The sequence below is a fragment of the Paracoccus sp. SJTW-4 genome (genome assembly GCF_047716885.1).
Lineage (GTDB): Bacteria > Pseudomonadota > Alphaproteobacteria > Rhodobacterales > Rhodobacteraceae > Paracoccus > Paracoccus solventivorans.
Genome location: NZ_CP136681.1, coordinates 3,281,390 through 3,329,383, shown reverse-complemented (window position 1 = coordinate 3,329,383; position 47,994 = coordinate 3,281,390). Strand labels below are relative to the sequence as shown.

The 47,994-nt window shown below is 69.1% G+C and carries 41 protein-coding genes (1 of these 41 running past the window's edge); 13 read left to right on the top strand and 28 right to left on the bottom strand.

The window, feature by feature from the left end; translation table 11 throughout:
• Positions 1–540 precede the first annotated feature (540 nt).
• From rpsT to mutM, 3 genes are all read right to left on the bottom strand, one after another.
• Entirely contained in the window at positions 541–810 is a 270-nt protein-coding gene (gene rpsT / locus RSP45_RS16245) for a 30S ribosomal protein S20 (RefSeq protein ID WP_073064549.1), read from the bottom strand.
• 157 nt (positions 811–967) lie between these two features.
• Positions 968–1,744, bottom strand: a complete 777-nt coding sequence (locus RSP45_RS16240) for an enoyl-CoA hydratase (protein ID WP_073064546.1) — start codon at positions 1,742–1,744, stop codon at positions 968–970.
• Between the two features lie 108 nt (positions 1,745–1,852).
• Positions 1,853–2,698: a bifunctional DNA-formamidopyrimidine glycosylase/DNA-(apurinic or apyrimidinic site) lyase gene (gene mutM, locus RSP45_RS16235; RefSeq protein WP_415392733.1), complete on the bottom strand. Its 846-nt coding sequence runs from the start codon at positions 2,696–2,698 to the stop codon at positions 1,853–1,855.
• A gap of 57 nt (positions 2,699–2,755) precedes the next feature.
• Between mutM and ubiE the strand changes: the two genes are divergently transcribed.
• Positions 2,756–3,508, top strand: coding sequence for a bifunctional demethylmenaquinone methyltransferase/2-methoxy-6-polyprenyl-1,4-benzoquinol methylase UbiE (ubiE, locus tag RSP45_RS16230; protein WP_073064540.1), 753 nt, complete (start codon positions 2,756–2,758; stop codon positions 3,506–3,508).
• A complete protein-coding gene (gene ubiB, locus RSP45_RS16225; RefSeq protein WP_415392732.1) occupies positions 3,509–5,035 on the top strand; it encodes a 2-polyprenylphenol 6-hydroxylase in 1,527 nt (508 codons plus the stop codon).
• A 580-nt stretch (positions 5,036–5,615) separates the two neighbouring features.
• On the opposite strand, the gene RSP45_RS16220 is transcribed toward ubiB, so the two are convergent.
• The 6 genes from RSP45_RS16220 to RSP45_RS16195 form a co-directional block, all read right to left on the bottom strand.
• Positions 5,616–6,434, bottom strand: a complete 819-nt coding sequence (locus RSP45_RS16220) for a DUF1217 domain-containing protein (protein WP_415392731.1) — start codon at positions 6,432–6,434, stop codon at positions 5,616–5,618.
• Positions 6,431–6,832: a flagellar biosynthesis repressor FlbT gene (flbT, locus tag RSP45_RS16215; RefSeq protein ID WP_415392730.1), complete on the bottom strand. Its 402-nt coding sequence runs from the start codon at positions 6,830–6,832 to the stop codon at positions 6,431–6,433. The genes RSP45_RS16220 and flbT overlap by 4 nt, the downstream gene beginning before the upstream one ends.
• A gap of 95 nt (positions 6,833–6,927) precedes the next feature.
• Positions 6,928–7,293 (bottom strand): flagellar biosynthesis regulator FlaF, encoded by a 366-nt coding sequence (locus RSP45_RS16210; protein WP_415392729.1) that lies wholly within the window; start codon positions 7,291–7,293, stop codon positions 6,928–6,930.
• Between the two features lie 71 nt (positions 7,294–7,364).
• Positions 7,365–8,198, bottom strand: coding sequence for a flagellin (locus tag RSP45_RS16205; protein WP_415392728.1), 834 nt, complete (start codon positions 8,196–8,198; stop codon positions 7,365–7,367).
• A 176-nt stretch (positions 8,199–8,374) separates the two neighbouring features.
• Positions 8,375–8,689 (bottom strand): hypothetical protein, encoded by a 315-nt coding sequence (locus tag RSP45_RS16200; protein ID WP_415392727.1) that lies wholly within the window; start codon positions 8,687–8,689, stop codon positions 8,375–8,377.
• The gene (locus tag RSP45_RS16195) at positions 8,686–8,913 is read right to left on the bottom strand and encodes a hypothetical protein (RefSeq protein ID WP_415392726.1); all 228 of its coding nucleotides are present in this window, start codon (positions 8,911–8,913) and stop codon (positions 8,686–8,688) included. Before RSP45_RS16195 ends, RSP45_RS16200 begins: the two co-directional genes overlap by 4 nt.
• 227 nt (positions 8,914–9,140) lie before the next feature.
• Between RSP45_RS16195 and RSP45_RS16190 the strand changes: the two genes are divergently transcribed.
• From RSP45_RS16190 to aroC, 4 genes are all read left to right on the top strand, one after another.
• A complete protein-coding gene (locus tag RSP45_RS16190; protein WP_415392725.1) occupies positions 9,141–10,235 on the top strand; it encodes a flagellar hook-length control protein FliK in 1,095 nt (364 codons plus the stop codon).
• A gap of 9 nt (positions 10,236–10,244) precedes the next feature.
• Entirely contained in the window at positions 10,245–10,919 is a 675-nt protein-coding gene (locus RSP45_RS16185; RefSeq protein ID WP_415392724.1) for a flagellar hook capping FlgD N-terminal domain-containing protein, read from the top strand.
• 258 nt (positions 10,920–11,177) lie between these two features.
• Positions 11,178–14,516 (top strand): carbamoyl-phosphate synthase large subunit, encoded by a 3,339-nt coding sequence (carB, locus tag RSP45_RS16180; protein ID WP_415392723.1) that lies wholly within the window; start codon positions 11,178–11,180, stop codon positions 14,514–14,516.
• Positions 14,517–14,540: 24 nt separating this feature from the next.
• On the top strand, positions 14,541–15,665 hold the full coding sequence (gene aroC, locus RSP45_RS16175) for a chorismate synthase (RefSeq protein WP_415392722.1): 1,125 nt from the start codon (positions 14,541–14,543) through the stop codon (positions 15,663–15,665).
• Here aroC and RSP45_RS16170 read toward each other — a convergent pair.
• The 3 genes from RSP45_RS16170 to recA all read right to left on the bottom strand — a co-directional run bounded on the left by RSP45_RS16170 (position 15,645) and on the right by recA (position 20,453).
• On the bottom strand, positions 15,645–16,439 hold the full coding sequence (locus tag RSP45_RS16170; protein WP_415392721.1) for a class II glutamine amidotransferase: 795 nt from the start codon (positions 16,437–16,439) through the stop codon (positions 15,645–15,647). The genes aroC and RSP45_RS16170 overlap by 21 nt on opposite strands.
• A 136-nt stretch (positions 16,440–16,575) precedes the next feature.
• Positions 16,576–19,233 carry an alanine--tRNA ligase gene (gene alaS / locus RSP45_RS16165; RefSeq protein ID WP_415392720.1) on the bottom strand — a complete coding sequence of 886 codons (2,658 nt, stop codon included), beginning with the start codon at positions 19,231–19,233 and terminating at the stop codon, positions 16,576–16,578.
• A 149-nt stretch (positions 19,234–19,382) separates the two neighbouring features.
• The gene (gene recA / locus RSP45_RS16160; RefSeq protein WP_415392719.1) at positions 19,383–20,453 is read right to left on the bottom strand and encodes a recombinase RecA; all 1,071 of its coding nucleotides are present in this window, start codon (positions 20,451–20,453) and stop codon (positions 19,383–19,385) included.
• A gap of 217 nt (positions 20,454–20,670) precedes the next feature.
• On the opposite strand from recA, the gene RSP45_RS16155 reads away from it, so the two are divergent.
• From RSP45_RS16155 to RSP45_RS16145, 3 genes are all read left to right on the top strand, one after another.
• Positions 20,671–21,822, top strand: a complete 1,152-nt coding sequence (locus RSP45_RS16155) for an RsmB/NOP family class I SAM-dependent RNA methyltransferase (RefSeq protein ID WP_415392718.1) — start codon at positions 20,671–20,673, stop codon at positions 21,820–21,822.
• Positions 21,823–21,877: 55 nt separating this feature from the next.
• Positions 21,878–23,944 carry an ATP-binding protein gene (locus RSP45_RS16150; protein ID WP_415392717.1) on the top strand — a complete coding sequence of 689 codons (2,067 nt, stop codon included), beginning with the start codon at positions 21,878–21,880 and terminating at the stop codon, positions 23,942–23,944.
• 141 nt (positions 23,945–24,085) lie between these two features.
• Positions 24,086–25,708: a CHASE domain-containing protein gene (locus tag RSP45_RS16145; protein WP_415392716.1), complete on the top strand. Its 1,623-nt coding sequence runs from the start codon at positions 24,086–24,088 to the stop codon at positions 25,706–25,708.
• A gap of 15 nt (positions 25,709–25,723) precedes the next feature.
• Here RSP45_RS16145 and RSP45_RS16140 read toward each other — a convergent pair whose 3' ends face one another.
• The 15 genes from RSP45_RS16140 to rsmI form a co-directional block, all read right to left on the bottom strand.
• Positions 25,724–26,560 (bottom strand): hypothetical protein, encoded by an 837-nt coding sequence (locus tag RSP45_RS16140; protein ID WP_415392715.1) that lies wholly within the window; start codon positions 26,558–26,560, stop codon positions 25,724–25,726.
• Between the two features lie 44 nt (positions 26,561–26,604).
• On the bottom strand, positions 26,605–27,816 hold the full coding sequence (locus RSP45_RS16135; protein WP_415392714.1) for a cysteine desulfurase: 1,212 nt from the start codon (positions 27,814–27,816) through the stop codon (positions 26,605–26,607).
• Complete coding sequence (locus RSP45_RS16130; protein WP_415392713.1) at positions 27,813–28,391, bottom strand: Yip1 family protein; 579 nt, start codon at positions 28,389–28,391, stop codon at positions 27,813–27,815. Before RSP45_RS16130 ends, RSP45_RS16135 begins: the two co-directional genes overlap by 4 nt.
• 26 nt (positions 28,392–28,417) lie before the next feature.
• Positions 28,418–28,906, bottom strand: coding sequence for a hypothetical protein (locus tag RSP45_RS16125; RefSeq protein WP_415392712.1), 489 nt, complete (start codon positions 28,904–28,906; stop codon positions 28,418–28,420).
• A 3-nt stretch (positions 28,907–28,909) separates the two neighbouring features.
• Positions 28,910–30,244, bottom strand: a complete 1,335-nt coding sequence (locus RSP45_RS16120) for a SufB/SufD family protein (protein ID WP_415392711.1) — start codon at positions 30,242–30,244, stop codon at positions 28,910–28,912.
• On the bottom strand, positions 30,237–30,998 hold the full coding sequence (gene sufC, locus RSP45_RS16115; RefSeq protein ID WP_303729798.1) for a Fe-S cluster assembly ATPase SufC: 762 nt from the start codon (positions 30,996–30,998) through the stop codon (positions 30,237–30,239). The genes RSP45_RS16120 and sufC overlap by 8 nt, the downstream gene beginning before the upstream one ends.
• A 57-nt stretch (positions 30,999–31,055) precedes the next feature.
• Positions 31,056–31,850: an FkbM family methyltransferase gene (locus tag RSP45_RS16110; protein ID WP_415392710.1), complete on the bottom strand. Its 795-nt coding sequence runs from the start codon at positions 31,848–31,850 to the stop codon at positions 31,056–31,058.
• A 21-nt stretch (positions 31,851–31,871) separates the two neighbouring features.
• Positions 31,872–33,398, bottom strand: a complete 1,527-nt coding sequence (gene sufB, locus RSP45_RS16105; RefSeq protein ID WP_415392709.1) for a Fe-S cluster assembly protein SufB — start codon at positions 33,396–33,398, stop codon at positions 31,872–31,874.
• 2 nt (positions 33,399–33,400) lie between these two features.
• The gene (locus RSP45_RS16100) at positions 33,401–34,447 is read right to left on the bottom strand and encodes a cysteine desulfurase family protein (protein ID WP_415392708.1); all 1,047 of its coding nucleotides are present in this window, start codon (positions 34,445–34,447) and stop codon (positions 33,401–33,403) included.
• Complete coding sequence (locus tag RSP45_RS16095) at positions 34,444–35,733, bottom strand: bifunctional phosphopantothenoylcysteine decarboxylase/phosphopantothenate synthase (RefSeq protein ID WP_415394097.1); 1,290 nt, start codon at positions 35,731–35,733, stop codon at positions 34,444–34,446. Before RSP45_RS16095 ends, RSP45_RS16100 begins: the two co-directional genes overlap by 4 nt.
• Before the next feature lie 328 nt (positions 35,734–36,061).
• Positions 36,062–37,576: a YifB family Mg chelatase-like AAA ATPase gene (locus RSP45_RS16090; RefSeq protein WP_415392707.1), complete on the bottom strand. Its 1,515-nt coding sequence runs from the start codon at positions 37,574–37,576 to the stop codon at positions 36,062–36,064.
• A gap of 90 nt (positions 37,577–37,666) precedes the next feature.
• Positions 37,667–38,914, bottom strand: a complete 1,248-nt coding sequence (locus tag RSP45_RS16085) for a glycerate kinase type-2 family protein (RefSeq protein WP_415392706.1) — start codon at positions 38,912–38,914, stop codon at positions 37,667–37,669.
• 21 nt (positions 38,915–38,935) lie between these two features.
• Positions 38,936–39,895 (bottom strand): glutathione synthase, encoded by a 960-nt coding sequence (gshB, locus tag RSP45_RS16080; protein WP_324330545.1) that lies wholly within the window; start codon positions 39,893–39,895, stop codon positions 38,936–38,938.
• 81 nt (positions 39,896–39,976) lie between these two features.
• Positions 39,977–40,396, bottom strand: coding sequence for a YraN family protein (locus tag RSP45_RS16075; RefSeq protein ID WP_415392705.1), 420 nt, complete (start codon positions 40,394–40,396; stop codon positions 39,977–39,979).
• Complete coding sequence (gene rsmI / locus RSP45_RS16070) at positions 40,371–41,315, bottom strand: 16S rRNA (cytidine(1402)-2'-O)-methyltransferase (protein WP_415392704.1); 945 nt, start codon at positions 41,313–41,315, stop codon at positions 40,371–40,373. The genes RSP45_RS16075 and rsmI overlap by 26 nt, the downstream gene beginning before the upstream one ends.
• Positions 41,316–41,437: 122 nt before the next feature.
• On the opposite strand from rsmI, the gene RSP45_RS16065 reads away from it, so the two are divergent.
• The 3 genes from RSP45_RS16065 to murJ all read left to right on the top strand — a co-directional run bounded on the left by RSP45_RS16065 (position 41,438) and on the right by murJ (position 47,016).
• The gene (locus RSP45_RS16065; protein WP_415392703.1) at positions 41,438–42,649 is read left to right on the top strand and encodes a penicillin-binding protein activator; all 1,212 of its coding nucleotides are present in this window, start codon (positions 41,438–41,440) and stop codon (positions 42,647–42,649) included.
• Between the two features lie 101 nt (positions 42,650–42,750).
• Complete coding sequence (locus RSP45_RS16060) at positions 42,751–45,468, top strand: [protein-PII] uridylyltransferase (RefSeq protein WP_415392702.1); 2,718 nt, start codon at positions 42,751–42,753, stop codon at positions 45,466–45,468.
• A gap of 3 nt (positions 45,469–45,471) precedes the next feature.
• On the top strand, positions 45,472–47,016 hold the full coding sequence (murJ, locus tag RSP45_RS16055; RefSeq protein WP_415392701.1) for a murein biosynthesis integral membrane protein MurJ: 1,545 nt from the start codon (positions 45,472–45,474) through the stop codon (positions 47,014–47,016).
• 142 nt (positions 47,017–47,158) lie between these two features.
• Here the strand turns inward: murJ and RSP45_RS16050 are convergent, their stop codons facing one another.
• Positions 47,159–47,869 carry a rhomboid family intramembrane serine protease gene (locus tag RSP45_RS16050; protein ID WP_073064479.1) on the bottom strand — a complete coding sequence of 237 codons (711 nt, stop codon included), beginning with the start codon at positions 47,867–47,869 and terminating at the stop codon, positions 47,159–47,161.
• Positions 47,870–47,960: 91 nt separating this feature from the next.
• Between RSP45_RS16050 and trpS the strand changes: the two genes are divergently transcribed.
• Positions 47,961–47,994 carry the beginning of a tryptophan--tRNA ligase gene (gene trpS / locus RSP45_RS16045; protein ID WP_415392700.1) on the top strand. Its footprint extends 986 nt past the window's final position, so only the first 34 of its 1,020 coding nucleotides appear in the window; it begins with the start codon at positions 47,961–47,963; its stop codon lies beyond the right edge, outside the window.

Sequence of the window (47,994 nt, the reverse complement as noted above, 5' to 3'; positions counted from 1 at the left end):
CGACTTGTCCCTTCTGTCCCCGGTTCCCGCCGTTGCATCGGCAGGACATGCGATGCCGCCCGCGGCAGGGGACGAACGGAACAGGGCACCCACGCGCGCCCCGGGCTGCGGGGCGCGAGCCGGGCCTTGCGGCCCCGTCGGTCTGTTCCCGGGTCGGCCGGTCCGGTGGCAGCCGGATCGACCTGCGGCGCGCCGCGACGGCCCGGTGGCAGCCGGAACGTTGCGGCTGGCGCCTGCCCGGACGCGGCGAAATGGCCTGTCCGGGTGATCGCCCCCTGTCGCGAGTGAATCGCTGCGACAAGGCTAGCGGCAAGCGCAGCGGGGCTGCAACCGAACTATGCGCTTGACAGCACCTTTGCGCCCCGAATCTGCGCGACTGTGGCAGATGGGTGATTTTCCAGTTTTTACAGGAATTTGGACGGCTTCCACAGGACGGAAAGCCCCATGAAAAACGCCCCGGAACAACCGGGGCGTGCTGGATATTCCGGTGCTTCCGACCCCTCGAAAGGGCCGGAAATCCGGGGCCGCAGAGGGGCTGAATCAGGCGGTGGTCATCGCCTTCACGCGGGCCGACAGCCGCGACATCTTGCGCGCGGCGGTGTTCTTGTGGACCACGCCCTTGGTCACGCCCCGCATCAGCTCCGGCTGCGCCGCCCGCAGCGCCTCGGCCGCGACCTGCGCGTCACCGCCGGCGATCGCTTCCTCGACCTTGCGCAGGAAGGTGCGGATGCGCGAGCGGCGGGCCTTGTTGACGGCGGTGCGGCGCTCGGTCTGACGGGCGCGTTTCTGGGACTGGGGGGTATTGGCCATGGGTGTTCGTTTTCTCTGTCGGTCTGTTGCGGTTGTGTCTGTGCGCAAAAGACCCGGCAAACCGCCCCAAAAGGAGCGGTGCTGATTCTTGCCTAAGCGGGCCCACGCGCATGTCAGCGGGGCCTATAGACCAGCCCGCGCCGAAAGGAAAGCCCGCTCAGCGGTCGCGGAACTGCGCTTCGCGCTTTTCGGCAAAGGCGCTCATCCCTTCCTTCTGGTCCTCGGTCGCGAACAGCGCGTGGAAGGCGCGGCGCTCGTACAGCAGCCCCTCGCGCAGGGTGGTCTCATAGCTGCGGTTCACCGCTTCCTTGGCGACCATGGTAGCCACGGCGGATTTCGAGGCGATCTTGCGCGCCGCCGCCATCGCCTCATCCACCAGCTTGTCGACCGGGACCACGCGGCTGACCAGGCCCGAACGCTCGGCCTCGGCCGCGTCCATGAAACGGCCGGTCAGGTTCATGTCCATCGCCTTGGACTTGCCGACGAAACGGGTCAGGCGCTGGGTGCCGCCGATGCCGGCGATCACGCCCAGATTGATCTCGGGCTGGCCGAACTTGGCGTTTTCCGCGCAGATGATGAAGTCGCACATCATCGCCAGCTCGCAGCCGCCACCCAGCGCATAGCCCGCGACCGCGGCGATGATCGGCTTGCGAACGCGGTTGATCCGCTCGATCTCGGGGCCGAACAGGTCGCCGGTCAGCACGTCCACGTAGGATTTCGCCGCCATTTCCTTGATGTCGGCGCCGGCGGCAAAGGCTTTCTCGCTGCCGGTCAGCACGATGCAGCGAATCGCCGGGTCGGCATCCGCCGCCGTCACCGCCGCCGCCAGCTCGGAAATCAGTTCACCGCTGAGCGCGTTCAGCGCCTCGGGCCGGTTCAACCGGATCAGGGCGACTCGGTCGTTGTTCTCGACGATCAGGGTCTGATAGGCCATGCGAAACTGTCCCTTGGGTTAGGCGGCGTCGCGCGCTTGTTACCAAAGCTCACGCCCGCGTGCCAGCCGGTCGATGCCGCGCCAGCGCAGGGGCCGCTGCACAGGGGGTCAGCGCTGGCACTGCGGGCAGAACCAGCTCGACCGGCCCGACTGCGCAATCCGGGCGATCACGCCGCCGCAGCCCGGGGTCGGGCAGGCCCCGCCCTCGCGCCCGTAGACGCGGAACTCGTGCTGGAAATACCCCATCTCTCCCGACGCCTGCCGGTGGTCGCGCAGCGAGGAGCCGCCGGCCACGATCGCCTCGGCCAGCACGTCGCGGATATGGCCCCACAGCGCCGCGATCTCGTCCGCGGCAAGCGCGCCACCGTGGCGCGCGGGGTGGATGCCGGCGCGAAACAGCGCCTCGCACACATAGATATTGCCCAGCCCGGCGACGATGCGCTGGTCCAGCAGCAGCGATTTCACCGGCGCCTTGCGCCCCGCAAACGCCGCGGCCAGCACGCCGGGGGTGAAGTCCTCGCCCAGCGGTTCCGGCCCCAGCCCGGCCAGCAGCGGGTGATCCTGCCCCGGGCGCACCAGATCCACCGCACCGAAGCGGCGCGCGTCGTTCAGCGTCACGGTGACGCCCGCATCCGTGGTCAGCACCAGATGGTCGTGCTGCGCGCGCAGGCTGGCGTCGTGGTGGAACCCGCCCAGGATCCCGCCTTCGACCCGGATGCGGCCGGACATGCCCAGATGCAGCAGCATCGCCGCATCGCGGTCAAGGTCGATCAGGATGTATTTCGACCGCCGCCGAAGCCCTTCCACCCGCGCGCCGGTCAGCACCTGCACCAGATCCGGCGGCATCGGCCAGCGCAGGTCGGGGCGGCGCTGGTCCACCCGCACCAGCCTGTGGCCGGTCAGATGCGGCTCGAGGCCGCGGCGCACGGTTTCCACCTCTGGCAGTTCTGGCATTTCCCGGCTTTCCGCTGCATGGTGCCGCCCGGACCGGCGACCCTGGATGGCAGACCTATGAACGACAAGGCGCGTAATCAAACCCATTTCGGCTTCCGGCAGGTCGCAGAGGATGAAAAGGCCGGGCTGGTGCACGGGGTGTTTTCCCGCGTCGCCTCGAAATACGACGTGATGAACGACCTGATGAGCGTCGGCATCCACCGGATCTGGAAGAACGCGATGATGGACTGGCTGGCGCCGCAGTCGGGCCAGCATCTGCTGGACGTGGCGGGTGGGACCGGCGACATCGCCTTTCGCTTTCTGGGCCGCGCACCGGGGGCGCGGGTCACCGTCTGCGACATGACCGAATCGATGCTGGTCGAGGGGCGCAAGCGCGCCGAGGCCGGGCGGCTGGCCGACCGGCTGGCCTGGGTGACGGGCGACGCCATGGCCCTGCCCTTTGCCGATGCCAGCTTCGACCGCTACACGATCAGCTTCGGCATCCGCAACGTCACCCGCATCCCCGACGCGCTGGCCGAGGCCCATCGCGTGCTCAGGCCCGGCGGCCGGCTGATGGTGCTGGAGTTCTCGCAGATCCCGGTGCCGGCGCTGCAATGGGCCTATGACCGCTATTCCTTCAACGTGATCCCGCCGCTGGGGCAGCTGGTGGCGCAGGACCGCGACAGCTACCAGTATCTGGTCGAATCGATCCGCCGCTTCCCCGACCAGCAGACCTTTGCCGCCATGATCCGCGACGCCGGGTTCGAGCGGGTGCAGTATCGCAACCTGTCCATGGGAATCGCGGCGCTGCATTCGGGCTGGAAGCTCTGAATGCGGGGACCTCACAACATCTGGCGGCTGATCCGCACCGGCGCGACATTCCAGCGCACCGGCGCCATGGGGGCGGCGCTCGACGCGATGAATGCGCCCGCGCGGGTGCGGGCGGCGGCGCGGCTGCTGGGCTGGCCCTTTGCCTGGCTGGGCTATCGCGGCGACCCCGACCTGCCGCCGATCACCCGGGCGCTGACCGCGCTGGGGCCGGCCTATATCAAGTTCGGCCAGATCCTTTCGACCCGGCCCGATGTGGTGGGGGTGGAAATGGCCGGGCATCTGCGGATGCTGCAGGACCGGCTGCCGCCGTTCCCCGACGAGATCGCCCGCGCCCAGATCGAGCAGGATCTGGGCGCACCGGTGGCGGCGCTGTTTTCCGAGTTTTCCCCGCCGGTGGCGGCGGCCTCGATCGCCCAGGTGCACCGGGCGCGGCGGGCGGACAGCGGCGCCGAGGTGGCGGTCAAGGTGCTGCGCCCCGGCATCCTGGCCGATTTCCGCCGCGATCTCGACGCCTTCCACCTGGCGGCCTCGCTGATCGAGTTCCTGTCGCCGTCCTCGCGGCGGCTGCGGCCGCTGGACGTGGTGGGGCATTTCGAATCGGTGGTGCTGGGCGAGCTGGACCTGCGGCTCGAGGCTGCCTCGGCCTCCGAGTTCGCCGAGAACACTCGGGGGGACGAAGAATTCGCCGTCCCCCGCCCGCATTGGGACCTGAGCAGCCGCCGCGTGCTGACCAGCGACTGGGCCGAGGGCATCCCGATGTCGGACGTCGCCGCGATCCGGGCCGCGGGCCACGACACCAGCCGCATCGCCGCGCGGCTGCTGCAGCTGTTCCTGTCCCACGCGCTGCGCGACGGATTCTTCCACGCCGACATGCACCAGGGCAACCTGCGGGTGGCGGCGAACGGCGACATCGTCGCCTTTGACTTCGGCATCATGGGCGAGATCGACGAATACACCCGCCGGGTCTATGCCGAAATCCTCTATGGCTTCATCCAGCGCGACTATCACCGCGTCGCGCGGGTGCATTTCGAGGCGGGCTATGTGCCCTCGGACCGCAACATCGCCCAGTTCGCGCGCGCCCTGCGGGCGGTGGGCGAGCCGATCTTCGACGCCGATGCCAGCCGCATTTCGATGGCCAACCTGCTGGCCTATCTGTTCGAGGTGACCGAGCGTTTCGGCATGGCCACGCGGACCGAGCTGATCCTGCTGCAGCGGACCATGGTGGTGGTCGAGGGCGTGACCCGCACGCTGGACCCGCAGATCAACATCTGGGCGACAGCGCGGCCGGTGGTCGAGACCTATATCCGCAGCAACATCGGCCCCCGCGCGCTGCTGCGCGACGGTCTGCGCGTGCTCGAGGCACTGGGGCGGCACGGGCCCCTGCTGCCCGAGATCGTGGACCGGCAGATGGACCACCTGTCCCGCCCGCAGCCGCTGCCGGTAGTCGTGGACCGCCGCCCGCCGCTGTGGCTGGTGGCAGTCGCGCTGCTGTCCGCCGGCACCGCCTTGGGTGCGCTGCTGTCCTGACGGGGGGGGGGCCGGGCTGGGCGGGTGTCCCGTGCACGCCCGCTGTCTGGGCGCGGTGGTTCGTCGGGCGATGCCGCTCTATCCTTGTGACGGTACCCTTGATCCTAGGCGGTATCCTTGTGGCGGTGCCGCTGCGCCTTTTGCTCGATGCCTTCGAACCAGTGCCGTAGCGCCCATTCCGGCAGTGCTGCGCTTTTCCGGCAGTGCCGCTGCGCGCTCTGCTCGATGCTCTCGGCCCATTACCGTAACGCAAATTCCGGCAGTACCGCTGCACCTTCTTGTCCGATACCTTGGGACCGGTGCCGTAGCGCCCATTTCGGAAGCACCGCTGTGCCTCGCTCACCGCCGCCCCGCTCACCGCCGCTGCACGCGCCACGGAACCGTTGGAGCCTTCCCTGGTTGACCGCCGCCCGTGCCGCTGCGGTCCATCACGACTGCGCTTGCCGGTGCCCTCGCTCACTCTGCGCTAATGCACGAGCTGTCGGACGGGATACCTCCGGGCAAGTCCTCATTTTCCGCGCAGTTCTGCCAAGCGCGCCCCGAGAAAGCTCCGCGTCGCACAGCCCTTTCCCTTCCCGCTTCAGCCGTAACGGTAGCCGGGCAGGCCCGTAGCCGACCGGCCGGCGTTCGACAGCAACAGCAGCGCCGCGTTGTAGGAAGATTGCGCCGGGCTGACTGTCTCGGCACGGATCAGGAATCTCTGGATGATCTTTTCCAGATTCGCCGGCTCGGCAAAGACGGAGGGCGAGCCAGAGCCGAACATCCCGGCGGTACGCTGCTTCAACTGCTCGAGCTGCTTTTCCACCGGGAAATTGGTGAAATCAGAGGTCAGGCCCAGCGCCCCCTCGATCACCTTCCGCAGCGGCGCCGAGCCCAGGATGTTGTACCAGCGGATATTGTCCGAGGCTGCAGAGTCGCCGATCTTGGCCAGTTCCCTCTGCGCGTTCATCGCCAGGCGCAGATTGCCGTCGACGGTCCCCACCCGCCGCTCCAACTCGGCGGCGACATGGCGCTCGGCGACTTCATTGGCCAGCTGCTGGTCCGGCCCCGCACCGGAACCGAAGCCGAAAGCCTGGGCGAGGGCCAGATAGCGCTTGTCCCCAAGGCGGTTGGCAAGGCTCTTGGGATCGCTCAGGTCCGATTCGAGCACCTTGCGGATGAAGAAGCGGTTGTTGATGTCGTCCTCGAGGCCAAAGGCGCTCAGCGCGGCGTTACGCAGCCGGTAATCCGCCACCAGCGCCTCGGCAGTCCCGGTGCTGCCCAGCCGTTCACGGACGTAGGCGACGTCGCGGGCGACGGCAGGTTCTCGCGCCACCAGCGATCGCTGCAGATCGCCGGTGCGCTGCAGCAGCCGCCACCCCGCATAACCGCCCTGCCCGACGACCGGCTGGAAGCTCATGACAGATGCGCGAACAATCGCGCCTCCCGCGGCAACAGGCTGCGCAGCTGGCGAAGCGCGCGGTAGACATTGCCGTCGATCACATCGGCGGTGGCACTGCTCAGGGCCAGCCGGCTGTCACGGTCGTCGAAGACCTGCGACAGCTGCTCGATTCCGCGCAGCAGATTGCGGCGCCCCCGGATTTCGTCCACGTCGCCCGACAGCATCAGCTGCGCGTCGTAGCAGACCCGCGCCACGGGAGTGGAGACGTTGTCGGGGTGGATCGCCTCCTTCAGCCGCAGGATATTGGCATTGGGAGTCTTGATCGAGATCTTGCAGCGCCGGTCCCCGTTCTCGATGACGGCGCCATTGATCAGCACGCGCTCATTCGGCGCGAGTTTCAGGATGAGTCCGCTCATGTGATGTTCCGCTCCGGCCGCAGGGCGGCCAATATCATTGGACCGACAGGATCTGCCCGACGCTCGGGCGGGATGGGGCGCAGCCGTCCGATGCGTCAACCCGGCTGCTCGAAAAGTCCCCGCGCAATCAAGCGGTTGATCTCGATCAGCGCGCCGGCATCGCCGCTGCCGTCCAGCACCCGGCCGGTTTCGCGTTCCACAAATTGCGCCAGGGACAGAAGCTGCGCGCGCAGGCCCTGCGGCAGCCCGTTGCCGTCGCCGGCCAGGTCCTGCGCCGCGGCCCGCCAGAAGCGGCGGTTTTCATGGACCGCAGCCGCCAGCAGCGCAAAGCCGCTTCTGCCACGCTCGGAAGCCTGGATCATGCCCGCGGCAAGGCGCGAGAGGATAAGCGCCTCGGCCCGGCGGGGGTCGGAATCGGCCAGGGCGGTTGCCGCGTAGCCGACGGGAACCTGTGCGTTCAAGTCCGGTCCTTTCGATGGAATGGGGACGAGGTCGGGGGTTCCGGGGCCCCGAAGGGCCCCGGATCAGCTCATTAGCCGCGGAACAGCGACAGCAGGGTCTGCGGCGCCTGGTTGGCGATCGACAGCGACTGCGTTGCCAGCTGCTGCTGGACCTGCAGCGCCTGCAGGCGCGCCGAGGCTTCCTCCATGTCGGCGTCGACCAGCGCGCCGATGCCCGAGGTCATCGCGTCCGACAGCTTCTTGACGAAATCCGACTGGATCTCGATCCGCTTGGCAACCGAGCCGAAGTTGGCGGCGGCGGTGATCGAGGTCTGAAGCTGGGTCTCGATCCCCGCCAGTGCCGTGGCCGCGCCGGCTGCGGTGCTGACGTCGTAGGCCGCCACCGCCGTCTGCACCGCCGTCAGGTTCTGGGGCGTGATCGCGATGTTGGCGGTGGTCACCGTCCCGTCCGAGGCCCGGTCGAGCGAGGCCAGGACGTTCACCGCCGCGGTCTCGCTGTTGTTGACCAGGTTCAGGCCGTTGAACTGCGCGGCGCTGATGATCGAGCCGATTTCCGTGGCCATCGCGGTCAGATCCGTCTGGATCTTGGTACGATCGACGTTTTCTTCCTGCGCCGAGATGATCAGCTGCTTCATCTCTTTCAGCAGGTCGGTCACCGACTCGGACGCGGCACGCGCCACGCCGACGGTCGACTGCCCCAGGGCCAGGCTGTCGCCGACGGACTTGAAGCTGTCGACATCGGCCTCCATCGTCTTGGTGATCGCCCAGACGGCGGCATTGTCCTTGGCGGAAGCGATCGATTTGCCGGTCGAGATCTCGTCCTGGGTCTTGGCCAGGTTCGAGTTGATGCCGCGAAGGGTCTGCAGCGCAACCATTGCGCTGTTGTTGGTCAGAATGCTGGACATTATATCCTCCGGTATTTCCGGGCGAATTATATCCACCCGGGTTTCATGGGTTTCGGCCTTTCTGACCAGCGGGAATTACCCGGCGTCGACTTGACGCAATCACCTTTTACGACGGCGACCCCTAAGGAATAGTGAACTTCAGCGTCGGCGCCAAAGCCGGAATCCGGCGCATTTTATCAAAATCGCTGCGCGCGGGCGGGAAGGCCGGTGCTGACCCGCTGCCGCCCGGCCCGGTCATAAACGTCCAGCCCGCCCAGCACGGCCGACAATTCGCGCAGCCAGTCGCGCGAGGCGTCAAGCCCGTCTGCGGCAGCCGCGGCCAGCCCCTTCAACCGCTCGAGTTCGCGGGCGCAGGCGGCGCGGGTCTCCGGGTCGAGGGGCTCGCGCTCGACTTGGGCCCGGAATCGCTCGAGCAGCCTTTCGCAAGCGGCCGAATCACCGGCAACCATGGCCTGGCAGGCCGCGTCCAGAATCCGGATCGGCTCGGTCATGGCGCCACCTCCAGCCGCGAATCGAGCCGCAGGTCGATCCGCGCCGCAATCGCCGCGGCGTGCTGTTCGACCATGAACGACGCGAATTGCGATTCGCCCGCCCCGCCGTGGAAGGGCGTCCCGCTTTGGTCCGGCATGGCGATCTTCAGCATCTCGGTCAGGAATGCCGTCTCCAGCCGGTCGCCGCTGGAGGGCGCAGGCGGCAGCGGCCTGGGAGTCATCATCTGGATCTTCACCGAAACACCTCCGATTAAATTGCTGTGCTTTGTTCAATATCGGGCGGCGGTAAATATTTGGTAACGAGAAGCGAATAAAACAGAGGAAAGTGATTCTCAAAGGGCGAGCCATGCCGGCACTCAGTATCCCTGCTCAAATGACTGCGCCCCGGCCGGGGATGGTGACGGGACGGGAGCCGGCCCGGGACCGCGGCGGCGCCGATTTCGGGGAATGGATGGCGCGAACAGCAACTGGCGGCGGGCATCAGGCGGCCACGGCAGCCGGGGAATCCGGCGCTGCCGCGGCATCCCGGCTCCAGAAGGATCCTGCCGATTCGTCCGCTCTGCACGACGCAGCGGGGGACGAAGCGGGCGAAGTTTCAACGGCCGGGACGGAAGCGCCGCAGGAGGAAGGTGTTCTTGTCGAAACCGACATCCTCCCGGCGGCGCCGATTGCTGTGCCCGAGACGCCATCCCCGCTGCCCGGTCCGTCTCAATGGACTCTGCCACCGGCAGAAGCGCCGTTGGCCCAGACAGAGCTGCGGGCCGTTTCAGCTGCGGAAGTGACCGAGGGGGAAGGCGTTCTGGTCACCTCCAGGTCGCATCCGGCACCGCCTTCTGAACTCGCCACGTTGCGCGCGTCCGGCGCCGCCGGAACGGCGCCTGGCAGTCCGGATACCGGGAAAGCCGCGCCCGATCCGGCCGATGCGGCGAAACTCGCGGAAATCACCGCGCCAGAGGCGCCGCCGCACGATGCCCCCGACAGCACCACGGCGGAGGCCACGGGCACGGCAGGCACGGCAGTGCCCCGAGATGCGGCGGGCCAGGCGTTCCAGGCACCGGCCGATCCCGACATGCCCGGTGCATCAGCGGCACCGCTTGCGCGCGACACCGCCGCTGCTTCCGTGGACCAGCCCTCTACCCTCCGCCTGCCGCCGCTGGCCGAACCGCACCGACAGATCGCCGACGCCATCGTGCGCACCAGCTCGGGACAGGTTGAGATCACGCTCGATCCGGTCGAGCTGGGGCGGGTGACGGTGCTGCTGGGCGAGGACGGAAACCCCGGTCGCCTGGCGCTGCTGGTCGAACGCCCCGAGACGCTCGAGCTGATTCGCCGCCACAGCGACCAGCTGCTGCGGGATCTGCGGGAAAACGGGATGCCCGACGCCCGACTCGAGGATCTGCGGCAGGACGATTCCGCCAATCGGCGTGACAACCCGCCACAGATGCCCCGTCAGCCGGCGGCCGAAAGTCCCGGCTGCATTCCATCCCTCCTTGCAGCCGAGACGGCGCGGCCGGTTGCGCTCGGGCGGCTCGATATTCGCTTTTAGGGAAGCCCCATGACCAGTTCCATCGCTGCAACCACCCCAAGCCCCCCCGCCGTCACGCCGACCGCGGGCAAGGATGCCACTGCGCAGGCGGCAAGCTTCGCCGGCGGCGATTTCCAGACCTTTCTCAAGATGCTGACCACGCAGATCAAGCATCAGGACCCGCTGAACCCGATGGAGGGCTCGGACTTCGCCGTCCAGCTTGCGACGTTTTCGGGGGTCGAGCAGCAGGTCAGGACGAACCAGCTGCTGGAGCAATTGGCGGGCGAGCGCAGCGGCGGCCTGGCCGCGCTTGCCGACTGGATCGGCCGTGAGGTGCGGACCACCGCCCCGGTTGCCTTCGACGGCACCCCGATCACTCTCGACATCCAGCCGGATCAGGGCGCGGACCGGGTCGAGCTGGTCACGCTGGACCCCCGCGGCCGCGAGATCATGCGCGAGGACATCGGCTTGGGCAGCGGCGAGATCGACTGGATGGGGCGGACCGAGGACGGGCCGCTGCCCGCCGGAACCTACAGCTTCAAGCTGGTGAGCTATCGCGGCGACGAGATTCTGGCGACCAGCGCGGTCGGTGCCTTCACCCGTGTCACCGGCGCCGAGCTGACGACGGAAGGGGCGCGGCTCTCCTTGCACGGCGGCGCAACCGCGCTGGAGAGCGAGGTGACGGCCTTGCGCGAGTTGCGATGATGCCCCGGGCGCGCGGCGACGATCAGTTTCCAAAGCCGCCTGCACGATATGGCCGAAATACGACGCTGGCCCATGGCAACCCCCAGGAACAAAAGGAAAAGCCTCCAGGAAATCCATCCCCTTCACCCTCGCAGCCATTGCGGATTCAACAATTTTACGCATCGTCCACCCCGGCCGGACGCGCGCCCGCCCTTGCAGAACCGTTGTCGGTCTCTATAACCCCGGGCGATTTGGACACCGCGATCGCCAGGGGACCCCATGCCGAAGAGAACCGATATTTCCTCGATCCTCATCATCGGCGCCGGACCCATCGTCATCGGACAGGCCTGCGAGTTCGATTATTCCGGCGCCCAGGCCTGCAAGGCGCTGCGCGAGGAAGGTTACCGGGTCATCCTGGTCAACTCGAACCCGGCGACGATCATGACCGACCCGGGGATGGCCGATGCGACCTATATCGAGCCGATCACCCCCGAAGTCGTCGAAAAGATCATCGCGACCGAGCGGCCCGACGCGCTGCTGCCGACCATGGGCGGCCAGACCGCGCTGAACACCGCGCTGGCGCTGGACGACATGGGCGTGCTGAAGAAATACGGGGTCGAGATGATCGGCGCCCAGCGTGCCGCCATCGAAAAGGCCGAAGACCGCGCCCAGTTCCGCGAGGCGATGGAGCGGATCGGACTTGAGAACCCCCGCGCCACCATCATCACCGCCCCCAAGGCCGCCAGCGGCAAGTTCGACATCAACGCCGGCGTCGCCCTGGCCATGGAAAAGCTGGACGAGATCGGGCTGCCGGCCATCATCCGACCCGCGTTCACCCTGGGCGGTACCGGCGGCGGCGTCGCCTATAACCGCGACGACTATCGCGCCATCGTGCGGTCCGGGCTCGACGCCAGCCCTGTCGCACAGGTACTGATCGACGAAAGCCTGCTCGGCTGGAAAGAGTTCGAGATGGAGGTCGTCCGCGACAAGGCCGACAACGCCATCATCATCTGCTCGATCGAGAATATCGACCCGATGGGGGTCCACACCGGCGATTCGATCACCGTCGCCCCGGCGCTGACGCTGAGCGATCGCGAATACCAGCGGATGCGCAGCGCCTCGATCGCGGTGCTGCGCGAGATCGGGGTCGAGACCGGCGGCTCGAACGTGCAGTTCGCGGTGGACCCGGCAACCGGCCGCATGGTGGTGATCGAGATGAACCCGCGGGTCAGCCGCTCGTCGGCGCTCGCCTCCAAGGCGACGGGGTTCCCGATCGCCAAGATCGCCGCGAAACTCGCGGTCGGCTATACGCTGGACGAGCTCGACAACGACATCACCCGGGTGACCCCGGCCAGTTTCGAGCCCTCGATCGACTATGTGGTGACCAAGATCCCGCGCTTTGCCTTCGAGAAATTCCCTGGCTCCAAGCCCGACCTGACCACGGCGATGAAATCGGTGGGCGAGGTGATGGCGATCGGCCGCAGCTTCCACGAATCGCTGCAAAAGGCGCTGTGTTCGATGGAAAGCGGGCTGACGGGCCTGGACGAGATCGAGATCGAGGGCGCGGCCGAGCAGGGAAAACCCGCCTATATCAAGGCGTTGTCGCGGCAGACCCCCGACCGGTTGCGCGTCATCGCCCAGGCCATGCGCGACGGGCTGACCGACGAGGACATCCAGCGCGTCACCAGTTTCGACCCGTGGTTCCTGGCCCGCATCCGCGAGATCGTCGAGGCCGAGGCCGGGATCCGCGCCTCGGGCCTGCCCACGGACGCCGCCGGGCTGCGCCGCATCAAGATGATGGGGTTCTCGGACGCGCGCATCGCCGCGCTGACCGGGCGCAGCGAAACCGACATCCGCCGGGCCCGCCGCGCCACCGGCGTGCTGCCGGTGTTCAAGCGCATCGACACCTGCGCTGCCGAGTTCGAGGCGCAGACCCCCTATATGTATTCGACCTACGAGGCCCCGGCGATGGGCGAGGTCGAGGACGAGGCCCGGCCCTCGGACCGCAAGAAGGTGGTGATCCTCGGCGGCGGCCCCAACCGCATCGGCCAGGGGATCGAGTTCGATTACTGCTGCTGCCACGCCTGTTTCGCGCTGACCGACGTCGGCTATGAAACCATCATGGTGAACTGCAACCCGGAGACCGTGTCGACCGACTACGACACCTCGGACAGGCTGTATTTCGAGCCGCTGACCCTGGAACATGTGCTGGAAATCCTGCGGGTCGAGCAGGAAAACGGCACGCTGCACGGGGTGATCGTGCAGTTCGGCGGGCAGACGCCGCTGAAACTCGCCAATGCGCTCGAGGCCGAAGGGATCCCGATCCTGGGCACCTCGCCTGACGCCATCGACCTGGCCGAGGACCGCGAGCGCTTCCAGAAGCTGCTGCAGGATCTGGGGCTGAAGCAGCCGGTCAACGGCATCGCCTCGAGCCCCGAACAGGCGCGCGAGATCGCGGCGCAGGTTGGCTTCCCGCTGGTCATCCGCCCCTCTTACGTACTGGGCGGCCGCGCGATGGAGATCGTGCGCGACATGGACCACCTGAACCGCTACATCACCACCGCGGTGCAGGTTTCCGGCAAGAATCCGGTGCTTCTGGACAGCTACCTGTCGGGCGCGATCGAGGTCGACGTGGACGCGCTCTGCGACGGCAACAACGTCCATGTCGCTGGAATCATGGAGCATATCGAGGAAGCCGGCGTCCATTCCGGCGACAGCGCCTGTTCCCTGCCCCCCCATACGCTCAGCGCTGCCACGCTTAAGGAGCTGAAGTCCCAGACCGAAAAGATGGCGCGGGCGCTGAACGTGGTCGGGCTGATGAACGTGCAGTTCGCGATCAAGAACGGCGATATCTACGTGCTCGAGGTGAACCCGCGCGCCTCGCGCACCGTGCCCTTTGTCGCCAAGGCAACCGACAGCGCCATCGCCTCTATCGCCGCGCGGCTGATGGCGGGTGAGCCGCTGTCGGCTTTCCCGACCCGCGCCCCCTACCCCGCCGGGCTCGGCCCCGACGATCCGCTGCCCTTCGCCGATCCGCTGACCCTGGCCGACCCGGTGACGCCGTGGTTTTCGGTCAAGGAAGCGGTGCTGCCCTTTGCCCGTTTCCCCGGCGTCGACACGCTGCTGGGCCCGGAAATGCGCTCGACCGGCGAGGTAATGGGCTGGGACCGCAACTTCCCGCGCGCCTTCCTCAAGGCGCAGATGGGCGCCGGCACGCATCTGCCCGAATCTGGGCGGGTGTTCCTGTCGATCAAGGACGACGACAAGACGCCCGAGATGGCCGCCGCCGCCCGCGATCTGGTCGAGATGGGCTTCACCCTGATCGCCACCCAGGGCACGGCCGAGTTCCTGCGCGCCGCGGGGGTCGAGGCCGAGCTGGTCAACAAGGTCTACGAGGGCCGGCCGAACATCGTCGACCGGCTCAAGAACGGCGACGTGGCGATGGTGCTGAACACCACCGAGGGCGCGCAGGCGATCGCCGATTCGCGCGACATCCGCTCGGTCGCGCTGTACGACCGGATCCCGTATTTCACCACTGCGGCCGGCTCGATTGCGGCGGTCGCGGCGATCCGGTCCCGGGAAGAGGGCGAGGTCGGGGTGCGCACCCTGCAGGGCTGACCCGCGCGGCAAGTGGAATAACGCATGAGTTTCAACAGCTTCGGCCGCATCTTCACCTTCACCACCTGGGGCGAAAGCCACGGGCCGGCGCTGGGGGTGACGGTGGACGGCTGCCCGCCCGGAGTCGCGCTGGACGAGGCGGCAATCCAGCCCTTCCTTGACCGCCGGCGGCCGGGGCAGTCCCGCATGACCACCCAGCGGCAAGAGCCGGACCAGGTGCGCATCCTGTCGGGGGTGTTTCAGGGACGGACCACCGGCACGCCGATCCAGCTGATGATCGAGAATACAGACCAGCGTTCGCGCGACTACGGCGACATCGCGCAGGCGTTCCGGCCGGGCCACGCCGACATCGCCTATCACCTGAAATACGGCATCCGCGACTATCGCGGCGGCGGGCGGTCGAGTGCGCGGGAAACCGCGGCCCGGGTCGCGGCCGGGGCGGTGGCCCGCGCGGTGCTGGCGGAACTGGCGCCGGGGCTGTCGATCCTGGGCTATATGGTGCAGATGGGCGAGCTGACGCTCGACCGCAGCCGCTTCAACGCGGCCGAGATCGAGCGCAACGATTTCTTCCTGCCCGATGCCGCTGCGGTCGCGGAATGGGCCGAGTACCTGTCCCGGATCCGCAAAGAGCAGGACAGCATCGGCGCCGCGGTCGAGGTGCTGATCCGCGGCTGCCCCCCGGGGCTGGGGGCGCCGGTCTATGCCAAGCTCGACACCGATCTTGCCGCCGCGGTGATGTCGATCAACGCGGTCAAGGGGGTCGAGATCGGCGAGGGGATGGCGGCGGCGGCGCTGCGCGGCACCGACAATGCCGACGAAATCCGCATGGGGGCAGAGGGGCCGCAGTTCCTGTCGAACCACGCCGGCGGCATCCTGGGCGGCATCTCGACCGGGCAGGACATCGTGGTGCGGTTCGCGGTCAAGCCGACCAGCTCGATCCTGACCCCGCGCCGCACCATCGACGACGCGGGGCGCGAGATCGACCTGGTGACCAAGGGGCGCCACGACCCTTGCGTCGGCATCCGCGCGGTGCCGGTGGCCGAGGCGATGGCGGCCTGCGTCATCCTTGACCAGCTGCTGCTCGACCGCGCGCAGACCGGCGGCCGACGCGGGGTGATCGGCCCGGGCTCAGGCAGCGAGCCGGTCTGATTCCACCACAAAGGGCGCGATGGTCACCGATTCGCCCTCGAAGGTGCAGAGCGATCCCGGCGGCACCTCGGACCAGTCGAGTTCGTCGCTTTCCAGTGGCTCGGATACCACCGCCCAGCCGTGGCGCGTTTCCGACCAGCGGTAGTAAAGCGTCGGCGCCTGGTCGTCCGTGGCATAGCGCGCCGCGTAAAGCCGCACCCCGTCGGAAAAGGCGCAGGTCAGCCGCACATGCGGCGCGGTTCCACGCTGCCGGGCCAGCGCCTCGAACCGGGCGGTGGCGCGGGCGAGCGCCCCGCCGGGATCCTGCGCCAGCCCCTCGCCCAGAGCGCACAGGAACAGCGCCTCGCTGTCGGTGGCGCCCTTGCGGTGGCCATAGGCATCGTCTGGGATCAGCAGCTCGGCCGAGCGGCGCCAGGAATCATAGCCGCCGAACTGCCCGTTGTGCATGAAGCACCAGCGGCCAACCGCAAACGGATGGCAGTTGTTGCGGCTGGTCGCGGTGCCGGTCGAGGCGCGGACATGCGCCATGAACAGATGCGATTTCACCGTCGCGGTCAGGCTGCGCAGGTTCGGGTCGGACCAGGCCGGCATCACGTCGCGGTAAAGCCCCGGTTCCTCGCGGTCGCCGTACCAGGCAAGGCCGAAGCCGTCGGCATTGACCGAGGTCGCGCATCGCGTCGCGCCGTGGCTTTGCCGCACCAGCGAATGCCCCGGCCGGCTGACGATATCTTCCAGATAGATCGGCCTGCCCAGATAGGCCGCCCAGCGACACATTTCACTGCCCCTCTAGCCGGTTTTTCCAAAATCTAGCAGGCAAGCGCCCGGATTTCATCCGTTTTTCGCCGCGGGACGCCGGCAGGAAAGGACACATCTGCGCGATGGGGCGGATCACTCCGCCCCCGAAGCCGCGTCAGGCCGCGTCCGCGATCGCCCGCTCGACCGCCTCGACCGCCTTGTCCAGCGCCGCGAGCGAGGGGGCGCCGCCCTGCGCCCGGTCGGGACGGCCGCCGCCGCCCTTGCCGCCAAGCGCCGCAACCGCGGCCTGGACCAGCGTCACCGCGCTGATCCGCTGCGACAGCTCGGGCGTCACCGCGGCGGCGACCGTGGCCTTGCCGTTGTCCTCGGTCATCACCACCACCGCGCCATTGGCCAGACCGGCGCGCATCTGGTCGGCCAGCGCCCCCAGCTCCTTGCCGGACACCCCGTCGACGCGCCGCGCGATCAGCTGCACGCCCGCGATCTCCTTGGGCGCGGCCTCGGCACCGCCCCCCATCGCCAGCTGGCGCTTGAGCTGGGCGATCTCGTTCTGCATCGCCTTGCGGTCGTCGATCAGCGCCTTGACCCGCGGCACCACGTCGCCGGCCTGCGCCTTCAGCATCCCCGCGATCTCGGTCAGCTGCCGCTCGATATCGCGCAGATGCGCCAGCGCCGGCTCTCCGGTCAGGGCCTCGATCCGCCGCACCCCCGCCGCCGAGGCGCTGTCGCCCAGCAGCACGAAGGCGCCGATATCGCCGGTGCGGCCGACATGGGTGCCGCCGCAGAGCTCGATCGAATAGATGTCGCGATTGGCGCCCTTGCCCGAGCCCTCGCGCCGGCCCATCGAAACCACCCGCACCTCGTCGCCGTATTTCTCGCCGAACAGCGCCTGCGCGCCCATCTCGCGGGCATCGTCGGGCGCCATCACCCGCGTTTCGACCGGGACGTTCTGGCGGATGATCGCGTTGACCTCGGCCTCGACCGCGGCCAGCTCCTCGGCGGTGAGCGCCTTGCCGTGGCTGAAGTCGAAGCGCAGCCGGTCGGCAGCGTTGAGGCTGCCCTTCTGGACCACATGCTCGCCCAGCGTGCCGCGCAGCGCCTCGTTCAGCAGGTGGGTGGCCGAGTGGTTGGCCTGGATCGCGCCGCGCCGGGCGCTGTCGACCGACAGCGCCGCGCCTTGGCCACGTTCCAGACGGCCCAGGGTGACTTCGGCCACGTGGATAAAAAGACTGCCGGATTTCCGCGTGTCGGTGACCCGCGCCGCGCCGGTTTCGGTCTTGATCAGCCCGGTATCACCGACCTGGCCGCCGCTTTCGGCATAGAAGGGGGACTGGTTCAGCACGATCTGGACCTTGTCGCCCTCGGCCGCGGCTTCGGCTTCGGCGCCGTCGATGACCAGCGCAAGGATGGCGCCCTCGGCCCGCTCGGTGTCATAGCCGAGGAACTCGGTCGCCCCGAAGCGGTCGGCCAGGTCGAACCAGATCGCCGCGTCGCGGGTCTCGCCCGAGCCGGCCCAGGCGGCGCGCGCCTTGGCCTTCTGCTCGGCCATGGCGGCGTCGAAGCCCGCGACCTCGACCGCGCGGCCCTGCTCGCGCAGCGCGTCCTGGGTCAGGTCGAGCGGGAAACCATAGGTGTCGTACAGCTTGAACGCGGTTTCGCCCGGAAGATCGGCGCCCTCGGGCAGGCGCGACAGCTCGTCCGAAAGCAGCCGCAGCCCGCGGTCGAGGGTCTGGCGGAAGCGGGTCTCCTCGCCGCGCAGGGTCTCTTCGATCAGGGGCTGGGCCTGCACGAGTTCGGGGTAGGCCGCGCCCATCTGCCGGACCAGCGCCGGCACCAGCCGATGCATCAGCGGGTCCTGTGCGCCCAGCATATGCGCGTGGCGCATGGCACGGCGCATGATGCGGCGCAGCACATAGCCGCGGCCCTCGTTCGAGGGCATCACCCCGTCCGCGATCAGGAAGCTGGTCGAGCGCAGGTGGTCGGCGATGACCCGGTGATGCACCTTGCCCGGCCCGTCAGGGTCCGCGCTGGTCGCGTTGGCCGAGGCCTCGATCAGCGCCCGCATCAGGTCGGTGTCATAGTTGTCGTGCTTGCCCTGCAGCAGCGCTCCGATGCGCTCCAGCCCCATGCCGGTGTCGATCGAGGGGTTCGGCAGCGGCTTCATCGAGCCGTCCTCGAACTGCTCGAACTGCATGAACACCAGGTTCCAGATCTCGATGAAGCGGTCGCCATCCTCGTCCGCGCTGCCGGGCGGGCCGCCCCAGACCCCGGGGCCGTGGTCATAGAAGATCTCGGTGCAGGGGCCGCAGGGGCCGGTCGGACCCATCTGCCAGAAATTGTCGCTGGTGGGGATGCGGATGATACGGTCGTCGGGCAGGCCGGCGACCTTCCTCCAGATCTCGGCAGCCTCGTCGTCGGTGTGGTAGACGGTGACCAGCAGCTTGTCCGCCGGGATGCCGAATTCCCTGGTCAGCAGCTCCCAGGCATAGGGGATCGCCTGGTCCTTGAAATAATCGCCAAAGCTGAAATTGCCCAGCATTTCAAAGAAGGTGTGGTGGCGGGCGGTGTAGCCGACATTGTCCAGGTCGTTGTGCTTGCCGCCGGCGCGCACACATTTCTGCGCAGTGGTCGCGCGGGTATAGTCGCGATGTTCCAGCCCGGTGAACAGGTTCTTGAACTGCACCATCCCCGAGTTGGTGAACATCAGCGTCGGGTCGTTGCGCGGCACCAGCGGCGAGCTGGCCACCCGCCGGTGGCCGTTCCGGTCGAAAAAGTCGAGAAAGGTCGAGCGGATGTCGTTCAGACTGGCCATGGGGTGTTCCTGCGGGAAATGCTGCCGGGCAGAGATAGCCGCGCCCGCCCCGTCTGTCCAGAATGGGACGGGCGGCAGCCGGGCTTTCCCGGCCGGCTTCGCGGCCCGGTGGACCAGCCCGACAGGGCCGATCCTCGGGCGAGGGCCGATCAGTCCTCGGTCAGCGCGCCGTCCTCCTCCGCGCCGGCGGCGAAATCCAGGCCGTGGCTGGCGCGGATCCGGTCCTCGATCGCATGGGCGACCTCGGGGCGGTCGCGCAGGAACTGCTTGGCATTCTCGCGCCCCTGGCCGATGCGCTCGTCGCCATAGGAATACCAGGCGCCGGATTTTTCCACGACCCCGGCCTTGACCCCCAGATCGATCAGCTCGCCCACCTTGGAAATCCCCTCGCCATACATGATGTCGAACTCGACCTGCTTGAACGGCGGGGCGACCTTGTTTTTCACCACCTTGACCTTGGTGGTGTTGCCGACCACCTCGTCGCGGTCCTTGATCGAGCCGGTGCGGCGGATATCCAGCCGCACCGAGGCATAGAATTTCAGCGCGTTGCCGCCGGTTGTGGTTTCCGGGTTGCCGAACATCACCCCGATCTTCATGCGGATCTGGTTGATGAAGATCACCATGCAGTTCGAGCGGCCGATGGAGGCGGTCAGCTTGCGCATCGCCTGGCTCATCAGCCGGGCCTGGCTGCCCATCTGCATGTCGCCCATGTCGCCTTCGATTTCCGACTTGGGCGTCAGCGCCGCGACCGAATCGACCACCACCAAGCTGACCGCGCCCGAACGCACCAGCGTATCGACGATTTCCAGCGCCTGCTCGCCGGTGTCGGGCTGGGAAATCAGCAGCTCGTCCAGGTTCACGCCCAGCTTGCGGGCATATTGCGGGTCCAGCGCGTGCTCGGCGTCGACAAAGGCGCAGACGCCGCCTTTCTTCTGCTCTTCCGCCACCACATGCAGCGTCAGCGTGGTCTTGCCCGAGCTTTCCGGCCCGAAGATCTCGATGATGCGGCCCTTGGGCAGCCCGCCGATTCCCAGCGCGATATCCAGCCCGAGCGAGCCGGTCGAGGTCGCCTCGATCTCGGCCACCGGGTTGTCGGCCCCGAGCTTCATGATCGAGCCCTTGCCGAACTGCCGTTCGATCTGCGCCAGCGCGCTGTCGAGCGCCTTTTGCCGGTCCGCGCTGCGTTTGTCGTCCATTTTCAGAATGCTCGCCCCAGACATTTCTTTCACCTTATTGCGCGGCATCGCCCGGCACAACGACGGCCGGAGACAATCGCATGTTCTTTAACTGTTCTATCCCTGTTTGCCCTGCTGCGCCAGTCCTCGCAAGTCCCGTCCCGGGATTTGCATAGAGGACGGAAGTTAACAAACCGTTGACCGGCTTGCGGCAGGACGCCGGTGCAGCCATCTTGCGCCCCATGCCAGCGATTTGCCCCCCATGACCCCCGCCGCCCGCGCCGCCGCCGCCATCGAGATTCTAGACGCGATCAACGCCGGCGCCCCGGCCGAGGCGCAGCTGACCCGCTGGGCCCGCGCCAGCCGCTTTGCCGGCTCGGGCGACCGGGCGGCAGTGCGCGACCTGGTGTATGCGACCCTGCGCCGCCGCCGCAGCCGGGCCGCTTTGGGGGGCGGCGACAGCGGCCGGGCGCTGATCCTGGGGGCGCTGCGCGAAGCCGGGATGGACCCCGCCACGATCTTCGACGGCACCGGCCACGGCCCCGCCCCGCTGACCGCGCAGGAAACCGCCGCCGGCCGCCCCCCGACCGAGGCCGAGGCGCTGGACCTGCCCGACTGGATTTCTCTGCGATTGCAACAGGATCTCGGCCCCGACTTCACCGCTGTCGCGCTGGCCCTGCGCGACCGGGCGCCGGTCTGGCTGCGCGCCAATCTCGCCCGCGCAACCGCAGCTCAGGCGCAGTCGGCGCTGGCTCGGGACGGGATCGAAACCGCCACCGATCCCCGCTGTGAAACCGCGCTTTGCGTGACCGCGGGCGAGCGTCGGCTGCAAGCCTCGGCCGCCTGGCGCGAGGGGCTGGTCGAGCTGCAGGACCTGTCGCCGCAGATCGCCTGCGCGGCGCTGGAGATGACGCCGGGGACGCGCGTGCTCGACCTTTGCGCGGGCGGGGGCGGCAAGGCGCTGGCGCTGGCCGCCCGCGGCGCGCAGGTCACCGCCTGGGACGCGGCGCCGGCGCGGATGCGCGACCTGCCCCGGCGGGCCGAGCGAGCCGGGGCGAGGATCGCGCTGGCCGATCCCTCGGGGCCGCAGGGGCTCTATGATATGGTGGTCGCGGATGTGCCCTGTTCGGGATCGGGCACCTGGCGGCGGACGCCGGATGCGAAATGGCGGCTGGCCCCCGACGCTCTGGCCGCGCTGGAACGCACGCAGGCAGCGATCCTGACCCGGGCCGCGACTCATGTCCGCCCCGGAGGCCGGCTGGCCTATATGACCTGCTCGCTGCTGCGGTCCGAAAACGAGGCGCAGGTCGCGGATTTCCTAGCCGCGCACCCGGATTTCCGGCTGGAAACCAGTCGGCGGATGTCGCCGCTGACGGAAAGCGACGGATTTTTCCTGGCGGTGCTCGGGCGTTAATCCCCGCTTAACGCCTCGTCCGCTATGCTGGGGCGAATCGAAGGACGAGGCCGGGATGAAGGACAACGCACTGCTGCTTTCCCGCGGGCTGGCGGCCGTGCCCGTGCTGGTGCTGCCGATGGCCTTGGGTGCCTTGTGGCTGGCGCTGCAACCGCAGGCGGTTCCGCCGCGGGTGCTGATCATCGGGGGCGCGGTGGCGGTGGCTTGGTATCTGCTGGCCGGGCTGATGGTCGGGCAGCAGCTGGTGCAGCACGCGCGCACCCGCCGGCAGCTGCGCGCCTCGCGGCAGATGCTGGCCGAACAGCCCGGTTGCGCCTGGATCGTCGATGCCGAGGGCGCGATCCGCGCCCAGTCTCCGCAAGCCGAACAGCTGCATGACCTGACGGGGCGCGATGTGGCGGCCCTGCTGTCCCGCCATCGCGCCAGCCCGGCCACCACGGCGAAGAAACTGCTGCTGCGGGTCGCGGACGGGCGGCCGTGCGAGCTGCCGCTGGCCGACGGCACCCGCCTGCTGGCCCGCCGCATTCCGGGAACCCGGCTGCAACTATGGCGGATCGAGGCGCCCGTCCCTGCCCCGCCGCCAGCAACGCCGGCAGCCGCGGACCCGCCGACAAACCCCGGCTATCAGGACCTGCCGATCGCGATTCTCGAATTCGACCCCGAGGGCCGGGTGATCGAGGCCAACCCGGCGGCAGAGGCGCTGCTGGGCCCGGTCCAGCCCGGCAGCCCCCTGGGGACGTTGATCGACGGGCTGGGACGCCCGCTCGACGACTGGATCGCCGAGGCGCATGAAGGCCGCGACAATGGCCGTGCCGAGGTGCTCCAGACCCGCGGCGAGGTCGAGCGCGACCTGCAGGTCAGCCTGGTCGCGACCGCGGATCCCCAGCGGATGGTCGCGGTGCTGACCGATGTCAGCGCGCTGAAATCGCTCGAGGCGCAGTTCACCCAAAGCCAGAAGATGCAGGCCATTGGCCAGCTCGCCGGCGGAATCGCTCATGATTTCAACAATCTGCTGACTGCGATCAGCGGGCATTGCGACCTGCTGATGGCGCAGCGCGACCATGCCGACCCCGATTACGCCGACCTGCACCAGATCTCGCAGAACGCCAACCGCGCGGCGGCACTGGTCCGGCAGCTGCTGGCGTTTTCGCGCAAGCAGACGCTGACCCCGGAACTTATCGACCTGCGCGATTCCCTGTCGGATCTCAGCCATCTGCTCAACCGGCTCGTCGGGGAACGGACGGTGGTGACGGTCACCCACGACCCGGCGCTGCGGCCGATCCGGGCCGACGCAAGGCAGCTCGAGCAGGTGCTGATGAACCTGGTGGTCAACGCCCGCGATGCCATGCCGGGCGGCGGCGAGATCGCGATCCGCACCGAAAACGTCACCCTCGACTCGAGGCTGACCCTCGAGCGGGTGAATATCCCCAAGGGGGAATATGTCCGGATCACCGTCACCGACGAGGGCAGCGGCATTCCCGCCGAGATCTTCGACAAGATCTTCGACCCGTTCTTCACCACCAAGAAGCAGGGCGAGGGCACCGGACTGGGCCTGTCCACCGCCTATGGCATCGTCAAGCAGACCGGCGGCTATATCTTCTGCCACAGCGTCCTGGGCGAGGGCACCAGATTCACCCTGTATTTCCCCGCCCAACGCCCCCGTCCCGCCGCACCCGCCCGCCGCCAGGCCGCGGCGGTCGACGATCTGCCCGACGACCGCCGCCGCACCATTCTGCTGGTCGAGGACGAGGCCCCGGTCCGCGCCTTTGCCAGCCGAGCGCTGCGGCTGCACGGCTACGAGGTGATCGAGGCCGACAGCGGCGAGCGCGCGCTCGAGATCCTCGCCGACCTAGCGCTGGAGGTGGACCTGTTCGTCACCGATGTGGTGATGCCGGGGCTGGACGGTCCGAGCTGGGTTCGCGAGGCGCTGCGCAAGCGCGTGAACACCCCGGTGATCTTCATGTCCGGCTATATGGAGACGCCCCCCGGCGCCGGCAGCGAGACGTTTCCGGGGGCGGTGTTCCTGGCCAAGCCGTTCTCGCTTTCCGAGCTGGCCACGACCGTCGCCGGCCATCTGGCGGCGGGGCTGGGGCGCACCGCGGGCGGCAGCCCGGCCGCCTGACGGCGCTGCCGGCGCAGGCTGCGCGGCCCTCGCCACGCTGGACAGAAAACATTGCGCGGCCTAGGAACGGTTTCTGGCACGGTGCTGCTTCGGGCGCGTTGCCGGCATCGACGCTGCGTTGCTTTGGATACCGGCCCCGACATGACCTCCGCCCGCAAGACCGTGTTGATGCTTGTGGCGGTGCTGTTCACCGTGGCCCTGGGTCTCGGCATGACCGCAGCGACCATGCGGCTGGAAAACCGCGCCGCCGCCATCCGCTTCGAGCGGCTGGCCGATTCCGTCGCCAACCGCATCCACCAGCGGATGGTCCAGCATCTGGCGCTGCTGCGCGCCACCCGCAGCCATTTCGATGCCAGCGAGCAGCCGGTCTCGGTCACCGAGTTCCGCCGCTTCGTCGACGGGCTGGCACTGCAGCGCGACTACAGCGGCATCCAGGGCATCGGCTACGCCGCCCTGACCCCGGTCGGCGACAGCAGCCGCGCCAGCGCCCGGATCACCCAGGTCCAGGGAATGCCGATCGAGATCCATCCCCGCAGCGACCAGAACCTGATCGGGCCCATCGCGCTGCTGGAACCCATGGACGCGCGCAACAGCGCCGCCATCGGCTATGACATGTTTTCCGAGCCGGTCCGGCAAGAGGCGATCACCGCGGCGCTGGCCAGCGGAGAGCCGCACGCCACCGGCCCCGTCCAGCTGGTGCAGGAGATCACTGCCGAGAAACAGGCCGGCTTCCTGATCTATACCCCGACGCGCGAAGGGCTTTTCCAGCATTTCCCGGCCCGGGAGCAGGGCGGGCTCGTTTATGCTGCCTTCCGCGCCGGGGACCTGCATCACGCAGTGCTCGAGACCTTTCCCGACCCCCCGGTGCTGCTGCGCACCATCGACCGCGCGGCCCCCGAACAGCCGCTGTTCGACAACCACCCCCCCGGGCTGCCCGACCGGCTGACCCGCCACAGCGTCCAGCGCGAATTCGACATCGCCGGGCGCAGCTGGCAGGTGACCCTGACCCCGCGCACCGAGTTCCTGGGGGCAGACGACCGCCGGGCCAGCGCCATCGTCGGGGCGCTGTCGGCGCTGCTGGTGCTGGCGGTGGTCGCGGCGGTGCTGACGCTGTTCCGGGCGCTGGCAGAGACAGAACGCAGCGCCCGCCAGTCGGCGCAGCAGGCCGAGGAACGCGCCCTGCTGCTGCGCGAGATGCAGCACCGCATCAAGAATCACCTGGCGCGGATCCAGGCGATCGCCCGGCAGACCGCCCGTTCCACCGCGGATCTGGAAGAGTTCGAGCAGGTGTTCGGCGCGCGGCTGTCCGCGATGGCCAAGGCGCAGGACGCCGTCACCCGCGGCCAGCGCGATTCGGCCGATCTGCGCGAGCTGCTGCAGGGCGAGATCGGCAGCATCGCCCGGAAAAGCCCGGCGGGCGGCATCCTGTCCGGCCCCGAGGTGCAGCTGGACGGGCGCGAGGCGCAGGCGGTGGGGCTGGTGGTCTATGAGCTGGGGACCAACGCCATGAAACACGGGGCCGGCGGCTCGGGCCCGGTGGTGCAGTGGCGGGTCGAGCCGCGCGAAAACCGCCGCTGGCTGGTGCTGGACTGGTTCGAGGCCGGCGCCGCCCCCTGCCCCGATTCCGCCGAGGCCCCCGCCGGCGGCTTCGGCTCGCAGCTGATCGAGGCGCTGGTCGAGGGCGATCTCGAGGGGCGGTTCACCCGCGACTTCGACAGCTCGGGGATGAGGATCGCCATCGAGTTTCCGCTATCGCTGGCCTGAGCGGCACCCGCCACACTAAAGCTCATCCAGCATCCCGGCCGGAAGTTCGGGCGGAAGCTCGGGCGGCTCGGCCTCGCGCCGGCCGAACAGCACCCCGCGCGCCCCGCCCAGCAGCGGCCCCCGCCCCTGCGCCACCACCGCCAGCGACGCCGGGGTGCCGGTCCGGGTCGAGCCCAGCGGTGCGCCCAGCAGCGTCAGCCGCTCGCGCGCGCGGGCGACCTTTTCGGGCGCCACCGGGGCGGCGATGGCAAAGCTGTTGTAGGTTTCGGGCGCATCCGCCAGCCCCTCGAACCCGCGCGCCCGCAGCCCGGCGCGCAGCTGGTCGAAGCGCGCCAGATAGCGCGTCGCATGGATCGGGGTGCGCGAATGGAACGCCCCGGCCGCCAGCCGCCAGTCGCCCAGCTCGGCATGAAGCTCGCGCACGAAACGCGCGGCATAGCGGGCGTTTTCCAGCGGGTCGAACATCGCCACCAGCGAGGGGAAATTGGCGCTGTGCCAGCGGTAGTTCAGCTGGAAACAGCCGATGTCGAGGTTCAGCCGCCCGGCCTCGACCCGATCTTCGGCAAAGGCCAGCGCCTCGGCCGGGTCGTCGAACCAGCTGCCGGCGCCCTCGGCATTCACGCTCCACGCCCAAGGGCGGACGAGGCCGCCACGCCGGCGCCCGGTTTCGGTCAGGGTCAACGCGCCCATGATGTCTGGCGGCACCCCGGTTTCCGCAGCGGCGGTCAGCGCCGCCCATTCGCAGACCGCGGCCGGCTGGTCGGCGGGGTCGCCCGACGCCCATGCCGGGCCGGCCAGCACGCCGCAGACCGCCCAAAGCAATGCCACCAGCCGCATGGTTTTCCCCGTCAAGACAAGGGGGACGCTAGCAGCCGCGGCCTAAGATTCGGTTAAGTTCAGCCGAAAAGCTCGTGGCAGAAGTTCAGACCGTCGACCAGCGCATCGACTTCGGCCCTGGTATTATACATCGCAAAGCTGGCGCGCGCCGAGGCCGCCAACCCGTAATGCTGCATCAAGGGCATGGCGCAATGCGTCCCCGCCCGCACGGCGATGCCGCGCTGGTCGAGGATCGTGGCGATGTCATGGGCGTGCGCGCCTTGCATCGTCATCGAGAAGATTGCCCCCTTGCCCGGCGCATTCCCCTGGATATTCAGCCAGTTGAGCGCGCCCAGCCGTTCGTTGGCATAGTCGCGCAGCCCGGCCTCATGCGCGGCGATGTTCTCCATCCCCAGCGCCATCAGATAGTCCAGCGCCGCGCCCAGCCCGATCTGGTTGACGATGCCGGGGGTGCCGGCCTCGAACCGCAGGGGCGGGTCGGCATAGCTGACCGCATCGCGCGAGACCTCGCGGATCATGTCGCCGCCGCCCAGGAACGGCCGCATCTCGGCCTGGCGCTCGGGCCGGATCCAGATCGCACCGGACCCCGAGGGGCCGTAGAGCTTGTGCCCTGTGATCACATAGAAATCGCAGCCCAGCGCCTGCACGTCGACCGGCATGTGCACTGCGGCCTGGCTGCCGTCGACCAGTACCGGCACGTCGGTGCCGTGCGCGATGGCGCCGACGTCGACCACCGTGCCGGTCACGTTCGACATATGGGTGATGGCGATCAGCCTGGTGCGCGGTCCCACCGCCTCCAGCACCTTGTCGGCGGGCAGGCTGCCGTCGGGCTCGGGCTCGACCCAGCGCAGCACCACCCCTTGCCGTTCACGCAGGAAATGCCAGGGCACGATATTGGCGTGGTGCTCCAGCACCGACAGCAGGATTTCATCCCCCGGTTGCAGCCGCGGCGCCGCCCAGCCATAGCTGACCAGGTTGATCCCCTCGGTCGAGCCGCTGGTAAAGATGATTTCGTTTTCATCCCGCGCACCGAGGAAGCGGGCGATGGTCCCGCGCACGGCCTCGTAATGGTCGGTGGCGAGGTTGGACAGATAGTGCAACCCCCTGTGAACATTGGCGTATTCCCCCGCATAGGCGCGCGAGACCGCGTCGATCACCACCTGCGGCTTTTGCGCGCTGGCGCCGCTGTCCAGATAGACCAGCGGCCGCCCGTGCACCTGCGTGGACAGGATCGGGAAATCCGCGCGGACCTTGTCGATGTCGAAGCTCATGCCGGACCCCCGGGAAAAAGGTTGAGGGCGACGGCAAGGACCGACAGCAGGAAGCTGGCCAGCATCACCGTGCCCAGAATCCCCATCACCACCAGCAGCGGGTTGCGAAAACCATGGACGGCCATGGTCAGGCCGACCATCAGATAGGCGGCCAGCAGCAGCGAGGCGATGCCGACCAGCGCGCCCAGCGGCGGCAGGATCAACGTCGCCAGCAGCTGCACGACCTGAAAGGCGACCATGATCGCCTCGATCCAGCCGACCGCCAGCAGCGCGTCGGGAAACCGCCCGGTCCCGCCGAAGACGCGGCCGACCTCGGACAGCAGGAACGCGCCCAGCGCCGCCGAGGCCACCTGCACCCCCGCCATCGACATGGGCGACGCCGCCAGCACCGCCAGCAGCCCGGCGTCGCCCCCGCTCGCCGGCAGCAGCTGCGCCCCCAGCCAGGACAGGATCGCCGAGGCGGCCGCGGTCGCGAACACCAGCCCCCAGCGGTCGGCGAGGGTCCAGTTCCGGGCCGCCAGCACCAGCCACCCGCCCAGCGGGTTGCGGATCGTCAGCCTCATCAGTTCGATCATGCCGCCTGCCTTCATGCCGCCCGCCGTCATGCGGGCCGTCTGGTGCCCGAGAGTTCCCGCAATCCCGATATCCAGAACAGCAGAAACGCCGCGCCGGCCAGAATGTTCACCGCCGTCACGGCCGGGCCGGGGCCGACGAACCCCTGCACCAGCCCTTGCAGCAGCATTACCGGCACCGCCGCCGCCAAGGCCCAGATCAGCGCCAGCCGGGACTGCCGCCCGTCCAGCCTGGCGCCCAGCAGCCGGGCGGCGCCCTGCGCCAGCCAGGCCAGCGCCAGGACCAGCAGCGGCATCAGGAACATCGTGGCCAGCAGCGCGCCGCCCAGTCGCGCCTGCAGCGGCACCGACGGATCCAGCGCCGCCGCCCGTGCATGCGCTGGCCATTGCGCCACGAAATACAGCGCCATCGTGCCGATCAGCAGCGCCAGCAGCGCCGGTTCCGACATCAGCGCCACCCCCCGCACCGCGCGGCCGGGCGCGCGCCAGGTCAGCAGGATGCGGGGGATCAGCCCCATGGGTCAGCCCCTAGCCCGGGCGGTCAGCCACTCTTCCAGCCGGTCCGAGATCTCGGCGCGCAGCGCCTCGTCCTCGACCTCTTCCAGCGCGTCGGCCAGGAAGCTCAGCACCAGCAGCACCACCGCCCGTTCCCGCGGCACCCCGCGCGAGCGCAGGTAGAACAGCGCGGTTTCATCCAGCGCGCCGGTGGTCGAGCCGTGGCTGCATTTGACGTCGTCGGCGTAGATTTCCAGCTCGGGCTTGGCAAGGAACTGGCTGTTTTCGTCCAGCAGCAGCGCCTGGCTGATCTGGTAGCCGTCAGTCTTCTGCGCGCCGGGGCGGACGAGGATCTTGCCCTGAAAGACGCCGGTGGCGCCGTTCTTGAGCACCTTCTTGAACACCTGCCGGCTTTCGCCGCGCAGCCCGGTGTGGGTGATGAACACGGTGTCGTCCTGATGGACCGCGCCGCCGTCGCCCAGCATCGCGCAGGCGACATGGGCCACCGCGTCATCGCCCAGCAGCTCGATCACCGATTCCGTGCGCAGATGCCGCCCATCCACCGACAGCGCAAAGGACTTGAGCGAGGCGCCCTCGGCCACCCGGCCGAACAGGTGGATGTTGGACACCCGCGGCACCCCGGCGCGATGGGCGGCGACGTGATGCAGCTTGGCGCCGGCGGCCAGATCGGCCTCGATCACGATATTGCCGCGCGCGCCCACCAGCCCGTTTTCCAGCAGGGTCAGGTCCGCACCCGCTTCCAGCCGCAGCACGTGGTGGATGGTCACGTCCGCCGCCGGGTCGGAACGGCGATAGAGGATCTGCACCGGCTTTGCCGCCTGCCCGGTGACGCGGATCACCGCGCCGTCGGTGGCGATGGCGGTGTTCAGCGCCGCAAACGGGCGCGCGACCGGCGACTGCCCCGGCTTTTCCAGCGCGCCATAGGCATCGCCGACCCAGTGGTCGGGCTCGGCGTCGGCCTGCGACAGGGGCGCGATCTCGACCCCCGCCAGCGACAGATCATCCGAGGCCGCAGCGTCGAAACGCCCGTCCACGAACACCAGCCGCAGCTTGTCCACGCCGGCAAACAGCGTCGGATCGCCGGTCACCGCATCCAGCGGCACCGGATCGGGGGTGGCGGCGTTGAAGGGCGCAGGGTCGGTATAGCGCCAGTATTCATGGCGCGGGCCGGGCAGGCCCTGCGCGCTCAGCCGGTCCAGCGCATCGGTGCGGGCGGCGTCAGTGGCACGGGCGCGCGGGCGCGGCGTGGCGGCCAGCCGCGCCTGCAGCTGCTGGGCGGCGGGACTGGGGCGCGGCGCGCCCTCGACGGCGGGGGTCTGGATCAAGGCCGCTTCAGGCATCTGCGACCTCGGCCAGGATGTCGGCGTAACCGTTCTGCTCGACCTCGAGCGCCAGTTCCGGCCCGCCGGATTTCACGATCCGCCCGTCGAACATGATATGCACCACGTCGGGGACGATATGGTCCAGCAGCCGCTGGTAATGCGTGATCACAAGGAAGCTGCGGTCCGGCGCGCGCAGCGCGTTCACCCCCTGCGCGACCAGCCGCATCGCATCGACGTCGAGACCCGAGTCGGTCTCGTCCAGGATGCACATCCGCGGCTCGAGCATCGCCATCTGCAGGATTTCGTTGCGCTTTTTCTCGCCGCCCGAGAAACCAACGTTGACCGGGCGCTTGAGCATCTCGGCGTCGATGTCCAGCGCCTTGGCGCGTTCGCGCACCAGCTTCAGGAACTCGCCGGCCGACAGCTCATCCTCGCCGCGGGCCTTGCGCTGCGCGTTCACGGCGGTGCGCAGAAAGGTCATGTTGCCGACGCCCGGGATCTCGACCGGGTACTGGAACGCCAGGAACAGCCCGGCGGCGGCGCGCTCTTCGGGCTCCATCTCCAGCAGGTCGTGGCCTTCCAGCGTGGCCTGGCCTTCGGTCACCTCATAGCCGTCGCGGCCCGACAGCACATAGGAGAGCGTGGATTTCCCCGAGCCGTTCGGCCCCATGATCGCATGGACCTGCCCGGCGGGGACGGTCAGCGTCACGCCCTTGAGGATCTGCTTGCCCTCGTCCTCGAGCGCAACGTGGAGATTGTTGATTTGCAGCATCGTCGTTCCTTTCCTCGGCGCCGGTCCGGGTCCGGCTGGGGGCTGCGGCCCCCGGTGTCACGTCAGGCGGGCGTCATCCCGCGCGGATTCGATCAGGTAATTCGCATTGCTCTTGCTGACCCGCCAGTCCTTGAGCGGGCGATAGCCTGCCGCGGCCTGCCAGTCCAGAAAGCCGGGCAGATTGGCGTCGTCGACCTCGACCAGCATCAGCGGGCGGGCGCGGGCGATGGTGGCCGACAGGCCTTCCAGCACCTCGAGCTCCATCCCCTCGACGTCGATCTTGATCAGATCGGGGCTCTCGCCCGCCAGCAGCGCGTCGCCGGGCAGCATCGGGATGCTGCCCTCGGCCGGGCGCAGGCGGGTCGCGCCCAGGTTGCGGTCGTGGCGCCGCATCCCGTAGCCCTGCCCCGGCACCGCCCCCAGCGCCACCCCCAGGTGGTCCAGGCAGATCACCCCGGACAACCCGTTCAGCAGCACATTGGCCATCAGCGGCGCCGCCGCCAGCGGGTTCGGCTCGAACACGATGACGCGGGCGGCGCGCATCCGGCGAGCAAAGAACACCGCGTGGTTGCCGATATTGGCGCCGATATCGACCACCACCGCCCCCGGCCCCAGCAGCCCCTTGAGCGCGCGCAGCTCGCGTGCCTCGTAAAAGCCGCCGGCACGCAGGGCGTCCTGCACCGGGTCGCGGCGGAAGTTCAGCGCAAAGCTCATCCCGCCCCAATGCACCAGGTCCAGCGGCGGGAACGCCACCACGGCGCCCGAGGCCAACGCAGCCCGTGCCGCCGCCACGTCGAAATACGACGCGTCGGTGGTTTCGGGCCGCGGCAGGGTGACCGGCTCAGACTGCATGGCGGGGCAAGGGCTTTCGCATCAGCCGACGCTGCCTTCCAGGCTGATCGCGACCAGGGCCTGCGCCTCCATCGCGAACTCCATCGGCAGGGCCTGCAGCACGTCGCGGCAGAAGCCGTTGACGACCAGCGCCACCGCCTCTTCCTCATCCATGCCGCGGGCGCGGCAGTAGAACAGCTGATCCTCGTCCACCTTGCTGGTGGTGGCCTCGTGCTCGACGCGCGAGGAGCTGTTCTTGACCTCGATATAGGGCACGGTATGCGCCCCGCAGCGGTCCCCGATCAGCAGGCTGTCGCACTGGGTATAGTTGCGGCTGTCGGTTGCGCGCGGGTGCATCGAGACCAGCCCGCGATAGGTGTTCTGCGCTTGCCCCGCGGAAATCCCTTTGGAAACAATGCGAGAGCGGGTGTTCTTGCCAAGATGGATCATCTTGGTGCCGGTATCGGCCTGCTGGAAGTTGTTGGTGATGGCGATCGAGTAGAACTCGCCCTGGCTTTCCTCGCCCCGCAGGATGCAGGACGGGTATTTCCAGGTGATGGCGCTGCCGGTTTCCACCTGCGTCCACATCACCTTGGCCCGCGGCTCGCGGCAATCGGCGCGCTTGGTGACAAAGTTGTAGATGCCGCCGCGGCCTTCCTCGTCGCCGGGGAACCAGTTCTGGACGGTGGAATATTTCACCTCGGCATCCTCGAGGATGACGATCTCCACCACCGCCGCGTGCAGTTGGGCGATGTCGCGCTTGGGCGCGGTGCAGCCTTCCAGATAGCTGACGTAGCTGCCCTTGTCGGCGATGATCAGCGTGCGCTCGAACTGGCCGGTATTCTCGGCGTTGATGCGGAAATAGGTCGACAGCTCCATCGGGCAGCGCACGCCCGGCGGCACATAGACGAAGGACCCGTCCGAGAACACCGCCGAGTTCAAGGTGGCGAAGTAGTTGTCCGACTGCGGCACCACCGAGCCGAGGTATTTCTTGACCAGCTCGGGGTGTTTGCGGATCGCTTCCGAGATCGGGCAGAAGATCACGCCCGCCTTGGCCAGCTCGTCCTGGAAGGTGGTGCCGACACTGACGGAATCGAACACCGCGTCGACCGCGACCTTGCGCACGTCGGCGGGGGCGGCGTCCGCGCCCTCGACCCCGGCCAGGATTTCCTGCTCGCGCAGCGGAATCCCCAGCTTTGCATAGGTGGCCAGCAGCTTGGGATCGACCTCGTCCAGCGATTTCGGCCGCACCGCCATGCTTTTCGGGCGGGCGTAGTAATACTGGTCCTGAAAGTCGATCTCGGGATAGTTGAGCATCGCCCAACTGGGCTCGGTCATGGTCTGCCAGCGGCGGAACGCCGCCAGCCGCCACTCGGTCATCCACTCGGGTTCCTCGTTCTTCTGGCTGATCAGCCGAACGATGTCCTCGTTGATGCCCTTGGGGGCGTATTCCATCTCGATCTCGGTATCCCACCCGTATTTGTAGGAACCCATGCTCGCGACGGTTTCGACCGTCTCGCGGTCAACGCCTTCGCGGACTTCGATCTCGGGCGCGTCCTGAACGGTCATATCTACCTTCCCTGCTTGCCTTGCCAGCGGGCGCGGGCGGCAAGCCACGCGTCGGCAAAGCGGTCCAAATCCTCAAGCGTCGTCGTTCCCCCGAACGAGACGCGCAACGCGCAGCCGGCATCCGGGCCGGCCACGCCCATCGCGCGCAGGACCCCGCTTTCCCGGACCTTGCCGGAAGAACAGGCGGACCCGGCGGAAACGGCAAAGCCGGCCAGGTCCATCTGCATCACCTGCGTCTCGCCCTTCCACCCTGGGGTCAGGATGGACAGCGTCTGCGGCAGGCGCGGGGATTCGCGCCCCGGAAACATAGTAATTCCCTCGGCATTTTCCAGCCTGTCGAGCAGATGATCGCGCATTTCGGCCAGACGCTCGGCCATTCCTCCGGCCAGGTCGCGCTGCGCGGCCGCAGCGGCGGCGGCAAACCCGGCGATGGCGGCCAGGTTTTCGGTGCCGGCGCGGCGGCCGCTTTCCTGCCCGCCGCCGCGCAAAAGCGCCTCGCGGTCCTCTCCGGCCGCCAGCACCAGCGCGCCGATGCCGCGGGGGCCGCCCAGCTTGTGGGCGCTGACCATGCCGGCGCGGATCCCCAGCCAGTCGAAGGCAAAGGGGATCTTGCCGAACCCCTGCGTCAGGTCGCTGGCCGCCAGCCCCTGCGGCAGGGTCTGCATCACCCCGGTCTCGCTGTTGGCCAGCTGCAGGGTGGCGCGGGCAGGATCTGGCACCGCGACCTGCCCGTCCGGGCCCGTCACCAGCGTCTCGTCGCACCACGCCCGCACGCAGTCATGCTCGATCCCCGCGCAGGCGAGCCCGCGTCCCGACAGCGCCAGCGCCGCCGCCTCGGTCGCGCCCGAGGTGAACACGATGTCGGCCTGCGCCGCCCCCAGCGCCTCGGCCAGCTGCTCGCGCGAGCGTTCCAGCAGCATCTTGGCCGCCCGCCCCTCGGCATGGACGCTCGAGGGGTTGCCGGTCACCTCCAGCGCATCGGCCATCGCCGCCCGCGCCTCGGGACGCAGCGGCGCGGTGGCGTTCCAGTCCAGATAGACCCGCTTCATTCGGCGACCTCGGCCAGCCGTGCGGCGATACGCTCGGCCAGGCGGCGCGCGACCTCGGCCTTGGGCAGCTTTGGCCAGTGCTCGACATTCTCCGCGGTCACCAGGATCGCGGTGTTGTCGGCGCCGCCCATAACCCCCGAGCCCGGGCTGACGTCGTTCGCGACGATCCAGTCGCAGCCCTTGCGCTGGCGCTTGGCGACCGCATTGGCAACCACATTGTCGGTTTCCGCGGCAAAGCCGACCACCAGCGAAGGCCGCTGTTCCGCGCGACTGACCCAAGCAAGAATGTCAGGGTTCTCAGCCATTTCCAGCGACGGCGGCCGGCCGCTGCCGTCCTTCTTCATCTTCTGCCCCGAGGCATTGACCACCCGCCAGTCCGCCACCGCCGCCGCCATTACCGCCGCATCGGCGGGCAAGGCGGCCTCGACCGCCGCGCGCATCTCGGCCGCGGTTTCGACCCTCACCACCTGCACCCCGGGGGGCGGCGGCACCGCGGCCGGTCCGGTCACGAAACTGACCTGCGCCCCCAGATCGCGCAGCGCCGCCGCGATCGCCGCTCCCTGCGCCCCGGAGGAGCGGTTGGCGATATAGCGCACCGGGTCGATCGGCTCATGCGTGGGCCCCGAGGTCACCACGATATGCCGCCCGCGCAGCGGCCCGTCGGGCGGCGCAATGGCGGGCGGGGCCGCGTCTTCCGGCGTCAGCCGCAGCCGGTCGCTGGTCAACCGCAGCGGCGGCTCGACCCCGCCCCCCAGCGCCGCAAGGATCGCATCGAGGATTGCCTGCGGCTCGGCCATGCGCCCCTCGCCCCATTCGCCACAGGCCATGTCGCCCTCGCCCGGGCCGACAAAGCTGATCCCATCGTCTTGCAGGATCTGCCGGTTCCGGCGGGTCGCGGGATGGTCCCACATGCGCACATTCATCGCCGGCGCAATCAGCACCGGCTTGTCGGTGGCCAGCAGCAGCGTCGAGGCCAGGTCTCCGGCCAGCCCCGCGGCCATCTTGGCCATCAGATCCGCCGTGGCCGGCGCCACCACCACCAGATCGGCCGAGCGCGACAGCTGGATATGGCCCATCTCGGCCTCGCGGGTCAGGTCCCACAGCGCGGAATGGCACAGCTCGCCCGACAGCGCCGAAAGCGTCAGCGGGGTGACGAATTGCGCGCCACCCTCGGTCAGCACCGTGGTGACCCCGATCCCGGCCTTGCGTAGCAGCCGTACCAGCTCGGGCAGCTTGAAGGCGGCGATCCCGCCCCCCACGATCAGCAGAACGCGCTTTTCCTGCATCCCGGTCATCCCCTGCTCCTGCGGCCGCCGCGACCAGTCCTAGAAGACTGGCGCCCGCGGGGCAAGAAAGGCCGGGAGACGGGCATCCTTGAAACGGCATCGGCTTCTTTCTGGCCCAAATACCCATGCAGCGCTGACGCCAAGACCCCGGCGCCGGATCGGCGCGCCGCCCCGGACCGCTGCCGCGGCTTTCCTCGCTGAAAGCAGTCCACCGGACCATCCGGCGGGGAAACAGCCTTGTGGGCGGTTTTCTGATCCGCCTCCTATTCCGGGTGCCCGGAAGCCCGGGGATATTTGGGGCAAGATGAGAGCCGCCACGATCTCACCGTCAGGATGCGGCCGCAAAGGGCAGGCGATAGCCGATCGCTTCGGCCAGATGCGGGGCGCGCACGCGGTCCGAATGGTCCAGGTCGGCGATGGTGCGGGCGGTGCGCAGGATGCGGTGATAGCCGCGAGCGCTGAGCCCCAGCCGCTCGGCGGCGCGGTGAATCAGCGCGCGGCCCTCGCTGTCGGGCTCGGCGATCTCCTCAAGCACGGGACCCGAGGCATCCGCATTGACCCGCAGCCCGGGGCTGTCGCCGAATCGCCGCGCCTGCACCGCCCGCGCCGCCTGCACCCGGGCGGCGATGGCGGCAGTATTCTCGCCGCCCTGGCGCTGGTCGAGATCGGAGATGGCGACCGGCGGCACCTCGATCCGCAGGTCGAAACGGTCCATCAGCGGGCCGGAGAGCTTGCCGAGATAATCCGCCCCGCATTGCGGCGCCCGGGCGCAGGCGCGGGCGGCATCGGCCAGATGGCCGCAGCGGCAGGGGTTGGCCGCGGCGACCAGCAGGAACCGGCAGGGATAGCGCACATGCGCATTGGCGCGCGCCACCACCACCTCGCCGGTCTCCAGCGGCTGGCGCAGGGTCTCGAGCACCTGGCGGGAAAACTCCGGCAGTTCGTCCAGGAACAGCACGCCGTTATGGGCCAGGCTGATCTCGCCCGGCCGCGCCCCGCGCCCGCCGCCGACGATCGCCGGCATCGAGGCGGTGTGGTGGGGGTCGCGATAGGGCGGCTCGCGCGAGATGCCGCCGTCGGTCAGCAGCCCAGCCAGCGACTGGATCATCGAGCTCTCCAGCGCCTCGGCCGGGGAAAGCTCCGGCATCAGCCCGGGCAGCCGTGCAGCCAGCATCGACTTGCCCGAACCTGGCGGCCCGACCATCAGCAGATGGTGGCGCCCCGCGGCGGCGATTTCCAGCGCCCGCCGCGCCCGTTCCTGGCCGCGCACGTCGGCCATGTCGGCGCGACGCTGCGGCCGCGCCACCTGCCCGGGCGCCGAGGGCGCGACCGGGGCGCGGCCGGTCAGATGGTCGACCACCTGCTTCAGCCCCGCCGGCGCCACCACCGGCACCGCCCCCACCCAGGCGGCCTCGGCTCCGCAACCCGGCGGGCAGATCAGGCTGCGCTGATCCTCGGCCGCGGCGACGGCGGCGGGCAAGGCGCCGGCGACCGACACCAGCCGCCCGTCCAGCGACAGCTCGCCCAGCGAAACCACGTTGGCGAGTTCCTCAGCCGGCACCACCTCGAGCACCGCCAGCACCGCCAGCGCGATGGGCAGGTCGAAATGCGAGCCCTCCTTGGGCAGGTCGGCGGGCGACAGATTCACCGTCACCCGCTTGGAGGGCATCGCCACCGACATGGCGCCAAAGGCGGCGCGGATCCGTTCGCGCGCCTCGCTGACCGCCTTGTCGGGCAAACCGACGATGGAAAACGACGGGATCCCGGCCGAGACCGCCGCCTGCACCTCGACCAACCGCGCCTCGATCCCGTCAAAGGCGACGGTAAAGGCAATCGCGACCATCCTGCCCTCCGCTGCCCCGTTTCCCTGGGTCTAGCAGTGGGAGTTTAAGGAAAGGTTAACGGGCTCATGGCGTCAACAAAGGCCCGGCCGTCAATCGACCTTGGGAGCTTCGATCAACAAGGCACGGAAATCATTGACATTGGTCAGCGTCGGCCCGGTCACGATCTGCGCCCCGATCCGCGCAAAGAACCCGTGGGCGTCGTTGCTCTCCAGCGCCGCTGCCGTGTCCGTGCCGCAGGCCCGCGCGCGGTCGAGCGTATCCGGCCCGATCAGCGCCCCCGCCACCTCGGCCGCCCCGTCGATGCCGTCGGTATCGCAGGCGATGGCGTGGATGCCCGCAGCCCCGTTCAGCGCCACCGCCAGCGCCAGCGCATATTCCGCATTCGGCCCGCCGCAGCCGTCGCCGCGGCGGGTCACGGTCAGCTCGCCGCCCGACAGAATCACCCGCGGCCCGGTTGCGTCCTGCGCCAGCCCGGCATGTGCCGCAGCAACCTCGCGCGCCTCGCCCTCGATGGAATCGCCCAGGATATCCACTTGGTAACCGTGGTCGGCCGCCAACTCGGCCGCCGCCGCCAAGGAGCGTGACGGCGCCGCGTAGACCACATTCTCGACCCGCGACAGCACCGGATCCTCGGGCGCGCGCACCCCGGTGCCGCGCGCCAGAACCTCCGCCGCCGAGGCCGGGACCGGCACCCCCCAGCGGTCCAGAATAGCCCGCGCATCCGCCGCGGTCGAGCGGTCCCCCACCGTGGGGCCCGAGCCGATCAGCGCCGGATCGTCGCCCGGCACATCGGAAATCATCAGCGCCAGCACCCGCGCCGGCCAGGCAGCAGCGGCCAGCTGCCCGCCCTTGATCCGGCTCAGATGCTTGCGGACGATGTTCATCTGCCCGATCGGCGCGCCGCTGGCCAGAAGCGCGCGGCTGAGCGCCTGTTTCTCGGCCAGGGTGATGTCGCCGGCCGGCGCGCAAAGCAGGGCCGAAGCACCGCCCGAGATCAGCGCCAGCACGAAATCCCCCTCGCCCAGGCCTTCCAGCAGCGCCAGCATCCGCAGCGTGGCCTCGACCCCGGCCTGGTCGGGGACCGGATGCGCAGCCTCGACGATCTCGATACCGCGGGTGGGGCGGGCGTGGCCGTAGCGGGTAATCACCAGCCCCTCGCACGGGCCCCAGGCGGCCTCGACCGCCTCGGCCATCCGCGCACTGGCCTTGCCGGCCCCGACCACCACCACCCGGCCGCCGGTTGGCCGCGTGGGCAGGAAGCCGGCCAGGCTTTCCATCGGATCGGCCACCGCAACGGCCCGGTCGAACAGGGCGCGAAGAAGTTTCTGGGGCGTCATCGGCGGCTCCTCGGGTCGGGTCTAGCGGGCAGCAGCGCCCGCGGCGCGTCGGCGCTCGATCGCCTCCCAGATCAGGGCGGCGGCATTGATGCCGTCGAATCGCTCGAGCTCCTGGATCCCGGTGGGGGAGGTGACGTTGATCTCGGTCAGCCAGCCGTCGATCACGTCGATGCCGACGAAGATCAGCCCTTTTTCGCGCAGCACCGGCCCGATAGTGGCGCAGATTTCCCGCTCGCGCTCGGTCAGCCCGACTTTTTCGGGCCGGCCGCCGACATGCATGTTCGAGCGCGCCTCGCCCTGCGCGGGAATGCGGTTGATCGCGCCCACCGCCTCGCCGTCGACCAGGATGATGCGCTTGTCGCCCTTGACCACTGCGGGCAGGTATTTCTGCACGATCACCGGCTCGCGGGTGATGCCGCCGAACAGCTCGAGCAGGGACGACAGATTCGCATCCGCCTGCGGCAGGTGGAACACCCCGGCGCCGCCATTGCCGTAAAGCGGCTTGATGATGATTTCATCGTGACGGGCGCGGAAGGCGCGGATCGATTCGACGTCGCGGGCGATCATCGTTGGCGGGGTCAGCTGCGGGAAATCCAGCACGAACAGCTTTTCCGGCAGGTTGCGGACCCAGAACGGATCGTTGACCACCAGCACCCGGGGATGCACCCGGTCCAGCAGATGGGTGGTGGTGACATAGCTCATGTCGAAGGGCGGATCCTGACGCAGCCAGATCACGTCGAACCCGGACAGATCGGCAATGCGCCACTCGCCAAAGCTGACGTGATTGCCCTGCTCGCGCCGCAGAGTCACGTCGCGGCCGCGCGCCAACAGCCGGCCTTCGTCGAAGATCAGCCCGTCCGGGGTGTACTGGAACAGCCGATGCCCCCGCGCCTCTGCCTCCAGCCCGATGCGAAAGGTCGAATCGGCGTCGATCGACACATGTTCGATCGGATCCATCTGAAGGGCGACCCTGAGGGACATATGGCGACTCCGGCCTTCATGTTGCGCTGGAACAGGTTCTGACCCGACGGACAGGACGATGCAAGCGCAGGACGGGCCGCGTCAGTTGGCGCCGAAGGCATTCTCGATGATGTCCACCCGGCCGCAGCCATCCACCAGTGCGGCGTCGAAGCGCATCTCGGTCAGCGAGCCGGTGGGGAAACGCTCGGTATAAAGCAGGGCCGCCATGCAGATCCGGTCCATCTGGCGCCGCGACAGCCGCTCTGCGGCCAGGTCATGGGTTCCGGATTTCTTGACCTCGACGAAGACGATGGCATCGCCGTCGCGCAGGATCAGATCAACCTCTCCGGCGGCGCTGCGCCAGCGCCGTTCCAGAATCTCGCAGCCGCGTTCGGCATAAAGCTCGGCCACGCGGGTCTCGGCGGCCTGGCCCGAGGCGTAAGCCGAAATCCCGCGGGCCACCCTTGCGTGGCTGGCCGTGCCGCCGTGCCGGGTTTCAAGCCAGGGCATGATCATCTGCATCCGTTCCATCCTCCTGCATGGCCAGGGCCATGCGATAAACCTCTTTGCGCGGGCGCCCGGTCTGCTCGGCCACCTCGGCCACCGCGTCGCGCATGGTCATCCGGCCGAGCCGGGTCCGCAGCGCCTCTTGCACCGCCGCATCATCGGCAAGCGCCACCGCCGGCGGCCCCAGCACCACCACCACCTCTCCGCGCAGGCCTTCGGCGGGGATCCGCTCAGCCAGGAGCCGGGCCGGCCCGCGCATCACCTCTTCGAATTTCTTGGTCAGTTCCCTGCAGATCGAGATATCACGTTCCCCATCTGTTTCGCACAAATCTTTCAACAATTCCTTAACGCGCCTCGGACTTTCGAAAATGACCGCAGTCGCGTCGATTTCCGCCAGTTCCGACAGCCAGCGGCGGCGGGCGCTGCGCTGCGAGGGCGCGAATCCCGCGAACAGGAAGCGGTCGGTCGGCTGGCCCGCCACCGCCAGCGCCGCCAGCAGTGCCGAGGCGCCGGGCACGGCGTGGACCCTGCCGCCTGCCGCCGCGATGTCCCGTGCCAGCCGGAACCCGGGGTCGGCGACCAGCGGCGTGCCGGCGTCCGAGCAATAGGCCACCGACTGCCCCGCCGAAATCGCCGCCAGGATCGCGGGGCGCGCACGCTCGGCATTATGGTCGTGGTAGGACAGGATCTGCCGTGCCCGCAGCGGGATCCCGTGGATCGCCATCAGGTGGCGCAGGGTGCGGGTATCCTCGGCCGCCAGCAGCTCAGCCGCGTTCAGCACGTCGAGCGCGCGCAGCGTGATGTCGCGCGCCCGCCCGATCGGGGTCGAGACCAGATAGAGCCCCGGCTCCAGCCGCTCGGCCAGCACCGAAGCCGGGATCACCCGCGCGCCCTCGGCATCGGGCCGGTCTCCGGGATGTTGCTGGTCCTGCATTCTCGACCCCCTGCTCTGCCGCCCGCGTTCCCGGCCGCGTGGCGCGTCAGGTTGCCACGCCGGGCGGTCTGTGACTACCCTTGCCCGACCCGGCACACCACCACAACGAGGGAATCAACCCCATGGTCTCAATCGCCCAGCGCCCCCGGGGCGCCGACCGGAGCCATTTCTTCCGCCGCCCCCTGCTGCGGGTCGCAGCCCTGTTTTCCGCCATGGCGCTGGCCGCCTGCGAACCATCCGGGCTGTCCGTCGGCGGCCCGCAGACCGGCCCGATCATCGACCCCGCCCAGCCGCTGCAGGTGGCGCTGCTGGTGCCCGGCGGCTCGGGCGACCCGAATTACGACTACATGGCCCGCTCGATGAGCAATGCCGCCCGCATGGCCGTCGCCGACGCGCAGGGCGCGCGCATCGACCTGCGAATCTATGACAGCGGCGACGACGCGGCGCTGGCGGTGCAGCGCGCCAACCAGGCGGTGGCCGAGGGCGCCAAGATCATCGTCGGGCCGCTGCACGCGGAATCGGCCAATGCGGTCGGCACCGCCGTGGCCGGGCGGGTGAACGTACTGTCATTCTCCAACAATGCCGATATCGCGGGTGGCAACCTCTTCGTGCTGGGCAACACCTTCGGCAACACCGCCAACCGGCTGGTGTCCTATGGCGTCTCGCAGGGTCTGAGCCGCTTCCTGCTGGTCCATGAAAACGACGTCGCCGGCCAGATCGGCGGCGCCGCGATCGAGACCGCCATCGCCCGCAACCGCGCCACGCTGGTCGGCAAGTCCGCCCATGGCCCCACGCGCCCGGAAATGGACGCCATCGCCCCCACCGTGGCCCGCGCCGCCGCCGCCAACCAGGCGCAGGCGATCTTCCTGACCGGCAACAACCAGGCGGTGCTGCCCGAAATCGCCGCCGCGCTGGCCGAGGCGGGGCTAAGCAGCCGCTCGATCCAGCTGATGGGGCTGACCCGCTGGGACGTGCCCGCAAGCCGCGCCGCGCTGCCACAGCTGCAGAACGGCTGGTTCGCCATCCCCGACCTGGGGCGGATGGCGCAGTTCAACAGCCGCTACCGCGCCGCCTATGGCGAGACCCCGCATGAATTCGCGACGCTGGCCTATGACGCGGTGTCGGCGCTGGCCGCGCAGCTGCGGGCGGGCCGGCGCAATGCCGTCACCACCGCCGGGCTGACCCAGGGCGCCGGCTTCGCCGGCATCCAGGGCACGTTCCGGCTGATGCCCGACGGCAGCAACCAGCGGCAGCTGTCGGTGGCGACGCTGCGCGGCGGGCAGCTGGTGGTGCTGGACCCGGCGCGGGGCAGCTTCCGCGGCGCCGGGTTCTGACCTTGCCGCGACGACCAGGCCGGAACGGGGCGGAGGGGACAGACACCCCCGCCGCCCCCGCCCCGATCCAGAGCGCCCCGGCCCTGCCCGGGGCGCATCCGTTGTTCGACCCCGGCCGCGCCATCGCCGCGCTTGACGCAGGGTTGGCCGGGCTGTCCGACCCGCGCGACATCCGGGCCCGCAGCGTCGCGATCCTGTCCACCCTGCGCGCCGAGGCGATGGAGGATATCGTCGCCGGCCTCGCCTCGCACCCGCGCAAGGGGCGTGAGACCGTGCGCGCCATCGCCGAGCTGACCGACGCCACCATCCGCGCCATCCATTACGTCGCCACCACCCGCCTGCACCCCAACCTTGCCCCGACCGAGGGCGAGCGCATCGCGGTGATCGCCACCGGCGGCTATGGCCGTGGCGAGATGGCGCCCCATTCCGACATCGACCTGCTGTTCCTGCTGCCGTGGAAGCCCAGCGGCTGGATCGAAAGCGTCGTGGAATCCATGCTCTACATGCTGTGGGACCTGCGGCTGAAGGTCGGCCACGCCACCCGCAGCCTGGACGACTGCCTGCGGCTGGCGGAACAGGACTTCACCATCCGCACCAGCCTGCTGGAGCACCGGCTGGTCTGCGGCGACGCGGTGCTGGCGCAGTCGCTGCGCGACCGGCTGTGGCCCGAGCTGTTCGCCCGCACCATCCCCGAGTTCATCGAGGCCAAGCTGGCCGAACGGACCGAGCGCCACCGCCGCCAGGGCGGCCGCCGCTATGTGCTGGAACCCAACGTGAAAGAGGGCAAGGGGGGGCTGCGCGACCTGCAGACCCTCTACTGGATTGCCAAATACATCCACCAGGTCGATCGCGCCATCGAGCTGGTGGACCTTGGCCATTTCACCCGCGCGGAACACACCACCTTCTGGGCGGCCGAGGATTTCCTGTGGGCGGTGCGCTGCCACATGCATCTGGTCGCCGGCCGCGCGGTGGAAAAGCTCAGCTTCGACATGCAGCTCGAGGTGGCCGAGCGCATGGGCTATCGCGACGCCGGCGGCCGGCGCGGCGTGGAAATCTTCATGCAGACCTATTTCCGCCACGCCACCAAGGTGGGCGAGCTGACCCGCGTGTTCCTGACCGGGCTGGAACAGCGCCACCTGTATCGGGCCTCGTTCCTGGAACGTCTGCGCCGGCCGCGGGTGGCCTCGGGGCTGCGGGTGGAAACCGGGCGACTGACCATCGCCGACCCCAAGCGCTATTTCGCCGACCCGCTGAACATCCTGCGCCTATTCCAGGAGGCGCTGCGCACCGGCATCCTGATCCACCCCGAGGCGATGCGGCTGGTCACCCAGAACCTGCACCGCATCGACGACGCCATGCGCAATTCGCCCGAGGCCGGGCGCATCTTCCTGGGGCTGCTGCTCGACCATGGCAACCCGGAACGCGCGCTGCGCCGCATGAACGAGCTGGGGGTGCTGGGCGCCTATATCCCGGAATTCGAGCGCATCGTCGCGATGATGCAGTTCAACGTCTATCACCACTACACGGTGGACGAGCATCTGATCCAATGCGTGGCCGCCCTGTCGCAGATCGAGCGGGGCGAGCTGGTCGAGAACCTGCCCATCGTGTCCGGCATCATGGCCGAGGGCCGCATCGACCGCACGGTGATCTATCTGGCCACGCTGCTGCACGACATCGGCAAGGGCCGCCCCGAGGATCACTCGATCATCGGCGCCCGCATCGCGCGGCGGGTCTGCCAGCGGCTGGGGCTGGAGCCAGCACAGGTCGAGCTGGTGGAATGGCTGATCCGCAACCACCTGCTGATGTCGGACGTAGCGCAAAAACGCGACATTTCCGACCCGCGCACGCTGGGCGATTTCGCCAAGGCAGTGCGCTCGCGCCAACGGCTGGACCTGCTGACGGTGCTGACCGTCTGCGACATCCGCGGCGTCGGCCCCACCACCTGGAACAACTGGAAGGCCGAGCTGCTGCGCAACCTGCACCAGCTGACCGCCGAGGCGCTGGAAAACGGCCTGGAAGAGGTCAACCGCGAACAGCAGACCGACGAGGCGCGGCAGGGGCTTCGCCTGCTGCTGACCGCGCAGGGCTGGGACACGGCCGAGATCGACGCCGAGACCGCCCGCCACGACGACGGCTATTGGCAGGGACTGCCCGGCGACACCCACCAGGTCTTTGCCCGGCTGTTGCGCGGGATCGGCGCGGGGGAAATCCGCATGGATCTGGACCCCGACCTGCGACGCGACGCGACGCGGGCGGCCTTTGTCGTGGCCGACCAGCCGGGGCTGTTTTCGCGGCTGGCCGGGGCGCTGGCGCTGGCCGGGGCCAATGTGGTGGACGCGCGCACCTATACCACCCGCGACGGATACGCGACGGCGGTGTTCTGGGTGCAGGACGCCGAAGGCCGCCCCTATTCCGCCGAACGGATGCCGCAGCTGCGCCGGATGATCGACCGCACGCTGGCCGGCCGCGCGGTGGCGCAGGCGGCGCTGGCCGACCGCGACCGGGTCAAGAAACGCGACCGCGGCTTTCGCTTTCCGACCCATGTCACCTTCGACAACGAAGGCTCGGATATCCACACAATCATCGAGGTGGACACCCGCGACCGCCCCGGCCTGCTGTACGACCTGACCCGGACCCTGGCCGAGGAACAGGTCCAGATCGTCAGCGCCGTGATCGCCACCTTTGGCGCGCAGGTGGTCGATGCGTTCTACGTCAAGGACAGCACCGGCGCGAAGCTTCTGTCGCCCGCCCGGCGCGAAGCCCTTGAACGCAGGCTGCGCGAGGCGATACGCGAGGGCGCGGAACGAGCGAGGGCCTGAGCGATGCGGGGCGGACAGCGGAGCGGACTGGTGCGGGGATTCATCTCCGTCGGCCTATGGACTTTCCTGTCGCGGGTCTCGGGCTTCGTGCGCGACATCCTGATGGCAGCGTGGCTGGGCACCGGCCCGGTGGTCGAGGCGTTCTTCGTCGCGCTGTCGCTGCCCAACATGTTCCGCCGCTTCTTCGCCGAGGGCGCATTCAACACCGCCTTCGTGCCGCTGTTTTCCAAGAAGCTCGAGGGCGGCGAGGACCCGCAGAAATTCGCGCAGGACGCGTTTTCCGGGCTGGCCTTCGTGGTGGCGGTATTTTCAGCCGTGGCGATGATCGCCATGCCGGGGCTGGTGTGGCTGATGGCGGCGGGGTTCGCGGGGGACGAGCGCTTCGACCTGGCGGTGGAATACGGGCGCATCACATTCCCCTATATCCTGCTGATCTCGCTGGCCTCGATGATCTCGGGGGTGCTGAACGCGAACGGGCGCTTCACCGCGGCGGCGGCGGCGCCGGTGCTGCTGAACCTGCTGTTCATCGCCGGCCTGGTGCTGGGGCGCATGCTGCACTGGGACCTGGGGCTGACGCTGGCCTGGGCCACGCCGATCACCGGGATCGCGCAGCTGGCGCTGGTCTGGTGGGACGCGGCGCGCAACGGCTGGCGGCTGGTCCCGCGCCGCCCTCGGCTGACCCCGGACATGAAGCGGCTGCTGACCATCGCCCTGCCGGCGATCTTTGCCGGCGGCGTGGTGCAGGTGAACCTGCTGGTCGGGCGGCAGGTGGGCTCGTTCTTCGAGGGCGCGATCGGTTGGCTGAACTATTCCGACCGGCTCTACCAGCTGCCGCTGGGGGTGGTCGGCGCCGCGGTGGCAGTGGTGCTGCTGCCGGAACTGGCCCGCCGCCTGCGCGCCGGCGACGAATCCGGCGGCCAGTCGGCGCTGTCGCGCGCGACCGAGTTCGGGATGTTCCTGACCCTGCCCGCCGCCTTTGCCATCACGGTGATCGCGGTGCCAATGGTGGCGACGCTGTTCCAGCGCGGCGCCTTCGACGCTCATGACACCGCGATGACCGCGCAGGCGCTGGTGGTCTATGCGCTGGGGCTGCCGGCCTTCGTGCTGCAAAAGATCCTGCAGCCGCTGTATTTCGCGCGCGAGGATACCAGGACCCCGTTCCGCTACGCGGTGAACTCGATGGTGGTGAACGCGGCCGCGGCCTTCGGGCTGATGGGGGTGGTGGGCTTCCTCGCCGCCGCGCTTGGCACCACGCTGGCCGCCTGGGTGATGGTGGCGCAGCTCTGGTGGGGAACGCGCGCGATGGGACAAGCCGCCCGCTTCGACGCGCGGCTGCGCCGGACGATGCCGCGGATCCTGCTGTCCTCGGCGCTGATGGCGGCGGCGCTGTGGCTGCTGCGCACCCGGCTGGCCGCAGATGGCGAGGGCGACGTGGCGGGGCTTGCCATCCTCGTCTTCGGCGGCGCCGCGATCTATTTCGCGCTGAGCTTCGCCACCGGCGCGATCAGCCCGGCCGAGCTGCGCGCCTATACGCGGCGCAAGCGCTGAAGGCGACGCCGGACCGGGGGTTTTCCACCCCCGGACCCCCGGAGGATATTTGCACCACGATGAAAGCCATGGCGGCTGCGGGGTGTTCTTTCTGGTGAAAATACCCCGGGGTCCGGGGCAGCGCCCCGGTCCGGCGGCGCCGTCAGCGGTGCCGCACCCGACGGCGGACGCGGGAAAACCCGCCGGGGACCAGCACGAAGGACAGGGTGAAGCCGATCCCGAAACCGGCGATCTCGGCGATCCAGTTCTTGCCCGAGCTGCCGAAGACCACTCCGAACACCAGCTGGAACAGCAGCAGCATCCCGATCAGGGTAAAGGCGCGCATCTGGTTGGCGTTTTCCTGCCCCAGCCGCGTCCACAGCAGAAAGGTGAAGGCGCCCAGCAGCCCGTAGACCGGCGTATAGCCCCCTACCAGCGGGTCGAAGCGCAGCTGCGGCAGCAGCCCGGCCGCCAGCGAATAGACCGCCGCCCCCCCGATGGCCGAGGCCGCGAACAGCACCACCACCGCCCAGGGCCGCATCGACCGCGCCGCCATGTTGCCAAGCGCCAGCAGGAACACCAGCACGAACAGCGCATGGGTGGCCGAGTAATGGACGAAGGGATAGGTGACCAGCCGGTGCAGTTCCGCCCCCGCGACCGAGCCGCGCTCCCAGGCGCGCAGCAGGAACTCGGGGGCAAAGGCCGTCTGCTCGACCAGGATCTGGCGGGCGGCGCGGCCGGCATTGCTGCCCCCGGCCAGGAATCCCAGCCGGCCAAGGCCGAAATACGCCTCGGTCGCGATGATCGGCAGGGCCAGCACCCACAGCACCGCGGGCAGGCTGTTGAGAGGGCTTTCGGGTGATCCGGCGCGCATTTGTGTCGGTTGCTCCATTCCCGCGGCGCGGTTGCGCCTGTCGGGGGCAAGGGGTAATCCCTTCGCATCCGGTTTTCCAGCAGGCAGTTCCATGGCACGCGTTCACTCTCCGCGCATCTTTTCGG

Coding starts and splice junctions, on each gene's coding strand:
- rpsT (WP_073064549.1), bottom strand. CDS start 810: ATGGCCAATACCCCCCAGTCCCAGAAACGCGCCCGTCAGACCGAGCGC.
- RSP45_RS16240 (WP_073064546.1), bottom strand. CDS start 1,744: ATGGCCTATCAGACCCTGATCGTCGAGAACAACGACCGAGTCGCCCTG.
- mutM (WP_415392733.1), bottom strand. CDS start 2,698: ATGCCAGAACTGCCAGAGGTGGAAACCGTGCGCCGCGGCCTCGAGCCG.
- ubiE (WP_073064540.1), top strand. CDS start 2,756: ATGAACGACAAGGCGCGTAATCAAACCCATTTCGGCTTCCGGCAGGTC.
- ubiB (WP_415392732.1), top strand. CDS start 3,509: ATGCGGGGACCTCACAACATCTGGCGGCTGATCCGCACCGGCGCGACA.
- RSP45_RS16220 (WP_415392731.1), bottom strand. CDS start 6,434: ATGAGCTTCCAGCCGGTCGTCGGGCAGGGCGGTTATGCGGGGTGGCGG.
- flbT (WP_415392730.1), bottom strand. CDS start 6,832: ATGAGCGGACTCATCCTGAAACTCGCGCCGAATGAGCGCGTGCTGATC.
- RSP45_RS16205 (WP_415392728.1), bottom strand. CDS start 8,198: ATGTCCAGCATTCTGACCAACAACAGCGCAATGGTTGCGCTGCAGACC.
- RSP45_RS16200 (WP_415392727.1), bottom strand. CDS start 8,689: ATGACCGAGCCGATCCGGATTCTGGACGCGGCCTGCCAGGCCATGGTT.
- RSP45_RS16195 (WP_415392726.1), bottom strand. CDS start 8,913: ATGATGACTCCCAGGCCGCTGCCGCCTGCGCCCTCCAGCGGCGACCGG.
- RSP45_RS16190 (WP_415392725.1), top strand. CDS start 9,141: ATGGCGCGAACAGCAACTGGCGGCGGGCATCAGGCGGCCACGGCAGCC.
- RSP45_RS16185 (WP_415392724.1), top strand. CDS start 10,245: ATGACCAGTTCCATCGCTGCAACCACCCCAAGCCCCCCCGCCGTCACG.
- carB (WP_415392723.1), top strand. CDS start 11,178: ATGCCGAAGAGAACCGATATTTCCTCGATCCTCATCATCGGCGCCGGA.
- aroC (WP_415392722.1), top strand. CDS start 14,541: ATGAGTTTCAACAGCTTCGGCCGCATCTTCACCTTCACCACCTGGGGC.
- RSP45_RS16170 (WP_415392721.1), bottom strand. CDS start 16,439: ATGTGTCGCTGGGCGGCCTATCTGGGCAGGCCGATCTATCTGGAAGAT.
- alaS (WP_415392720.1), bottom strand. CDS start 19,233: ATGGCCAGTCTGAACGACATCCGCTCGACCTTTCTCGACTTTTTCGAC.
- recA (WP_415392719.1), bottom strand. CDS start 20,453: ATGTCTGGGGCGAGCATTCTGAAAATGGACGACAAACGCAGCGCGGAC.
- RSP45_RS16155 (WP_415392718.1), top strand. CDS start 20,671: ATGACCCCCGCCGCCCGCGCCGCCGCCGCCATCGAGATTCTAGACGCG.
- RSP45_RS16150 (WP_415392717.1), top strand. CDS start 21,878: ATGAAGGACAACGCACTGCTGCTTTCCCGCGGGCTGGCGGCCGTGCCC.
- RSP45_RS16145 (WP_415392716.1), top strand. CDS start 24,086: ATGACCTCCGCCCGCAAGACCGTGTTGATGCTTGTGGCGGTGCTGTTC.
- RSP45_RS16135 (WP_415392714.1), bottom strand. CDS start 27,816: ATGAGCTTCGACATCGACAAGGTCCGCGCGGATTTCCCGATCCTGTCC.
- RSP45_RS16130 (WP_415392713.1), bottom strand. CDS start 28,391: ATGATCGAACTGATGAGGCTGACGATCCGCAACCCGCTGGGCGGGTGG.
- RSP45_RS16125 (WP_415392712.1), bottom strand. CDS start 28,906: ATGGGGCTGATCCCCCGCATCCTGCTGACCTGGCGCGCGCCCGGCCGC.
- RSP45_RS16120 (WP_415392711.1), bottom strand. CDS start 30,244: ATGCCTGAAGCGGCCTTGATCCAGACCCCCGCCGTCGAGGGCGCGCCG.
- sufC (WP_303729798.1), bottom strand. CDS start 30,998: ATGCTGCAAATCAACAATCTCCACGTTGCGCTCGAGGACGAGGGCAAG.
- RSP45_RS16110 (WP_415392710.1), bottom strand. CDS start 31,850: ATGCAGTCTGAGCCGGTCACCCTGCCGCGGCCCGAAACCACCGACGCG.
- sufB (WP_415392709.1), bottom strand. CDS start 33,398: ATGACCGTTCAGGACGCGCCCGAGATCGAAGTCCGCGAAGGCGTTGAC.
- RSP45_RS16100 (WP_415392708.1), bottom strand. CDS start 34,447: ATGAAGCGGGTCTATCTGGACTGGAACGCCACCGCGCCGCTGCGTCCC.
- RSP45_RS16095 (WP_415394097.1), bottom strand. CDS start 35,733: ATGCAGGAAAAGCGCGTTCTGCTGATCGTGGGGGGCGGGATCGCCGCC.
- RSP45_RS16090 (WP_415392707.1), bottom strand. CDS start 37,576: ATGGTCGCGATTGCCTTTACCGTCGCCTTTGACGGGATCGAGGCGCGG.
- RSP45_RS16085 (WP_415392706.1), bottom strand. CDS start 38,914: ATGACGCCCCAGAAACTTCTTCGCGCCCTGTTCGACCGGGCCGTTGCG.
- gshB (WP_324330545.1), bottom strand. CDS start 39,895: ATGTCCCTCAGGGTCGCCCTTCAGATGGATCCGATCGAACATGTGTCG.
- RSP45_RS16075 (WP_415392705.1), bottom strand. CDS start 40,396: ATGCAGATGATCATGCCCTGGCTTGAAACCCGGCACGGCGGCACGGCC.
- rsmI (WP_415392704.1), bottom strand. CDS start 41,315: ATGCAGGACCAGCAACATCCCGGAGACCGGCCCGATGCCGAGGGCGCG.
- RSP45_RS16065 (WP_415392703.1), top strand. CDS start 41,438: ATGGTCTCAATCGCCCAGCGCCCCCGGGGCGCCGACCGGAGCCATTTC.
- murJ (WP_415392701.1), top strand. CDS start 45,472: ATGCGGGGCGGACAGCGGAGCGGACTGGTGCGGGGATTCATCTCCGTC.
- RSP45_RS16050 (WP_073064479.1), bottom strand. CDS start 47,869: ATGCGCGCCGGATCACCCGAAAGCCCTCTCAACAGCCTGCCCGCGGTG.